The 57,470-nt window shown below is 46.1% G+C and carries 46 protein-coding genes and 1 tRNA gene; 18 read left to right on the top strand and 29 right to left on the bottom strand.

Annotated features, from left to right (window positions below; all coding sequences use genetic code 11):
• The 8 genes from K5Q92_RS14255 to K5Q92_RS14220 form a co-directional block, all read right to left on the bottom strand.
• Positions 1–932, bottom strand: a 932-nt coding sequence (locus K5Q92_RS14255; protein WP_220769660.1) for a hypothetical protein, incomplete at its 3' end; no start/stop codon positions are given.
• Positions 933–944: 12 nt separating this feature from the next.
• Positions 945–2,270 carry an HlyD family type I secretion periplasmic adaptor subunit gene (locus tag K5Q92_RS14250; RefSeq protein ID WP_220769659.1) on the bottom strand — a complete coding sequence of 442 codons (1,326 nt, stop codon included), beginning with the start codon at positions 2,268–2,270 and terminating at the stop codon, positions 945–947.
• Entirely contained in the window at positions 2,263–4,398 is a 2,136-nt protein-coding gene (locus tag K5Q92_RS14245; RefSeq protein WP_220769658.1) for a peptidase domain-containing ABC transporter, read from the bottom strand. The genes K5Q92_RS14250 and K5Q92_RS14245 overlap by 8 nt, the downstream gene beginning before the upstream one ends.
• A gap of 5 nt (positions 4,399–4,403) precedes the next feature.
• A complete protein-coding gene (locus tag K5Q92_RS14240) occupies positions 4,404–6,062 on the bottom strand; it encodes an ABC transporter transmembrane domain-containing protein (protein ID WP_259649582.1) in 1,659 nt (552 codons plus the stop codon).
• A gap of 289 nt (positions 6,063–6,351) precedes the next feature.
• Positions 6,352–7,749 carry a tetrathionate reductase family octaheme c-type cytochrome gene (locus K5Q92_RS14235; RefSeq protein ID WP_220769657.1) on the bottom strand — a complete coding sequence of 466 codons (1,398 nt, stop codon included), beginning with the start codon at positions 7,747–7,749 and terminating at the stop codon, positions 6,352–6,354.
• 48 nt (positions 7,750–7,797) lie between these two features.
• Positions 7,798–9,510 (bottom strand): DUF3373 domain-containing protein, encoded by a 1,713-nt coding sequence (locus K5Q92_RS14230; RefSeq protein WP_220769656.1) that lies wholly within the window; start codon positions 9,508–9,510, stop codon positions 7,798–7,800.
• A gap of 176 nt (positions 9,511–9,686) precedes the next feature.
• A complete protein-coding gene (locus tag K5Q92_RS14225; protein ID WP_220769655.1) occupies positions 9,687–10,016 on the bottom strand; it encodes a c-type cytochrome in 330 nt (109 codons plus the stop codon).
• Between the two features lie 404 nt (positions 10,017–10,420).
• Positions 10,421–11,140 (bottom strand): SDR family oxidoreductase, encoded by a 720-nt coding sequence (locus K5Q92_RS14220; protein WP_220769654.1) that lies wholly within the window; start codon positions 11,138–11,140, stop codon positions 10,421–10,423.
• Between the two features lie 142 nt (positions 11,141–11,282).
• Between K5Q92_RS14220 and K5Q92_RS14215 the strand changes: the two genes are divergently transcribed.
• Together K5Q92_RS14215 and traF are read left to right on the top strand one after the other, a co-directional pair.
• The gene (locus tag K5Q92_RS14215; RefSeq protein WP_220769653.1) at positions 11,283–12,197 is read left to right on the top strand and encodes a LysR family transcriptional regulator; all 915 of its coding nucleotides are present in this window, start codon (positions 11,283–11,285) and stop codon (positions 12,195–12,197) included.
• A 198-nt stretch (positions 12,198–12,395) separates the two neighbouring features.
• Positions 12,396–13,589 (top strand): conjugal transfer protein TraF, encoded by a 1,194-nt coding sequence (gene traF, locus K5Q92_RS14210; protein ID WP_220769652.1) that lies wholly within the window; start codon positions 12,396–12,398, stop codon positions 13,587–13,589.
• 9 nt (positions 13,590–13,598) lie between these two features.
• Here traF and K5Q92_RS14205 read toward each other — a convergent pair whose 3' ends face one another.
• Entirely contained in the window at positions 13,599–14,330 is a 732-nt protein-coding gene (locus K5Q92_RS14205; RefSeq protein WP_220769651.1) for a sulfite exporter TauE/SafE family protein, read from the bottom strand.
• Positions 14,331–14,485: 155 nt separating this feature from the next.
• Positions 14,486–14,800 carry a met regulon transcriptional regulator MetJ gene (gene metJ, locus K5Q92_RS14200; RefSeq protein ID WP_028765579.1) on the bottom strand — a complete coding sequence of 105 codons (315 nt, stop codon included), beginning with the start codon at positions 14,798–14,800 and terminating at the stop codon, positions 14,486–14,488.
• Positions 14,801–15,010: 210 nt separating this feature from the next.
• Here metJ and metB point away from each other — a divergent pair, with 210 nt between their 5' ends.
• The 6 genes from metB to K5Q92_RS14170 all read left to right on the top strand — a co-directional run bounded on the left by metB (position 15,011) and on the right by K5Q92_RS14170 (position 21,689).
• Entirely contained in the window at positions 15,011–16,171 is a 1,161-nt protein-coding gene (metB, locus tag K5Q92_RS14195; protein WP_220769650.1) for a cystathionine gamma-synthase, read from the top strand.
• 15 nt (positions 16,172–16,186) lie between these two features.
• Positions 16,187–18,580 (top strand): bifunctional aspartate kinase/homoserine dehydrogenase II, encoded by a 2,394-nt coding sequence (locus K5Q92_RS14190; protein WP_220769649.1) that lies wholly within the window; start codon positions 16,187–16,189, stop codon positions 18,578–18,580.
• A gap of 217 nt (positions 18,581–18,797) precedes the next feature.
• A complete protein-coding gene (gene metF / locus K5Q92_RS14185; protein WP_220769663.1) occupies positions 18,798–19,688 on the top strand; it encodes a methylenetetrahydrofolate reductase in 891 nt (296 codons plus the stop codon).
• 168 nt (positions 19,689–19,856) lie between these two features.
• The gene (locus tag K5Q92_RS14180; RefSeq protein ID WP_220769648.1) at positions 19,857–20,237 is read left to right on the top strand and encodes a hypothetical protein; all 381 of its coding nucleotides are present in this window, start codon (positions 19,857–19,859) and stop codon (positions 20,235–20,237) included.
• Between the two features lie 61 nt (positions 20,238–20,298).
• Positions 20,299–20,655, top strand: a complete 357-nt coding sequence (locus tag K5Q92_RS14175) for a cysteine-rich CWC family protein (protein WP_259649581.1) — start codon at positions 20,299–20,301, stop codon at positions 20,653–20,655.
• 56 nt (positions 20,656–20,711) lie between these two features.
• Positions 20,712–21,689, top strand: coding sequence for a DMT family transporter (locus K5Q92_RS14170; protein ID WP_220769647.1), 978 nt, complete (start codon positions 20,712–20,714; stop codon positions 21,687–21,689).
• Positions 21,690–21,954: 265 nt separating this feature from the next.
• On the opposite strand, the gene K5Q92_RS14165 is transcribed toward K5Q92_RS14170, so the two are convergent.
• From K5Q92_RS14165 to uvrA, 4 genes are all read right to left on the bottom strand, one after another.
• On the bottom strand, positions 21,955–23,784 hold the full coding sequence (locus K5Q92_RS14165) for a DEAD/DEAH box helicase (protein WP_220769646.1): 1,830 nt from the start codon (positions 23,782–23,784) through the stop codon (positions 21,955–21,957).
• A gap of 228 nt (positions 23,785–24,012) precedes the next feature.
• Positions 24,013–24,981, bottom strand: coding sequence for a M28 family peptidase (locus K5Q92_RS14160; RefSeq protein WP_220769645.1), 969 nt, complete (start codon positions 24,979–24,981; stop codon positions 24,013–24,015).
• Positions 24,982–25,037: 56 nt separating this feature from the next.
• Positions 25,038–25,370 (bottom strand): hypothetical protein, encoded by a 333-nt coding sequence (locus K5Q92_RS14155; RefSeq protein ID WP_220769644.1) that lies wholly within the window; start codon positions 25,368–25,370, stop codon positions 25,038–25,040.
• 17 nt (positions 25,371–25,387) lie between these two features.
• Positions 25,388–28,231 (bottom strand): excinuclease ABC subunit UvrA, encoded by a 2,844-nt coding sequence (gene uvrA / locus K5Q92_RS14150; RefSeq protein ID WP_220769643.1) that lies wholly within the window; start codon positions 28,229–28,231, stop codon positions 25,388–25,390.
• A 268-nt stretch (positions 28,232–28,499) separates the two neighbouring features.
• On the opposite strand from uvrA, the gene K5Q92_RS14145 reads away from it, so the two are divergent.
• Complete coding sequence (locus K5Q92_RS14145) at positions 28,500–29,867, top strand: MFS transporter (RefSeq protein ID WP_220769642.1); 1,368 nt, start codon at positions 28,500–28,502, stop codon at positions 29,865–29,867.
• Positions 29,868–29,899: 32 nt separating this feature from the next.
• Positions 29,900–30,565 carry a single-stranded DNA-binding protein gene (ssb, locus tag K5Q92_RS14140; protein WP_220769641.1) on the top strand — a complete coding sequence of 222 codons (666 nt, stop codon included), beginning with the start codon at positions 29,900–29,902 and terminating at the stop codon, positions 30,563–30,565.
• Between the two features lie 149 nt (positions 30,566–30,714).
• Here the strand turns inward: ssb and K5Q92_RS14135 are convergent, their stop codons facing one another.
• Complete coding sequence (locus K5Q92_RS14135) at positions 30,715–31,446, bottom strand: ABC transporter substrate-binding protein (protein WP_220769640.1); 732 nt, start codon at positions 31,444–31,446, stop codon at positions 30,715–30,717.
• 538 nt (positions 31,447–31,984) lie between these two features.
• On the opposite strand from K5Q92_RS14135, the gene K5Q92_RS14130 reads away from it, so the two are divergent.
• A complete protein-coding gene (locus tag K5Q92_RS14130) occupies positions 31,985–32,401 on the top strand; it encodes a hypothetical protein (protein WP_220769639.1) in 417 nt (138 codons plus the stop codon).
• 44 nt (positions 32,402–32,445) lie between these two features.
• On the opposite strand, the gene K5Q92_RS14125 is transcribed toward K5Q92_RS14130, so the two are convergent.
• From K5Q92_RS14125 to cutA, 8 genes are all read right to left on the bottom strand, one after another.
• Positions 32,446–33,477, bottom strand: a complete 1,032-nt coding sequence (locus K5Q92_RS14125) for an aldose epimerase family protein (protein WP_220769638.1) — start codon at positions 33,475–33,477, stop codon at positions 32,446–32,448.
• A 34-nt stretch (positions 33,478–33,511) separates the two neighbouring features.
• On the bottom strand, positions 33,512–34,666 hold the full coding sequence (gene galK, locus K5Q92_RS14120; RefSeq protein WP_220769637.1) for a galactokinase: 1,155 nt from the start codon (positions 34,664–34,666) through the stop codon (positions 33,512–33,514).
• A gap of 546 nt (positions 34,667–35,212) precedes the next feature.
• Positions 35,213–36,634, bottom strand: coding sequence for a solute:sodium symporter family transporter (locus tag K5Q92_RS14115; RefSeq protein ID WP_220769636.1), 1,422 nt, complete (start codon positions 36,632–36,634; stop codon positions 35,213–35,215).
• Between the two features lie 139 nt (positions 36,635–36,773).
• Complete coding sequence (locus K5Q92_RS14110; protein WP_220769635.1) at positions 36,774–39,992, bottom strand: glycoside hydrolase family 2 TIM barrel-domain containing protein; 3,219 nt, start codon at positions 39,990–39,992, stop codon at positions 36,774–36,776.
• 51 nt (positions 39,993–40,043) lie between these two features.
• Positions 40,044–40,970: a hypothetical protein gene (locus K5Q92_RS14105; RefSeq protein WP_220769634.1), complete on the bottom strand. Its 927-nt coding sequence runs from the start codon at positions 40,968–40,970 to the stop codon at positions 40,044–40,046.
• Positions 40,971–41,038: 68 nt separating this feature from the next.
• Positions 41,039–42,697 (bottom strand): cation:proton antiporter family protein, encoded by a 1,659-nt coding sequence (locus K5Q92_RS14100; RefSeq protein ID WP_220769633.1) that lies wholly within the window; start codon positions 42,695–42,697, stop codon positions 41,039–41,041.
• Positions 42,698–42,904: 207 nt separating this feature from the next.
• A complete protein-coding gene (locus tag K5Q92_RS14095; RefSeq protein ID WP_220769632.1) occupies positions 42,905–44,737 on the bottom strand; it encodes a protein-disulfide reductase DsbD in 1,833 nt (610 codons plus the stop codon).
• Positions 44,734–45,057, bottom strand: coding sequence for a divalent-cation tolerance protein CutA (gene cutA, locus K5Q92_RS14090; RefSeq protein WP_220769631.1), 324 nt, complete (start codon positions 45,055–45,057; stop codon positions 44,734–44,736). Before cutA ends, K5Q92_RS14095 begins: the two co-directional genes overlap by 4 nt.
• A 317-nt stretch (positions 45,058–45,374) precedes the next feature.
• On the opposite strand from cutA, the gene K5Q92_RS14085 reads away from it, so the two are divergent.
• Positions 45,375–45,962, top strand: a complete 588-nt coding sequence (locus K5Q92_RS14085; protein WP_220769630.1) for an FxsA family protein — start codon at positions 45,375–45,377, stop codon at positions 45,960–45,962.
• On the opposite strand, the gene K5Q92_RS14080 is transcribed toward K5Q92_RS14085, so the two are convergent.
• Positions 45,959–47,761, bottom strand: coding sequence for a protein kinase (locus K5Q92_RS14080; protein ID WP_220769629.1), 1,803 nt, complete (start codon positions 47,759–47,761; stop codon positions 45,959–45,961). The two genes, K5Q92_RS14085 and K5Q92_RS14080, sit on opposite strands and share 4 nt — an antisense overlap.
• A 242-nt stretch (positions 47,762–48,003) precedes the next feature.
• Between K5Q92_RS14080 and K5Q92_RS14075 the strand changes: the two genes are divergently transcribed.
• Both K5Q92_RS14075 and K5Q92_RS14070 read left to right on the top strand, forming a co-directional pair.
• On the top strand, positions 48,004–48,345 hold the full coding sequence (locus K5Q92_RS14075) for a hypothetical protein (protein ID WP_220769628.1): 342 nt from the start codon (positions 48,004–48,006) through the stop codon (positions 48,343–48,345).
• A 199-nt stretch (positions 48,346–48,544) separates the two neighbouring features.
• Positions 48,545–49,204, top strand: coding sequence for a thiopurine S-methyltransferase (locus K5Q92_RS14070; RefSeq protein ID WP_220769627.1), 660 nt, complete (start codon positions 48,545–48,547; stop codon positions 49,202–49,204).
• Between the two features lie 279 nt (positions 49,205–49,483).
• On the opposite strand, the gene K5Q92_RS14065 is transcribed toward K5Q92_RS14070, so the two are convergent.
• On the bottom strand, positions 49,484–50,506 hold the full coding sequence (locus tag K5Q92_RS14065; protein WP_220769626.1) for a porin: 1,023 nt from the start codon (positions 50,504–50,506) through the stop codon (positions 49,484–49,486).
• Positions 50,507–51,065: 559 nt separating this feature from the next.
• Positions 51,066–52,112, bottom strand: a complete 1,047-nt coding sequence (locus K5Q92_RS14060; RefSeq protein WP_220769625.1) for a porin — start codon at positions 52,110–52,112, stop codon at positions 51,066–51,068.
• A 384-nt stretch (positions 52,113–52,496) separates the two neighbouring features.
• Between K5Q92_RS14060 and tcdA the strand changes: the two genes are divergently transcribed.
• Together tcdA and K5Q92_RS14050 are read left to right on the top strand one after the other, a co-directional pair.
• Positions 52,497–53,318 carry a tRNA cyclic N6-threonylcarbamoyladenosine(37) synthase TcdA gene (gene tcdA / locus K5Q92_RS14055; RefSeq protein WP_259649580.1) on the top strand — a complete coding sequence of 274 codons (822 nt, stop codon included), beginning with the start codon at positions 52,497–52,499 and terminating at the stop codon, positions 53,316–53,318.
• 185 nt (positions 53,319–53,503) lie between these two features.
• Entirely contained in the window at positions 53,504–54,121 is a 618-nt protein-coding gene (locus tag K5Q92_RS14050; RefSeq protein ID WP_220769624.1) for a superinfection exclusion B family protein, read from the top strand.
• A gap of 87 nt (positions 54,122–54,208) precedes the next feature.
• On the opposite strand, the gene K5Q92_RS14045 is transcribed toward K5Q92_RS14050, so the two are convergent.
• On the bottom strand, positions 54,209–54,343 hold the full coding sequence (locus K5Q92_RS14045) for a DUF3149 domain-containing protein (RefSeq protein WP_012153859.1): 135 nt from the start codon (positions 54,341–54,343) through the stop codon (positions 54,209–54,211).
• A 329-nt stretch (positions 54,344–54,672) separates the two neighbouring features.
• On the opposite strand from K5Q92_RS14045, the gene K5Q92_RS14040 reads away from it, so the two are divergent.
• Positions 54,673–54,757 (top strand) — tRNA-Leu (locus tag K5Q92_RS14040).
• Positions 54,758–55,236: 479 nt separating this feature from the next.
• Here K5Q92_RS14040 and K5Q92_RS14035 read toward each other — a convergent pair.
• Both K5Q92_RS14035 and K5Q92_RS14030 read right to left on the bottom strand, forming a co-directional pair.
• Positions 55,237–55,680, bottom strand: a complete 444-nt coding sequence (locus tag K5Q92_RS14035; RefSeq protein ID WP_220769623.1) for a DUF417 family protein — start codon at positions 55,678–55,680, stop codon at positions 55,237–55,239.
• Positions 55,681–55,700: 20 nt separating this feature from the next.
• Positions 55,701–56,234: a carboxymuconolactone decarboxylase family protein gene (locus tag K5Q92_RS14030; RefSeq protein WP_220769622.1), complete on the bottom strand. Its 534-nt coding sequence runs from the start codon at positions 56,232–56,234 to the stop codon at positions 55,701–55,703.
• A gap of 101 nt (positions 56,235–56,335) precedes the next feature.
• Here K5Q92_RS14030 and K5Q92_RS14025 point away from each other — a divergent pair, with 101 nt between their 5' ends.
• Positions 56,336–57,148, top strand: a complete 813-nt coding sequence (locus tag K5Q92_RS14025; protein WP_220769621.1) for an AraC family transcriptional regulator — start codon at positions 56,336–56,338, stop codon at positions 57,146–57,148.
• The last annotated feature ends 322 nt before the right edge of the window (positions 57,149–57,470 follow it).

The raw sequence follows: 57,470 nt of genomic DNA, 5'->3' as shown, positions 1-57,470 counted from the left end.
CCAGTACCTGTTCCAGTACCTGTTCCAGTACCTGTTCCAGTACCTGTTCCAGTACCTGTTCCAGTACCTGTTCCAGTACCTGTTCCAGTACCTGTTCCAGTACCTGTTCCAGTACCTGTTCCAGTACCTGTTCCAGTACCTGTTCCAGTACCTGTTCCAGTACCTGTTCCAGTACCTGTTCCAGTACCTGTTCCAGTACCTGTTCCAGTACCTGTTCCAGTACCTGTTCCAGTACTTGTTCCAGTACTTGTTCCAGTTCCTGCCGTTAAGAGCACGGTTGTCTCCGTGGTGCCCGGCAAAATATCGGGAGTGTGCGGTGGTGTGGTGGGTGCAAGTTGAGAATGATGTAGCTGTAAAGCTACAGTAAAATGCGGCTGCTGATGTTCATTGGCACTAAAGGTCAGAGCTTGGTCTAAGTTAGTTAGCCCCGGCGCTTGTGCGTTTTCATTACGGAAATTAGTCCCTGAAGCTAAGCCTGTTGTTTCGGTCGAGCCCGTTGGTCTAGCTGCTTTATTGTCTGTTGTTTGTTCAGTTTGCGAGATTTGATTTTCTGAACCACTTTCGGGGTCAGTAACATTGTTTGTTTTGGTTGTAGTGCTATTGCTGTTGAGGTTAGCTAACGTCTGATTATCTTGTTCAAGGTTGGTTGCAGTATCTATGTTATCAGCAGTATCTGTACTAGAACGATCAAGCGTATCTGTTGAGGCGTTGGCTTGAGTTGACCATGATTTATCGGCAACCAGATCTTTATTGCCTATTTGAGCAGTTTTATCACTGTCTCTAAACTCTTTTGCTTTTAGACGCTTGGCATCTTTATCCAGTTGCTTTGCTTTTTGAGCTGATTGTTGCAGCCGTTTTTTCTGTTCAATCTTGTCATTATTTTTATGGTTCGATGGAGAGGATGAATTGTGTTTGTTATCGTCATGACTCATGATTGCCTCTCTTTATCGTTCGCCAAATGCTTCGGTTACGTTGGTGAATACCGGTTTCCAAAGGTATTGAAAGACGGTCTTATCGCCAGTGACAATATCGGCCTCGCCAGTCATGCCGGGGATCAAGTCAAATTGCCCCGGTTTATCTGAAAAGTAAGGCTTATCGATAGAAATTTGCACCTTATAAAACACACCACCTTTTTCATCTGCATCGGTACTTGGGGAGATACGCTTGACGACACCATCTAAAGCCCCATAACGACTGTAGTCGAAGGCATCGATCTTAATTCGAACTGGCTGACCAACACGGACAAAACCAATATCTTTTGGTGAGAGTTTGGCTTCCATTAGTCCCGTTTTGGTCATGGGCACAATCACAGCAACTGTACCGCCGGGCTGGATAACGCTGCCTGACGATGTTGAGGGTATTGATTGGATAATGCCGTCAACGGGGGCTGTGATGGTGTTTTCTGACACCAATGAACCGGAAGACTTAAGTCTAGCGATAATCCCTAATAGCTCAGCTTGGGCTTCGGTACGTTTTTCTCCCACTTCTTTAAGCAAGGTGGCTTGCTTTTGTTTGAGTTGTTGCTCAAGGTTGACGACATTCTTAGCCAATACCTGCTGCTTACTTTCCATGCTTTTTAGTTCCCTCATATAGGCATCGAGCTTTTGCTGTGACTCAAGAATTCTTAACTTAGAAACGGCCTGTTCTTCGATGACTGATGTCATCATTTTTAGGGTTTGTTCAGCAGTTTTTATCTGGTCACTTAATGGCGGGATCTCAGCTTTTAAACCATCGAGTTCTGCTTGAGATTTAGCAATATCGGATTCAGATAGCTGCGCCATAGCTATACGCTCTTCGTTCATCCGCGTTAAAGAGGCAGTATGCAATTTGACTAACTGCGGATATTCAGAGGAAAACTCATTAAAGTCGGGGGCCCGCTCATTAATAAATGCATCATAGCGTTCGATTCTTAACAGCAGATTTGCTCGCTTGCTGGCGAGCTCCTCTTCTGCTGATTGGCTGTCGATAGCAACAAAACTTGCGAGGACATCGCCTGCTTTAACTACGTCTCCCTCTTCTACCTCTACTGAGGCTATGGTGCCTCCAGTACGGCTTTGAATAATTTGTCTATGTCCGAGAGGAACGATTTGGCCCTTAGATTTTGAGACCTCTTCCACCTGAGTAAAGATGGACCAAAGCAGCATGATGAGCACTGAGCCAGTGATCAAGTATATGATACGCTTAATCAACTTGCGTTCGGTTGGTGCCTCAATTGCATCGGTAAACTCATGTTCTGGGTAGACTCTATTTGCCAATTGACGATTATCCATTTTGGGTATTCTCCTCAGAGTCTGTGGTGGCCTTATTTTGTGATTGCTCAGGAATAGGACCTGCGTAAACTACTGCACCTTTATCAAGAATAATGACCTTATCAGCTTGCTGAATAAGCTCTTGATCATGGCTGGTAAATAGCACTGTTGCTTTGCCTTTTAATGCGCTAAACGTGTTGAGTAGTGCAGCTTTAGCCGCAGGATTTCGATTGGCGATGGGCTCATCTAGAATCACTAAGGTTGACTGCTTAAGTAGAGCGCGAGCTAAGCTGATATAACTGCCCTCAACGGCAGATAGAAGCGTATGTCCACGATTAAATAGGTTTATGTTTAAGTCATTATTGAGGGCATTAAAGAGTGAGTGTCCTCCTGCAGCGTGCAGGGCCTGAATGAGTTCATCATCGCTGGCATCGGGCTTTGCTATCCTTAAGTTTTCAGCCAAGCTGCCGGGGAAGAGATCCGGCTCTGCAGGGCAAAATGCAGCCCACTGTCGAAACACTTCTGGATCGTATTGTTTTAGGTTTTTATTGTTAACTGTGACATAGCCTGCCTGCGCTTCTACTACCCCCATTGCCGCTAATAGCAGGGAGGTTTTACCGCAGGCGTTAGGACCAATAATAGCGACATTCTCACCTGGCTCGATTTCTGCTGAGACGCCTGACAAGGCAGGCTCAGTATCGGCACTATATCTTAAGGTCACATGTTGAAAACTTATTGCGGGTGGGCACTCAGTTATGGGGGTATCGAGCCTAAGCTCACTGTTTTCAGTTCCTGCCTGCATAAAGCGGTCAAACTGTTTAATGGCCGAGTCCATCATGGTTAACTTTTGACTGGATGAAAACGCAAGCTGGGCAGGCCCAGTAATACGCCAAATCAACATGACACAGGCTATGAGCGCGCCTGGGCTAATACTCTGATTTAAGACTAGGAATATGCCGCTAAATACAGTGACAAGCGCCGTTAATAAGCCCATGGCATGGGCGATGGCGGCGTTGAGGCCATTGCGTTTGGCATATAAAAAGTTCTGACGACAGTTTTCTTTACACTGGCGAGCAAACTTGCTGTACCAGCCATCGGTTTCACCGCTGCTTTTCAGCTGTAGCAGATTCTTAGCCAGTTCATTAATGGAATTTTGATAATCACTGCTGATAGTGGGAGAGGCGGATTGCGCATATTTATTAACAGCTTTCATGACCAAATAAAACAGTAATAGCATCACAATCGGCACGATAACTAACCAGCCACTTAATAGAGCAATGGTGGCAAACGCAATAAGGGTGAAGGGGAGATCAACTAGTCCTGCTCCCCCTGGGCCAGAAAGCAAAGTACGGACTTTTTCTGCGTTACGCATTCTGGCCATATGGTTAGAGATCCCAACCCGTGATAACACCATTAAAGGCATGCTGAGTAGACGGCGGAAAGTTAAGTTAGACAAGTCGCGGGCGAAACGATTACTGGTGCTCGCTAGAACATTAGCACGGGTTAATCGGCTCGCGATTAAAACAGCTAATGCTAATGCTGCACCAAGTGCGATATTGGGTAGTACATTAGGCGCTTGCCCACCAATGACTTTGTCATACACCGCCATGGTAAATAAAGGCACGGCAAGTCCAGTGATGCTCGACAGTAAACTGAGCCAAAATACCGGACGATACCATTTAGTGCGTTTAGCTAAGTGTGAGCTAAATGCGCGAATATTTTGTTTACTACTAGGCAAGCTTTCAATGACAAACAGATGGCTAGATGCCGGGATATCTTCAAACTTAATCGCTCGCCATTGACCACAGGCTCTATCGAATGACTCGAGTGCTTCGTTACGCCGTTGAACAATAAATGCTTCAGCCTTTTTAGGTACAACGATAAATGGGTGTATTGATTGCATTATCGCCTGTTTATGGTGCTTAACAACCGAAAACCCTATGTGGTGCTTTGTTAATAAATTCGCTAATTGAGCGGTATCAATGTCGCTATCATTGGCATCATTTTGTAAGTTGGTGGCTTGGGCAAATAACCCCAATTGCTGAAGGAGTGCAATTAGCAATGGCTTTAATTCTGCGCCCCCAGTAGCCTGATTGTGTGGATGAGTTTCTGAGTCAGATAGAGAATGAATATTGGCTGTATTTGTCATGGTACTCATCCTTGCTCTGATTGATTAACTAGTACTTCTGCTTCGCCATTAGCTGTGATATTGACCTGTAAGTCGCTGATTTGCGCTAGCGCACTAAAATGTGATGCACAAAGTATGGTGCTGCGCCCTCGATATTGTTTAATGAGGCTGATAACTCGGGCTTGAGAGTCAGCGTCTAGGGATATCATGGGTTCATCAAGGAGTAATATTGACGGCGACTGCACCAGTGCACGCACAATAGCGATGAGTTTTATTGCGCCCTTGTTGAGCATTTGACTGTCACTCACTCCCACTTCCGTTTGGTAGCCTGAGGGCAGTTTAGCGATACTCATTGTTAGACCGATACGCTCGGCTATCTCCATTGCCAGCGCCTCTTTTTCGGGCCTGAACATGGTCATGTTCTCTAATAAGCTTCCTGCAAACAGTGTTGGCCAAGGTGGAACATAAGTGACTGACTGGCGATATTCATTGGCGTTGTGTTCGAGTTGGGCTATGCCATCGATATAAATGGTTCCCTGTTCTAAATGATGAAATGCACCAACGACACTCAATAGTAGGCTAGCGTGTGTTAGTGGATCAGAGGTCACTGTCACTAAACTGCCAGCAGGGATTTCAAGATTAAAGTGATTAATTCTTGCTCCTACCTGCTGACTGGCGGCTGCCTCAAACTTAATTGGGCCAAGGGGCAGTTTTTGCTGGTATTGCTTACTGCCTTTAAATGATTCTCGAGGAAGTTGAGCTAGGGTTTCAACGTGAGACATGGCCGTTTTTGCCTGAGCAAGGCGGGACCGTAGGCTGATAATGGCGCTTAGCGGTGCAATAGCACGGCCTGCTAAAATGGAGCAGGCAGCCAACCCACCCGTTGTTAACGTACCGTTTAGCACTTCTAGGCAGCCAATTAGCACAATCAGTAATGTTGTTCCTTGGGAGGCACCTTGGATTAACTCTTGTAATTTTGACGACAGCCAGTCGACTTGTTGTTGCTGAGCGAGACGGCGGTAATTGATTTCGCTGTAGCTCGATGCCAAACGGCTTTCCATGGCTAATGCTTTTGCTGTGGTGAGTCCAGATAAGACTAAAATCAGCATTCGCGAACGTTCGCTATCCGTGATTGCGAGATCTTGAGTGGCTTGGGTTAATTTTTTACCGATAAAATAAACCAGCCCGCCGATTAACCCCCAAACCGCAATCGGTATAAAGACCAGTGGGCCACCGATGTAGGCAACTAAGCTTAGGAATATCAATACAAAAGGGAAGTCCATGAGTGCGACTAAGGCTTGACCCGAATATATCTCGCGCATTGCGGCAATGCTGGCTAAACCACTAGAAACTTTACCTGTGCCAAGTGCTTCTACATGATGGTAGTCCGATTGCATCAGCGCACTGACTACCCGAGTGGTCGTTTTTAGTTCGAAGTTGGCGGCCGATGATGCTAAGACCCAGCTGCGGGCGAAACGTAATAGCAGTTCTAATAAAATGGCTACTGCTACGGCGGAGGCGAGCACGCTTGCGGTGCCATATCCTTGGTTAGGTAGTATTCGATCGTATATCTGCAGTAGAGTAAAGGGGAGGGCAAGGGAGAGTAGGTTGATAAATGTTGAGGAAAGAAACAATTCAGCCCAAGCGCGATTGTTATTTATTAAACTGAAGTTATCTCTCATCATTTGTATCATCCTTAAATACTTTTGAAAGCATGTCTAAAGAATAGAGTATGTACAAAAAATGGCCATGTAAAAACAGCGTGTTAACTTATTTGTTGAATTAGGCGGGGAATTTGCTCTTGAGACAAGCAAAGCGTGTGGTGCCATGCTCGTAAGGGAACATAAAAAGCGTCAGCCTGCTATGAGCATGGCTGACGAATTGCCTTGCTAAGGAGAGGTAGCAAGGCTAGTTGGTGGGATGACTGTTTCTAATCTTTATTTGAATTTTTATTTCAGTGATATTTAAATTATGTCACTTTGTGTGTCTTTGTCCCCCTTTAACCTTCATGGGATCGCCCTCATAACCAAGGGCTTGCCAGTCGAGTCGGCCTTGTTGGCTGTGACAATCTTTACACTTTAGGGCGTCCTCTTTCGGGGAAACCATATGGTTGATTGGCCACCACATCTCGGTTGCGGCAAAACCATATTCACCACTGTATTTGATCCCTTTATCGACCATATTTTGATTTTGTTCCATACCGAGTCGAGCGGCTTTATCCCAGTCAAAGGTCTTCCAATAGCCACCTTTACCAAACACTTTTGGGGTGATGAAGATATTTAACTTCTTGTCATAAATTTGTTTGCCCGTATGTACCTTGAAAGGAGTGATTTTGGCATGGGGATCATTAATATCACCTAAGGGGTGGGTTAGCTTAGTGACTGAATTTGCCTGCATCTTATCGCCAGCCATATAGGCATCGGCTTTGCCGTTATACCAAGCGTATTGAGGTTTTACATTCTTAGCCCAGACGAAGTCGCCCTTCTTCTTCATGTAGCTGTGCTTGCCATACTCATCGGTAGTCTGTTCGCGGTTTGAACCTGCTGTAGACCAGTCCCAGCTCATCTTGGTTGGCTCATTTTTCGCAAACTCTGGAATATGACAGGTTTGGCAAGCTACCGCTTGACCATGGTCATTGAGTTTCTGCTTCTTATGGGGCGCACTATCATGACAGTTGATGCAGCCAATAGGGTTGTCACCGCCAGGAGAGACGCCCATGGCATTCCCCGTGATCTGATGATCTTTAGTGGTGTGGCATTCCTGACACTGGAAGTCATTACCGTCGACATCCATATGTACATCGGTGCGTTTGTCGGGGTAGGACATCGAAGAATCGAGATCGCCATGTTTGACGCCATCACCGCCGCCACCGTAGAAGTGACAGGTACCGCAGTTGTCTCGCACCGGGGTGCCGACATTTTTGGCGACCCGTTCAAGGTTTACTTTCGCTAAGACTTCGCCAGCGCCAGCGGGATCTTTGACATAAGTGCCTGTGGTATCGTGACAGATGAGGCAGTCCACCTTGGTCATGTCGCTAAAGTCGAAGTTATTATCTTTCCAGCCATAGCCTGCATGACAACTTGTGCAGCGAGGCTCATTGCTAGAGATAGCGACACAGAAGTTATTGATGGTGTTCTTCTTGCCACGTTTAACTGTGCGCCCTGGAAGAGTTTGTTCCAGCTCCCAAGTCCAGTGTGACGATTTCATAAAGTCAGCGGCATGATCTTCATGGCACTCGATACATTGAGTGGTAACTTGTGACCCTGTTGTGAAAGGCCCCTCGATAAACTCACTGTGATCTTGCGCCGCTAAACTGCTATTGCAATACAGCAGCATAGCAACAAGGCTGAGTGTGATTGTTAAGGTTTTCATGGTTAATCCCTCCCTCCTCGGCACCCACCGAGGAGGCTGTTAATTGCGTTAGAAGTTGACGGTGAGAGAGGCGTTGATGTCGAAGGCGGTATCGACCACAGGAAGCATCGAATACGCTGTACCCGCGATGACCTCATCGATATCCTGCGGAGCACCAACGGGAGTACCACTACCGGTATATTCATAGTCGTAGTAAAGGCCCGCTAGCTTGATGAACATACGTGGATTGATATCAAACATGTAATAGGCTTCGCCAACATGACCACGGGTGGCAAGCTTGCTGCCGATAGGGTCATCTTGGGCTTGAGTGAATGGCGTCCAATATTCAGAACCATAGTTATATTCGAAACCAACCTTGCCGTAAGGTGCAGGGATCTGAATACCGACATAGACACCGTAGCCATCTTTAGCATCGCTATCTTCGGCATTAGCGGCCATCATAATAATCTCACTGCCATCGGCATTGAGCTGCGCCTCAAATACTGCATCGCTGAGCATGCCGCCGAACATACCAGCATTGCCGTTGCCTTCGGCGCGAGTCCAGCCGCCGGAAATAAACCATTTCACATCGTTATCTTCCTCACGGGCGAAACCAATACCGCCGAGGAACATGTCGCCGATAACGCCACTGGGTTGTACTCGGGTCTCGAAGTTAAAGTTGCTGAACTTCTGCATATCTTGATACATGGTCGGGGCAAAAATTCCGGCTAGTTGAGTAGGAAAAGCCATTGTTCCCTTAAAGCCATCGTTGACATCTTTGGCTCCAAACAGGGTGAATTGGAGGAAATTTTTACCGTCATTTATCGCATCGATATTGAAGCCACCAAGGTGGGTATCTTTAGTTACTATGTCGCCAAACATCTCGCCGTTGCCCCACTGAGATTCGAAGCCTTGGCCGTAGCAGATGCGAACCACTTGGCCATCGACACCCGTTAGCTCACCGAGTTTGTAGCCTAAGGTTGCACCATCGAAGTTAAAGTTAACTAGGTGACCCGATGGGGTGCCGCCGCGCTTCTCGTTCTCACGGTACTGAGTCGGCGGGCCGTAGGTTGAAGGGCGCCGTCCAATAGAGAGATAGAGCGGTGAACCATTAATGTTCTTCCAGTCGAAATAGGCGCGTTCGACTCTTAGCCAGTCACCAGAGGTGTTACCGCTGTTGGTGCCGTCCATTGTAAATGAGCGCCAAGAGTCGAACACCTGAACGCCTGTTGAGTCGCCCCAGTTTTTATACATAGAGAGTCGGCCTGCAAAGCTGACGTTATCCCACACCTTGGCTTTTAGGTTGAGGCGTAATCTTGTGGTGTAAAAAATATCATTATCAATGTCTTGAACCGTTTTAGGTGCAAGGACATAGGGCATGATCCCTTGCAGTTGTCCGTTTTGAAATGCGGCAGCGAGGTTAGGATCGGCGGCCATCATTTTACCCAGTGGGGAGCTGGGATCATTTGGCATGCCAAAATCCCCCGCCATCGCCTTGGCACCGAAATCATTGAAATTAACCTTAATAGCAGGGTTCCAAGTGACATTTCGATAATGTAGTGAGTGGGCCTTGGTACGAAAATCACCAGTTAGCTCGATCCGATCGAGCGCGGTATGGCGTTCGTTTTGATCGACGCGATCATTGAGATCGTCGAGTTCGTTGGTGATATCTTCGAGCTGTTGTTTGAGATCGGCAATTTTTTGAACATCATTTTCGTTTGCATAGATGCTGCCAGAGAAAGCGATAGCATTGGCAACAAGCAATGATATAAGGGTACGCATAATATCTCTCCATTTTGAGTTTTTTGGCTTATTTTCATGCGTTTAAACTCGATGTCATCGTCAGGGGACTAGGTTGGGCGGCTGTTTTTAGGCAGCATGAAGCCCTGAGGTAACTCCCCATTTTTATTTATTTGTTGGTTAAAATATTTTTAAGCAGTAGTGCCGCTTAACCGGTGTTAGCCACAAGTTTGAGGCTGATCAGAGTCTGCGGCATGGTCATAGAGAAACTGCTGAATATCTTTTAGATCTTTTTCAGATAAAGCATTAAAGGCTTCTTGATCGCCTTTATGCTTCATACGCTTAAAAAAGCGATCCCATTGGCTCATGGTTTTGCTCATTGGGGTGATCTCGCCTCCTACCGCGTCTTGACTATGGCAAGCCTTACACTCTTTTTTATAAAGATGTTTGCCTTTCTTGGGGTTACCGCCATCGGCGGCTTGAGCTTGTAGCCCTACAGACAATGCTAGCGTCAGGCCAATACCGATTTTTGTGATAGTTTTCATCATCAATTCCTTACTCTTTTTGTATAGTATTACGCCGTCCTTTGCGGGTTAGCAGAGTGTTCCAAAAATGCTTCTGCCTTGTTATTAAAGTTAGCAAGGTGGACTGGTTTAATTGTTGAGCTTGATCATATTCATGATAAAAATCTAATTGATATAAATATCATTGAATAAAATCTAATTGAGTACTTTTCGATGATTTATTCTGTTGATTAAATTGGATTTTATTTGTTGCTGGTGGTTTTTTAATTGCAAAGTGGGCTATTTTTGTTGCAGATCTAGATCACACTTCTGATTTTTAACTATTACTAAAGTGATATGAGAGGGTTGATTTTTGGTAAACAAAAAGCCCTGTCAGCATAGCTGAAAGGGCCTTGATGAACAGGTGAAGCTGTGGCAATTAACTGAGCTTATGGCTCTTGACGCGTTGCCGCTAATACGATTTCACGTACACATACACTTTGTGGTTGCTCAAAGGCAAACAGTGCTGCTTCGGCAATGGTTTCTGGTGCAATGACACCGCCCATATGCTGTTTCCAATCTTCATAACCCGCCTTGATATCATCGTTAGTGGTGTGGCTCAGTAGTTCAGTTTCTACGGCACCTGGCGCGATTGTGATCATGCGTACATCATCCATCGCCACCTCTTCACGAATGTTCTCGGTCAATGCATGTACTGCAAACTTGGTTGCGCAGTACGCAGAGTGGTTCGGGAAAGTCTTGCGGCCTGCGATTGAGCTGACGTTGATGATTGTACCCGTCTTGCGCGCTTTCATATCGGCAAGTACAGCGTGAATACCGTTTAGTACGCCCATCACATTGATGTTTAGCATACGGCTCCACTCTGCAGGATCTTGAACATCTGCGGCGCCGAGTAACATTACACCAGCGTTATTGATTAAGCAGCCAACTGGACCAAACTGTGCTTCAGCGGTAGCAATAGCCGCTTTCATGGCGTCTGCATCGGTCACATCTACACTAACGGCTAGGCAGTTATCTAAGCCTAGTGCTTGCATAGGCTCAATGCGACGTGCCAATAGCAGTAGTGGGTGGCCTTTTGCGCTGAAAGCTTTCGCCATCGCCGCGCCAATACCAGAAGATGCACCTGTAATAACGATTAGTTGTTTCATATCAGCCTCAAATAAGGGGGTCTTTGTTGGTAAGTATTCTAACCAAGCTAATATTGTTGATATATAATCTACAGAGAATATGATTGTTTACATATAACTCCTAATCTACCTCTGTTTATTAAGCCAAAACGAGTTTCTATTTATGTACCAAGACCTAAATTTAGCAGATGTACGGGCTTTTACCGTGATTGCGGAAAAGGGCAGTTTTACCCTTGCTGCCGAAAAGCTCGGTTGTTCTCGCTCGCACCTTTCTAAACAGTTGACTCAGTTAGAACGCTACTTAGGGGTCACCCTGATCACTCGCACGACTAGGGCGCAACGGTTAACTGAGCAAGGCATGTTTTTTTATGAACGCTGTCGACACGCATTAGATATCATGGAGCAAGCAGTCGCAAAAACCGTTGATGATGCCCATAACCTGCAGGGGAAGATTAATATCAACTGTGTTGGGGGCTATATCGGTGAGGAGATCGTTAATCAACTGGTTAACGACTTTATGACTCTGCACCCTAATATTCAAATTCATCTCGACTTTAGCAGTCAGCGAGTTGATTTGGTGCTCGATGAGTTTGATCTCGTCTTTAGGATGGGTGAGCTTGAGGACTCAGGTTTAGTGGCCAGAAAGCTGATGGATATTGCCAATTGTACCTTGGCATCGCCAGGTTATATCACCAGGCATGGAAGACCGGAGCATCCAAAAGATCTTAAGCATCACGCCTGTGTTACGGGGTCAGTTTACCACTGGAACTATCATCGTCGTTCCGATAAAACCCAGAAGACCGAGGTTACCATCACGGGGGCCTTGCTATGTAAGAATGGCAGAGTGATGAAAAGTAGTGCCTTGGCGGGAAATGGTATTGTACGTCTGCCGGAGATCTACTGCAGTGCAGAGCTTAACGCTGGTACCTTGGTGCACCTGTTTGATGATTGGACTATCTCCGATACACCACTCTATCTGCTCTATAACAGAGATCAATATCAGCCAGCTAGGCTGAAGCAGTTTATTGATTTTGCCACGCAAAACTTTATGAAATATGTTGAATTGCCAGATGCTTAAATAGCGGTTCGCTTCAGGCTGCATCGGTTTTTGTTATCAATCTTTTGAACTAATTGCTATGAAAGTGTGTGTTTAGTGTTAAGTTTGCCTCCGTTTTATTCGATTTTGTCTTAGAATACTTTAAGAACAAAATAACCTTTTTTCGATTTGAGCCGTATTGCCGCTTAGAACGTTAAGGACATAAAAAGGGTGGAATGGATGAAATTACAGAAAATTGCACTGGCTTGCGCTTTATTTCCCTGCTTTTTGGCTAATGCTGGGCAGGAATATTATGAGGCGCGTAGCGATGCGATGGGCGGTGCAGGCGTGGCGGCTTCAAACAAAGAAGGTGCGGCCTTCGTTAACCCTGCTCTGCTTGCGATTAATGCTCATAAAGACAACTCTACAGTATTGCTACTTCCTGTATTGGGCGTTGATGCGGCCGACAGTGACGATATGATAGATAAGTTCGACTCTTTGATTGATTCTTACGATGCCCTAGAAGCGGCAATTGATGCTGAGAACAGTGACGATATTGCCGAGTTTCGTGACGATCTGGTCGGCGACATCGAGTCTCTTAAAGGCAGTTCAGCTTACGCAAGTGCTGGACTTGGTTTCAGCATTGCCATTCCCTACCAGAGAATGCCGATGGCAATTTTCTATAAGAGCTACGTTAACGCTGTTGGCGTGGCCGACATTGCTCAGTCGGATATCGATACCCTCAATAATCTCGATCCTAACAATCCTCCCGAGGTCAGCGATCTGGACTCTCAGGGGCAAGTAGTTGGCGGGGCAGTATCGGATCTTGGTGTTGCCTTAAGTTTCCCACTATCTATTGTAAATATGCCTATCTCAGTTGGAATATCACCTAAGTTACAGCGAATAGACACTTATAACTATATCGCCAACGCGAATAACTTCGATGCTAGCGATTTTGATGATGCAAAGTATCGCAATGATGAGACTAATTTTAATTTAGATATCGGTGTCGCCATGCAGCCATTCGATGGCTTAACTCTTGGTCTATCAGGGCGAAACCTGATCAGCCAAGAGGTGGATACCATTGAAGTTGAGGGGCAGAAGTTTACTTATAGCGTAGAGCCTCTAGTGACCGCTGGCGTAGCCTATGATTGGAATCGAGTATCGGTAACGACAGATGTAGATCTAATTGAAAACAAAAGGTTTAAAGAGCTAGACGGTACTCAATACTGGCGTCTAGGTGGCGAAGTAAGAGCCTTTGACTGGATGGCATTACGACTCGGTTATCGTCATGATATGAAAGACTCTACCGCTAACCTCTACTCTTTGGGGACTGGCTTTGCGTTTGGTGAATCATTTTTCTTAGATTTTACCGGTATGTTCGGTGATGACAATGCTGTAGGAGGCGTACTGCAAACCTCCTACCATTTCTAGTCGTTACCGTTAGCCGATTAACTCGATAGTCGATTTGATCGTAAGGATTAGCGCACTGACCCCACATAAAGCCAGAGTTAACGCTCTGGTTTTTTGTTTGTCTACTCGGCCAACCAAGCGTCCTGCCACAAGATAGCCCAAGATGACTGACGGCAGTAACATCAAAGAGATATAAAAATGCTCTAGGGTTAGCAGGCCTGCAAGTGCCAAAATGATCAAAGCGATCATCGAACTAAAGATGAAAAAGGCGGAGAGGGCGGCGCGAAATTGCCCTGCATCTTTACCCGATAACAAGATGGCTAGAGGCGGGCCACCAATCGCGGCGATATTGCCGAAGATGCCAGACAATACACCTGCGATAAACAGGCTGAATCGGTTTACTGGAATACTCAGCTTCATTAGGCTCAGGCCAACGGCTAAAGCCACAATTGCGGCAATCGCAAGACCCAAGATCGGCTGTGGCGCAACTAAAATCAGGGTTGCACCTAATATTCCCCCTGGAATGCGGCCCAATAACGCATATTGTAGGCCATTGAACTCGAGCTGGCCTCGTTCCCTAAATAAAGTCAGTAGTGCTATTGAAAAGCCCATCATGATGACGGGGGCCGGAACCAAGCTAGGATCGACGATATAGAGTAGAGGGCTGGCAACAACGGCTAGACCAAACCCAATCAGGCTTTGGGTCAGTGCGCCACAAAAGATAATGAGTGAAGCGAGTAGTAGTGTAACGGGATCTATCATTAGGTATCCAGCCATCTGGGCTAAAGTAGAGCTCAGAGAGTACTCCGTGCTCGGTTTGAACATTGGTGTTTTGTTAGTTTCATTCGGCCAAAAACAGATAAGGACTGCTTAGCAGTCCTTATCTGGAGATCTTGTTTACTGATAATCGATGAAGATTATTCAAGTTCTTCCCACTCAATACCCATCTCATCCATCAAACGCTTAACCTCAGCAGGCATGCTGTCGGGTTTATCTTTGGTAAGATCTTCGTCGTTTGGTAGTGGTTGGCCTGTGTACGCATGTAAGAAGGCTTCACATAGCAGCTCACTATTAGTGGCGTGACGCAAGTTATTTACTTGGCGGCGTGTACGCTCATCGGTAAGCACTTTAAGTACTTTCAAAGGAATGGAGACAGTAATTTTTTTCACTTGCTCATTCTTTTTGCCGTGTTCAGCATAGGGGCTGATATAATCGCCATTCCACTCAGTCATTGACTCACCTGTTATTTCAAAATTCGGGGCAGATTTTAACCCTTTAAATTGTGCAGTCAAATTATTGCCTCTTATTTATGACAATTGCAAATAGATTTCCATATGCATGGACGTCTAAACGTCTAAAATGGTTGACGGCGGGGGAGTGCTTAGGTACATTTAGACGTCCAGACATCTCTTGGCCAAAAAATAATAGCAAAGGAGTAGTACATGACTGAGCGTAAACTCGCCACTGCGGCGGTACGTCAAGGAATTGAGTCCGACAGCCAGCACGGCGCAGTTGTACCACCAATTTATCTTTCTACTAACTACTCTTTTGACGGCCATAAGAATCCAAGAGACTTTGACTATAGTCGCTCAGGTAATCCAACACGTTCCATATTAGGTGATGCAATTGCCGAGTTGGAAAAAGGCGCTACAGGTATCGTCACCTGTACAGGGATGGCGGCAATCACCTTAGCGACGAGCTTGTTAGGACCTGATGATCTGCTTGTCGTGCCCCATGACTGTTATGGAGGCAGCTACCGTCTATTTACCAATTTGGCTAAGAAAGGCCAGTTTAAGTTATTGGTGGTCGATCAAACCGACTCGCAGGCGTTGAATCAAGCGATAGCCCAGAAACCTAAGATGGTTTGGCTGGAGACGCCATCGAACCCGCTGCTGCGTGTGGTTGATATTGAAGCTATCAGCACTGCCAGTCATGAAGTCGGCGCATTGGTGGTTGTCGACAACACTTTCCTCTCGCCAGTACTGCAGCAACCGCTACTATTGGGTGCCGATATAGTGATCCATTCCACTACCAAATATATTAATGGTCACAGTGATGTGGTGGGGGGAGCGGTTGTGGCGAAAGACCCTGAGCTGGGTGAACTGCTGCATTGGTGGTCAAATACGCTAGGACTAACGGGCTCAGCATTTGACAGTTATCTCACTTTGCGCGGAATTCGTACACTTGCAGTACGAATTCGCGAACATCAGGCGAATGCACAGCGAATTCTTGATACCCTTATTAACCATCAGGCTGTGTCCAAGATATACTACCCGGGACTTAAAGAGCATCCGGGTCATGAAATTGCGGCTAAACAGCAAAAGGGCTTTGGTGCCATGTTGAGCTTTGAGCTTAAGGGTGGCGAAGCGCAGTTGGTCGGATTCTTAAAAAATCTTAACTATTTTTCGGTAGCAGAAAGCCTTGGTGGTGTTGAGAGTCTAGTGGCTGTGCCAGCAACTATGACACACAGAGCGATGGAGCCAGAGGCTCGGGCTGAGGCGGGCGTTAATGATACGCTTATCCGACTTTCTGTAGGTATCGAAGATGCCGATGATCTTGTTGCCGATATTGAAGCTGCGCTTAATGCTGCAGCCGCTTGTTAATTAAAGGGGTATACGATGGCACGCTGTCACTTACATAAATTTGGTGGCTCAAGTCTTGCGGATGCAGACTGTTACCGTCGCGTTGCTCATATTCTGCTGACTCACGGTCACAGCGATGATTTAGTTGTGGTCTCTGCGGCAGGTAAAAGCACCAACTTCTTGTATAAGTTACTCGAGTTGAGTACGACTAAACAGCTGTGGCAAGAAGAGCTACAAACACTGATCAGTTTTCAGCAAAATTTGATTGAGCAGTTGCTCTCAAATGAACAGGCTCGCTCCTTAAGAGAGCGCCTCTCTAACGATAAGGCGCAGCTGATCAGTCTGCTATCATTAGAGTCGATTAATGATTATCAGAGTAACCAAGTGGTAAGCTTTGGTGAGCGTTGGTCTGCACGCCTATTGGCGGCGCTACTGCGCGAGTCTGGTGTAGCTGCATCCGATGTCGATGCGCGTACGCTGTTGATCGCCGATGAGGCCGCCGTGCCGCAGATCCGCCTGCAGGAATCTCGCCAGCGCGTTCACACCATGACCGAAACACACCCCAATGAACGCCTCATCATAACGGGTTTTATCTGTGCCAATGAGCGTGGTGATACCTTACTACTTGGGCGTAACGGCTCCGACTTTAGCGCCACCTTGATCGCCAGCTTGGCAGATATCGAGCGTGTGACTATCTGGACCGATGTTGAGGGGGTGTTTAACGCCGATCCGAATAAGATCAATGATGCAAAGCTTCTCAGTAGTCTCTCGTTAGCCGAAGCTAACCGTTTGGCACACTTAGGTTCGCCGGTATTGCATAATCGAACCCTGCAACCCTTGTTTGATACTCAAGTGAGTCTTGCAGTTCGCTCAAGTTACGCCTCCCATACCGACTTTACCTTGATTGCGCCAAAGAGTTCATCCGCGAGTGCGCCGGTTGTCACCAATCTAAGTAGCGTTGCGCTGTTTAACTTTGAGCTTAAGACTGATTTTGGTCAACTTATTGAACTGCTTGAGGAAACTGGGCTAAATCCACTTGCTCACTGGGAGTTGGCTCAGGGCCGTGTTGAGTTAACGGTTACTCTAGAAAACCAGAAGCAGGTATTAGCATTGTTAGATGTTAATCGAGATGCATTAGGTGTGAGTAATATTAAGATCACCGAAGATCTTGGTTTAGTTGCGCTAGTGAGCGCCGATGCCAATTTGTATCGCCGTGGTTTTGCTAGGCTGCTTAGCCGTAACGCTAGACCTCTGTTTAACGATGGCATGAGCTTAGTGACCTTGGTGCCTCAAGGACAGGTGAACCTATTAACCCAGAAAGTGCATCGTCGCTGCGCAGGACCACGTAAACGTATCGGCGTCTTGTTATTGGGTGTCGGTAATATTGGCGAAGCCTGGGTTGAGTTGTTTAGCAACGCTAAGGCGGCTTTAAACAAAGAGCTTGAGGCTAGCGTCGAGTTAGTCGGTTTGGTGAGCTCGCGTAAAGCGCTGATTAGCGATGAAGGCATTGAGCTAGACTCTTGGAAGCAAGCCTTCGAACAGCACGCGACGCCTTGGCAGTACAGCCATTTATTTGAAGAGTTGCATGATTTAGAGTGTGATGAAGTGATTGCGCTGGATATCAGTGCCAGTGCCGATCTGACTCTGCAGTATCCAGAGTTTTTTGCTCGTGGTATTCACGTTGTTAGTGCAAACAAGTTAGCGGGTTCAGGGCCGTTAACTTTCTATCGCGAATTGAAGCAGCAGCTGGACAACCGTCGTCTGTTTTGGCGCTATAACGCCAGTTGTGGGGCTGGTTTACCAGTACAGCATGCGTTGAACGATCTGCATAATAGCGGCGACAGTATTGAGGCGGTTGGCGGGATTTTCTCCGGTACTCTGTGTTGGTTATTTGAAAACTTCGATGGGAAAAAGCCTTTCTCTGAGCTCGTTATCGAAGCCAGGGGCTTAGGGATCACCGAGCCGGATCCTAGAGACGATCTATCTGGTCGAGATATGCAGCGTAAGCTACTTATCCTCGCCCGTGAGATCGGCTTTGAGATTGAGCTTGAAGACATTGAGCTTAAATCTTTGGTTCCCGCTCACCTTGCAGAATTGTCACTAGAGCAGTTTTTAGCGCGTATTGGTGATCTCGATGCCGATATGCAACAGCAGTTTGTGGCTGCCGCCGAGCAGGATAAGGTGCTGAGGTATGTCGCCTCTTTAGATAAGGTCGATGGTAAGCTGAAGGCTGAGGTTGGGATCCAGTGGGTCGATATTTCTCACCCTTATGCGAATCTAACACCAGGGGATAACGTGTTTGTGATCCGCAGTGAGTTCTACCAGAACAACCCGTTGATCATCCGCGGACCTGGCGCGGGACGTTTAGTGACTGCAGCGGCCGTACAATCGGACTTAGCTCATATTTGTCGCGATCTACTACAAGAATAATCTTCATTTTTAAAAAAGGGCTCATTTGAGCCCTTTTTTATTTTCAATCCTAGGCCAGCTTTTCCTGAAGCTAGATCTTTTTACTGTCTCAAGAAAAAAATTCAATTGCCTGCTTTTTACTCTTGACTTCAATCTCAGTTTCTCTAGTATGTGGACATATAGACGTCCAAACGTCTATATGGGAATGCAAACTAAGGCTGAAGTTGAGGAAGTAGAAATGGGTTTTCATCACGCACAACATGCAACATCATTAAACCAGAGCCTGTCTGAGCTAAATGGCGACATTAACGTTTCTTTCGAATTTTTCCCGCCTTCAACTCCAGAGATGGAAAAGCTACTTTGGAACTCTATTCGTCGTTTAGAGCCATTAAACCCTAAGTTCGTCTCTGTAACTTACGGCGCTAACTCAGGCGTTCGAGATAGAACCCATGGTGTGATCGAGCGGATCCAGCAAGAGACCGATTTAGTGGCTGCGCCGCACCTGACCTTAGTGGACGCCAGTGATGAAGAGCTTAAAGAGCTGGCAAAGCATTACTGGAACAGCGGTATTCGCGATATCGTGGCCCTGCGTGGCGACTTGCCTGACGGCAGCCCTAAGCCGACTCGCTTTGCTAACGACCTTGTACGCCTACTGCGCTCGGTCGCTGACTTTGATATTTCAGTTGCCGCTTATCCTGAGGTGCATCCTGATGCGAGTAACGCGCAAGCCGACCTTATTCATCTAAAGAAGAAGATCGATGCTGGTGCCAACCGTGCAATTACACAATTCTTCTTCGATGTAGAGTCTTACTTACGTTTTCGTGATCGTTGCGCCGCAGCCGGCATCGACGCTGAGATCGTGCCAGGTATTCTCCCGGTGACCAACTTTAATCAGACTAAGCGGTTTGCCGCGATGACCAATGTGTCGATTCCTGGCTGGTTACACCGCCAGTTTGAGGGGTTAGAGGATGATGCAACCACACGCCAGATGGTGGGAGCGAACGTGGCCATCGATATGGTTAAAGTCTTGTCTCGTGAAGGAGTGAAAGATTTCCACTTTTATACTCTGAACCGCGCCGAGCTGACCTATGCAATTTGTCACACACTAGGCGTTAGGCCAGGTAAGTGACGAACCTTAACGTCTCAGATTGAGCCAATAGCCTTTTAGGTTGTTGGCTTTTTTGTTTTCGGGTGAGCTGACATAGCGCTGCTTATGTAGGTTTATGTGTGGCTTGAGTAACAATCCCTAAGTAGGTAGTCTAAGTGAGGTTGGAGATACTTTGTACAGGATTTGATTATGGACAATCAATTAAAGCTTATCTTTTTAATTGCCACTTTGATGGGGGTGACGGCCTGTCAGGGGGTGAAATTTAATACCAATTTAACGCCAGAAATGGTTGTTGATAAATATCAAACTGGTCAGGTAGTAGAGTACACAGCAGAAGAAGTGTATAACCACGACTCTCAGATGATTGGTGATGTGAGTGCAGCCTATTGCCAAAGGGTTAACACGCCGCCACCCATCTACTCTAGTATTATTGAGACGTTAAAGTATAAGGTGCATAAAATTGGCGGTAACGGCATTGTGGTGATGGAGTGCTTAAAGGATAATCCTTATGCGTCCTGTCTTGCCCACTTAGAGTGCAGGGCACTCGCTTATGAGGTTAATTTCTCTTAGTTACTCATTAGGTGGCGGTAATGAGCGTGGTGAGTGATAAGAGTCATAATTCGTTGATTTTATGAATGAGGTTGAGCCTATGGGTGAGCAGGACAAGTCCCTTTTACCTAGTAAGGACACTTTATTCGTTAAGGACACTTTATTCGTTAAGGACACTTTATTCGTTAAGGACTTTGCCGATGCTAACCATTGCCCTCTATGCAAAGGGCTTAATCGTTGTGCTGCAGAAACTGGGGCGAGCATTGAGCAGTGTTGGTGCAGTAAACAAGAGTTTCCAGATAAAGTGCTGTTAGCTAACGTTTTAGGGGAAGAAGAGCTTCAGAACCTGAGTGGAACTGCTTGTATTTGTGAGGTTTGTTTACAGCGGCTACAGCTGTTACAGGCTCAAGGTCGCACACTTTATAAGAGAATCGATTAGCCTACTAGACCTAGAGTTGGCAATAGGGCAATATCGCCGATCTTGTTATTTCTTCAATGGCCATATTCATGGATCCGCGCGCTCAATGTTCCGAGTTTAAACTTGGATTTATCTTTATTTCTGTTGCTGTTGTTTTTTGGGGGATATTGCCGATAGCACTCAAACTATCGGGGCAATTTATCGATGCTGTTACCTTAACCTGGTTCCGTTTCTTGGTCGCTCTGGTGGTAGGCTTTGCCATTCAGTATCTAAGTGGCAGTATCAAGCAGTTTAAAGGACTCGATAAAGTGTCTTGGCTAAAATTAGTTTTAGCTGGTGTGCTCTTGATTTTTAACTACGTTTCTTTTGTCTATTCGCTTAAGTATCTTGCGCCGGGCTCGGCTCAGCTCAACTTCCAAACCTCGCCTTTCTTCCTAGCTTTTGGTGGGATGTTGTTTTTTAAAGAGCGACTCAATGCGATACAACTCAGTTGTTTCGCGACACTGGGCTTAGGCATGTTGATGTTCTTCCACCCCTATTTAGACTTTAGCTCCGGGCCGTCAGACGTATGGAAGGGAGTAATGATCGTTCAGTTCTCGGTGCTGTCATGGGCAAGTTATGCATTAATTCAGAAGTCGATGATCAAGCGTCTATCACCCAATAACATTTTGTTGTTTATCTACTTATTTGGCATCTTTGCCATGGCGCCTTTTAGCGACTTTAGTCAGTTCGCTGTCATGGACTCAAACCAGTGGGCTATCGCGATTTTTTGTGCATTTAATACGGTTATAGCTTACGGTTGTTTTGGTCAGTCGATGAAGTATTGGCCTACTGGACAGGTAAGTGCCATGCTGGCTCTGACACCAGTAATCAGTTTTAGCCTTACAGCCATTGTGGTGGCCTTAGGTTGGTGGAGTGATATCATTAAAGGGGCGCTTATTGACCCGCTATCGTTTAGCGGGATAGTGTTAATTGTGGTATCAGTGATTGCTGTGCAGTTGTCTCCTATCTGGGAGAAACGCAGGGCGTTAAAGCAAGTTCAGGTCGTTGCCTAATCAGCAACAGATGAGTAAGCCACCCTCTAACGGTGGCTTTTTTTATGCTGTTTCTAGGCACCTTAAAAGAGGAGTGTTGCGACTACGAGCTTCAGCTGTTGTGTTTGATTGCATTGCGATCGTCAGGCTAGAGGAAGCCTGTGTGATGTCTTTTAGGGAGAAAGGTCTGCATCGAATAATGAGTCTATGCGGCTGAAAACAAAAAAGGAGCCATTAGCTCCTTTTTAGGTCTTGTAGCTGGAACATCAGTTCCAAGCGTTAAGTTTTATTCAGCGTCTCTTGGACCCTTGCGGTGTGGCTTTCTGTCACCAGAAGGACGACGGTCGCCAGCTGGTCTGCGAGGACGACGTGGTGGACGGCTATCGCCACCAGAAGTATTGGCAAATGTTTCACCCGCCGCTTCACGAATGTTTAATGGACGGCCACATACACGCACCTTCTTAAGGTGTTGTAGTACTTCTTTTGGCATACCGTCTGGCAAGTCAATTGCTGTCACTTGGTCGAATAGTTGGATCTGACCAATGTAACGGCTATCGATATTCGCTTCGTTAGCTACGGCACCAACGATGTTACCTACGCCAACGCCATTGTCACGACCTACATCAATGATATAGCGGCACATCTTAACGTCTGGGTTGTCCTTTAATGAATCCGCTGCACCTAGGTTAGCAGGTGTTGGGCGAGATTCACGACGTGGGCGGTCGCTACGATCACGTGGTCCACGGTCATTACGGTCACGAGAGTTACGCTCGTCACGGCTATCGCGTTGACGTTCGTTCATTGCTGGTAGCTGCAGTGGACGATCTTTCTGAACTTGTTGCAGTAATGCCGCAGCAAGTACGTCAGTGTCAACTTCTAGCTCTTGACAAAGTTTGGCAACAGCACCCTTCATGAAATCTAAATCTTGTGCGATTGTTTCAGAAATTTTCTCACCTAGACGAGATAGACGACGTTCTGTCACTGTCTCTGGGCTAGGGATGTCCATTGGAGAAATACGGCTCTTAGTTGCACGCTCGATAGTGCGTAGCATACGCATTTCACGGTGTGTAACGAAAAGGATCGCCATACCTGTACGACCTGCACGGCCTGTACGACCAATACGGTGAACATAAGCTTCAGTATCGTAAGGAATATCGAAGTTAACTACGTGTCCAATACGCTCAACGTCTAGACCACGAGCCGCAACGTCAGTCGCGATGATGATATCTAGCTTGCCGCGCTTCAATTGGTCAACTGCACGCTCACGCGCTTGTTGGTTCATGTCGCCGTGTAGTGGAGACGATGCATAGCCACGAGCTTCTAGCTTCTCGGCTAACTCAACACAGCTGTTACGTGTACGAACGAAGATAATAATACCTTCGGTCTTTTCAACTTCTAGAACACGTACAAGTGCTTCTAGCTTGTTGTGCTGTGATACTTGAACAAAACGCTGCTCAATAGTTTCAACAGTCGTGTGAGTCGCAGCGATGCTTACATGCTGAGGCTCATTTAGGTATTTGTTAGCAACACGCTTAATCTGCTCTGGCATAGTTGCAGAGAATAGCGCTAATTGGCGTGACTTAGGTGTGTGCTCAAGGATCCATTCGATATCATCGATGAAGCCCATTTTTAGCATCTCATCGGCTTCGTCAAGAACCATTGATTTCAAGGTTTCAAGCTTAAGTGTGCCACGACGCATATGGTCCATAACACGGCCTGGAGTACCGACGATGATCTGAGGACCACGACGCAAAGCGTTTAGCTGCTGATGCATGCTCTGTCCGCCGTAAATTGGCAGAACGTGTAGGCCCTTCATAAATTTAGCGTAGCTAGCAAACGCTTCAGCAACTTGAACTGCAAGTTCACGAGTCGGCGCTAGTACTAAAATTTGTGGAGCATTCGTATTTGGGTCGATGCTGTTTAGTAGAGGAAGTGCGAAAGCACCTGTTTTACCTGTACCGGTTTGCGCCTGACCTAAAATATCTTTACCAGCCATAAGAGGCTCGATACTTGCTGCCTGGATTGGAGTTGGTTTTTCATAACCTAACTCGTCAAGAGCACGCAACAAAGGCTCGGCAAGACCGAGTTCGCGGAAAGTTTTTTCACTGGATGACATGGGTTGTAGCCTTGTGGAATAGCAGAGCACAAAAAGTATGTGCTGATGTTTAATAGACAGAAAATCAACCCCGTGTCGACTTCCCGCACCGAAACATATCAGTAAGCCGACTAGTATAGCAGCTTACAATTGGTATTACCAATCAATCCTGAATTTTTATCAGATTTCAAAGCAAATAACAGGCCAGATAATGAGTTGGACTGTTTAAAAAGTGACTAATCAGTAAAATTATTGTGGTTTTTTGAGTATTAAGCTGTCTATTTTTAACAGTTGATAGGCTGATTCGCTGACGGCGGCGAGAAAGTTAACATCTATTTTATCCGCGGTGTCGGTGGGTTGGTGATAATCGCTATGGATTGGTACACCAAAATAGAGCCAAGGTATGCCAGCTTGATGAAAAGGGTAGTGATCGGAGGCGCGTAAAAAGTCGATAGCGATGACGGAGCCGTCGAAGGCTTTAGGCTGCTGAGTTCGAATGCAGATCTGGTTATCCTGCCTGATGGACTTTCGCATCTGTGAGAAGGAATCAAAACGTCTTGCTCCCTCAATGTAGATGGCGCCAGTTCGGTCGGGTCTGCCTATCATATCAAGGTTTATGGCCAGCTCTACCTGTTCGATATTGGGGGTTGTGCTGGCAAGCTTAAGTTGCTCAATCAGAGCATACCCACCATAAAGCCCTGGCTCCTCGGCATCGCTGGCAACGAATAACAGATTGAATTTGCTGCCTTGCTCTTTTGCAAATTGGGCCAGTTGCAGTAACCCGGCGATGCCAGAGGCATTATCATCGGCGCCGGGGTAATACCGCCTATCGCTGCCTCCAAGATGATCATAATGGGCAATGATGATGCGCCAACTTTGGGTTTCTTGTTTAGCTGGGAGCATACCGACCATATTGATCCCCACTCTATCAGTGAATGAGCGGTGGTAGCTAAAAGGGTGTTGGTATCGGCCTTGCCAAGGGTGGAGTCCTATTTGTTTGAAGCGTTGCAGCAGAAACTCTCGGGTTAAGGAGGCGCCCTCTGTGCCTGTTTTGCGTCCCTGTAAACGAGCCGAACTTAGGGTATGCAGATCGGCTGTAATGGTGCTGACATCGGCCCAATAGATTGCAGGCTCCTTATCACAGTAGGAGCGAGTGGCGCAGGAGGTCAATATCGTAGAGCCTAGTAAAGCTGTGGTGATTAAAAGTAAACGCAGCATACATTTTGCCCATGAGTGTCTTTCAGTATCACTGTTATGAGACTAGCGTTTAACACTCATGTTGGCGACTGTTTTTCACTCATGCTTGTTGGTGTTTGGGCTTTATTCTGTGGCAGAGACAGGATTTGCTTGAGCTTATAAACCGGAAGGCGCGAAAACAGTCTTTGTTTAGCAGTAACTTCTATCCTTGAGTCTTTTTTTAGATTACCTACAGCCACACGAGCGACACTGCCATCGGGCAGTGCTATGGTGGTTGATTCATCATCGCTGCTAATCACTCTGGCCTTGACTGACTTGCAGTTACCTATCAGGGGATCGAATACTGCGATAAGCAGCAGGCCTAGCATCATCACTAGGCTTGTGCTTAAGAAGAGGTTTTTAAAGTGCATCGATTTTCTAACTGGCTCTATGCTTTGCTTAAAAGTGGCTTTAAGAAACGTGCGGTATGAGATTCACTATGCTCTGCAACCTCTTCAGGTGTACCAGCAACTAAAATCGTACCACCACCAGAACCGCCTTCAGGACCGAGGTCCACAATCCAGTCTGCTGTTTTTATCACATCAAGGTTATGCTCAATGACTACGATAGTATTTCCGTGTGACTTGAGGCGATGCAATACATCCAGTAACAGTTGGATATCGGCAAAATGCAGACCCGTCGTTGGCTCATCGAGAATGTACAAGGTCTTGCCGGTATCACGTTTCGATAACTCTTTGGCAAGTTTCACACGCTGGGCTTCACCGCCAGACAGAGTAGTGGCACTCTGACCCAAGCGGATATAAGACAGACCCACATCCATTAAGGTTTGTAGTTTACGAGCGATGGCAGGAATGGCATCGAAGAAAGGTCTTGCTTCTTCAACTGTCATCTGCAGCACTTCGTGGATGTTTTTGCCTTTAAAGCGCACATCTAAGGTTTCGCGGTTATAGCGCTGACCCTTACAGCTGTCACAAGGCACATACACATCCGGTAGGAAGTGCATCTCCACCTTGATTAAACCATCGCCCTGACAAGCCTCGCAGCGGCCGCCTTTGACGTTAAAAGAGAAACGTCCAGGCTGATAACCGCGAGTGCGTGACTCTTGGGTGGCGGCGAACAGCTCACGAATGGGAGTGAAAATACCAGTATAAGTCGCAGGGTTAGAACGTGGCGTACGACCAATTGGGCTCTGATCGATGTCTACAACCTTGTCGCAATGATCCATGCCAATCACTTTCTTATAAGGTGCGGGCTCATCAACCGTTGCACCGTTAAGTTGCATATGAGCAATCTTGTAGAAAGTGTCGTTGATAAGCGTCGACTTACCTGAGCCTGATACCCCAGTAATGCAAGTGAACAAGCCTACTGGAATTTGCAGATCGACATCTTTAAGGTTGTTACCCGATGCGCCAAAAAGCTCGATTAATTTATCTGGATTGTACTGGCTGCGTTCGGTTTTGATGTGAATCTGTTTCTCACCAGATAGGTACTGACCTGTGATCGACTCTTTGCAGTCGAGTAGATCTTGCAAGGTGCCTTCACCGATAACTTGGCCACCGTGAACACCCGCGCCCGGACCGATATCGATAACGTGATCCGCCATGCGAATGGCGTCTTCATCGTGCTCGACAACGATAACCGTGTTACCTAAGTCACGCAGATGAATAAGGGTTTGTAGCAAGCGCTCGTTATCTCGCTGATGCAGACCGATAGAGGGTTCGTCGAGGACATACATCACCCCAACAAGCCCAGCGCCTATTTGGCTGGCGAGACGAATACGTTGAGCCTCACCGCCAGAGAGTGTATCGGCTGAGCGTGACAGGCTTAGGTAGTTCAAACCGACATTGACCAAGAAGCCTAGACGATCACGTACCTCTTTTAAGATCTTCTCGGCGATCTGCGCACGTTGGCCTGTTAGCTCAAGCTGCTCGAAGTATTCTGCTGCCTCGCCGATAGACCACTGGGTTAAGACTGGGAGGTTTAACTCTTTAATAAAGACGTTACGGGCTTCTTCACGTAGACGAGAGCCACCACAGCTTTGGCAAGGTTGGGTGTTGATAAACTTAGTCAACTCTTCACGTACCGCGTTGGACTCAGTCTCGCGATAGCGTCTGTCCATGTTATTTAAGATCCCTTCGAAGGGATGATTTCTTACGACCACGTCGCCGCGATCGTTGATGTACTTAAATGCGATATTCTGATTACCTGAACCATAGAGTACGATTTTGCGTACGTCATCACTTAACTGTTCGAAGGGTTTCTCGATATCAAACTTGTAGTGCTCGGCGAGCGAGGTCAGCATCTGGAAGTAATAGAAGTTACGTCTATCCCAGCCGCGAATAGCCCCGCCAGCTAATGACAACTCAGTATTGGTGATCACCCGTTCTGGATCGAAGAACTGCTGCACGCCTAAACCATCACAGGTTTGGCATGCACCGGCTGGATTATTAAATGAGAAGATCCTTGGCTCAAGCTCGGCCATGGAGTAGCCACATACTGGGCAAGCAAAGTTAGCTGAGAATACATGTTCCTCAGGCTTAGCTTTACCTTCTACAGGTTCCATACTGGTGACTTTGGCGATACCGCCCGATAGCTCAAGCGCCGTTTCGAATGACTCCGCGAGGCGCTGCTTCATGTCTTCACGCACTTTAAAACGGTCAACCACCACTTCGATGGTGTGCTTAACGTGAAGATCCAGTTCTGGTGGATCGGTTAAGTCACAGACCTCTCCGTCGATGCGGGCGCGTATATAACCTTGAGCGGATAAACTTTCTAATAGTTTAACGTGCTCACCTTTACGGTTGTTAATGACGGGAGCCAGTAGCATTTGACGGCTACCCTCAGGCAGTTCAAGCACCTTATCAACCATCTGACTAATGGTTTGCGCCGCGAGAGGCTTACCGTGAGTAGGACAGCGAGGCTCTCCGACACGGGCAAACAGCAGGCGTAAATAATCGTAGATTTCGGTAATGGTACCCACTGTGGAACGTGGATTATGAGATGTAGATTTCTGTTCGATAGAGATGGCAGGGCTTAGGCCCTCAATATGATCAACATCAGGCTTTTCCATTAAACTCAAGAATTGACGAGCATAGGCCGACAATGACTCGACATAACGTCGCTGTCCTTCAGCGTATAGGGTGTCAAATGCAAGAGAAGATTTGCCAGAACCAGACAGGCCTGTGATCACAATGAGTTTATCACGGGGAATAGTCAGGTTGATGTTTTTAAGATTGTGGGTACGAGCACCACGAACTTCAATATTTTCCATCTAGCGTTCAGATCTCTAAGCCGAAAAAAGTGGTTAAGTATCTCACAAATTTGCCCGTGGCAATAGACAGAACTTAGGATCAATTGTAGGGAAGGATTTGGTGTGTCTCTATAATTTTTAAGCATCTTATGCCCGAGTCCGTCACGTGAGTCGCTATTAAGTTAAAACATGACTTAGTCATGCATCTTTCACTTTTACTTTTGGGTTATTGAAAAACTTCATGATAAACTGCGCCACCTAATTTTAAGTTCATAGAGCAGGACGGGGAATGGCCAACAAGGGACTATCCAAGACTGAGAAGAAGGTCGCGTTTTCATTAGCCAGTGTATTCGGGCTACGTATGATGGGTTTGTTTATGATCATGCCTGTATTCGCGCTTTACGGACAGCACCTCGAAGGCTTTTCACCTTTATGGGTGGGTATTGCCATTGGTGCCTACGGTTTAACTCAGGCAGTTCTTCAAATTCCTATGGGGATCTTGTCTGACAAGTTCGGCCGTAAGCCCGTTATTCTCGCTGGACTGCTTATTTTCGCCCTAGGTAGCTTAGTTGCGGCCAATGCCGAGACGATTTACGGCGTGGTTGCTGGTCGCGCATTGCAGGGGATGGGGGCTATTGCCGCTGCCGTCTTAGCACTTGCTGCGGACTTAACTCGTGATGAACAGCGTACCAAGGTGATGGCGATTATTGGTATGTGTATCGGTTTCTCCTTTGCGCTGTCGCTATTGGTTGGTCCAATTGTGGCTCAGCACTTGGGCCTATCAGGTCTGTTTATGATGACGGCGGGGCTCGCCATTTTAGGCATGTTGATCGTACAGCTATTAGTGCCTACTCCTGTTGGTCAGGCTCCAAAGGGCGATACCGTTGCCGCGCCAGAAAAGCTCAAGCGCATGTTGTTCGATCCGCAGCTATTTAGACTCGATGCGGGTATTTTCATTTTGCACTTGGTGTTAACCGCTGTCTTTGTGGCTCTGCCGCTGGATTTAGTGGATGCTGGTCTCGCTAAAGAGAAGCATTGGATGCTTTACTTCCCAGCTTTTATGGGGGCATTCTTCCTGATGGTGCCGCTGATTATTATTGGGGTTAAACGCAATAATACCAAAGGCATGTTCCAAGTAGCTCTTATTATCATGATGGCAGCGCTTGGCTCTATGGCGATATTCGCCGATAATTTAGTGGTACTGAGCATCGCTGTGGTGTTGTTCTTTACCGGTTTTAATTATCTTGAAGCATCGCTTCCCAGCCTCATTGCTAAGTTTTGTCCGGTTGGCGATAAAGGCTCAGCTATGGGCGTTTATTCCACGAGCCAATTTTTAGGTGCGTTTTGTGGTGGTATATTAGGCGGTGGTGCCTATCAGTTGGTTGGGGCATCAGGAGTATTTGCTGTTGCATTAGGCTTAATGTGTCTCTGGTTCTTATTGACCTTCGGCATGAAAAATCCTGTGCTACTCAAGAGTTACACACTGGAAGCGAATGTCACTGACAAACAGAGCGCAGTGACCATGGCTACTGAGCTTTCGGCTTTAGCAGGGGTGTCTGAAGCCATCGTTGTACTCGAAGAGAAAGTAGCTTATTTAAAAGTAGATGACCATTTCGATTTGAGAGAAGCCAGAGCTGTGTTACGCTCTGTCGATTAGTAAAAATTTAATATACGTTCCAGGAGATTTCAATGGCTAGTCGTGGTGTCAATAAAGTAATTTTGGTCGGTAATTTAGGACAAGATCCTGAAGTACGTTATATGCCAAATGGCAATGCCGTAGCCAACATTACCGTGGCGACAAGTGAGTCTTGGAAAGACCAACAAGGTCAGCAGCAAGAGCGTACTGAATGGCACCGTGTTGTGATGTTCGGCAAACTAGCTGAAATCACTGGTGAGTATTTACGTAAAGGCTCTCAAGTTTACCTTGAAGGCAAGCTACAGACTCGTAAGTGGAAAGACCAAAGCGGTCAAGATCGTTACAGCACTGAAGTGGTTGTCGATCAAGGTGGTAGCATGCAGATGCTAGGTAGCCGTAACCAAAATGCTGGTGCTCCATCACAAGGTGGCAACCAGAACTATGGTGGTCAGCAGCAACAGCAAGGCGGTTACGGTTCACAACAGCAGCCTCAACAGCAAAACAGCTACCAGCCGAAGCCACAAGCTCCAGCTCAACAAGGTGGTTACCAACAGCAACCACAGCAACAGCAGCAAGCACCTCAACAAGGTGGTTACGCGCCTAAGCCGCAATCTGCACCTGCTCCGCAGCAAGCGCCGCAACAGCGCCCTGCTCCGCAGCCACAGCAGAACTTCACTCCAGATTTGGATGATGGCTGGGACGACGATATCCCGTTCTAATTTACAGTTATTACAGAAAGCCCAGCTATTTAGCTGGGCTTTTTTATGCTTGATAGCGCGAGAACTTGCCGAACTTTTGAAACATTACCTCACTGAAAAATATGATGATTTTGTTAATTCACACTAACTATTTACTTTAGGTGTTGGGGTTAAAACGCGACCTGATACTTATCTAGAATGGCCTGATATTGGCCGCTTTGCTTTAGGTTTTCTATGCCTTGAGCAAACTTAGTGGCGAAGCTGCGCCCCTTATCATTGTTGCTAAATCCAACATAAAGCGCAGTGCTTTTATCTTCGCTACCTGCGAAACGTATATCCTCACTATAGCCATATTGTTTAGCGGTGTAATCGATGACGTAACGGTTACCTATTAATAGGTCAATTCGCTCTTTGGTCGCTAAATAGAGGTTGGTCTTGAGCGGTGTTTCGCCGGAGGTGCGAATGTGGCTTTGGCTATTTTCTAAGTAACGGTTCAATGACTCGCCATAATCATAACCTAAAATGGTAGCGATCAGCTTGTTATCTAGGCTTTCTAGATCAGAGTACTGCCAATGAGAGCTTGCTGGTGTGTAAAAATCATTGGTGTATTGCCCAATCGCCACATGATTATTACTGAGGGAGAAGGTTGCAATGTGTTTGGCTGTTACCGCCAATACGGCATCGAGCTTGTGCTGACTTGTGAGTGTTAGTGCCCTTTGAAAAGGGATTGATTCGAACTTCACTCCTATATCAACCGAGGCGAAAGCTTGCTGCGTGAGCTCGACTACATAGCCTGAATTGTCGGTGCAGATATAGGGGCACCATATATCGGAAGCCACCACAATTTGCTCTGCGCTTGTCGAAAAGCTCATGGCACAGAGTATGAGTAATCTACACTTCAAAACAATCCTTTACTGCTCATGATATTAAGGCTGGTCTTAGTCTAACAAAACCCTACTAAGAAAGGAGGGGGGATGGACAGGTTTAATCACTCATCCTTCCACTTGATTGAGTGCGAATTGAAAATCGATATTTAGGGATAGTTTGTTGTAGTCCTTTCGATACAATCTAGCTCTAACCCTATAGTAATAGGGCTTGATGTTTGACTAAGGCTTGTTGTTTTTTTTCGGTGCTTGTTATTTAAATTGTTGATGTTGTGAGGGTTGTCACTCTGCTTGGTGATTTTTTGTATTTATTGATAGCGAAAAACTTGAATAACGACTGCTTTGAACTAAATTCGATAAGAGCTGAATAATTTATGTGATTTATTTCGTCTTTGAGAGAGATATTTTGTATTTTCTACTCTTGATATTCGGCAAAAATCTGTAAAAATACCGCTTCTGTCCCTGATGGCAAAATACAGGGAAAACGGAAGTAAATGTTAGCGCAATTTACTTCTTACTTTATTTTGTATGTGTTGATTTAAGGGCATTAACATATATGTACAAGACGACAAAAAAACCAGTTTGGTACGGTGAGCTAAGAACTGCTCGCGGCAATACCATTCTTATTCATGATAAACAGTTTCCAGATGCTTCTGCAGGGCGTGTTTACTTCTATAACGCGACTCGTGAAGCAATCATCGAGTATGCAGAAGATATAGTTAAGCCTAACCTGCATGAACTTGATGACCAGGCGATAGCTGAAGTTGAAAAGACTTGTGGTGCTGCTTGGTTTGCTGCCAGAGAAGAGTTTATGGCTAAACATCAAGGCTGGGTTGAGGCGAATAATCCTAAGAGCGCAGCTGCGGCTCCTAAGAAGGCAAAAGCCGTTTCTGAAGACGATGAGCCAGAGTTAGAGTCAGCCGATGGCGATGATGATTATGATGATGATTGGTCAGATGATTACGACGATTAATCATTAAGAGTTAGATAACAGCGCCTAGGCGCTGTTATCTGCTTTTAAGCATCATTCGCAAACTGATAGCGACTGATATGATGGTAGATTTCACCTGGGTTAATTATTGCGTTCCCTGCAATGTTAGCTTGGTTAGGGGCATCGGGTACCTGTTGAGGCTCCAAGCAAATCCCCTGATATTGATTTAATCTATGTTGATTCTTGCCAACCACTCCCTCTAAACCATTCCCCCCATATACCTGTACACCAGGCTGATTCGTATATAAGGTCATGCTGCGGCCACTGAGCGGCGAACTTAAACGGCCAAATCGCTGTAACTTCGACTCAGTTGTAGGCATTAAGAAGCAGTGATCGATACCCGATGTCGTGGTTAACTCTTCACGACCAATGAGTGATTGCAACTCTGTAGGCATAGAAAGATCTAAGTCACTGTCTTGGGTTGCACAGATCGCCTTTGGGAGCCCGCTATCATTTAGACTCAGATACTGTTTGGCATCGATCTGTAATTGGTGATTCAGAGTTGTCTGGCTAGCATCGAGGTTAAAATAGCTGTGCTGCGTGAGGCTGATTGGGCAGGGTTTATCTGAGCTGGCTAAGATCTCTACATAGAGATTACTTCCAACGAGGCGATAGTCGAGCTGTACGTTACAGTTACCGGGGAAGCCCATATCAAGATCAGGGCTTCTTAGACTAAGGCGTACACCATCAGGGAGAGTGCCGAGCTGCCACTGCTTTTGATGAAAGCCCTCACTGCCTCCGTGCAAACAGTTATTGCCTTGGTTAATGTCGAGTTGATGCTGAGTGTTGCCAAGGCTAAATCGTCCATTGGCAATACGGTTTGCGTATCGTCCTGCAACGGCACCTAGATAAGCATCTTGGCTTAGATAATCTTCGACGCTATCGCATCCCAACACTAGATTGCCCCGCTCGTTATTGCGGTCTGGGGTCCATAAAGAGCGGATAATGCCGCCTAGGCTTAACACTTCAATAGCGATAGTGCCGTTATCAATAAGGACTCGTTCAATCTGTCCTCCGCGTGGATCGTTCCAAGGTTCGAGAGCGCGAAAGCGTACCATGTTGAGTCCTTATTCTAGGTTTTGTTAGAAATGATTAATTATCGATACGTTTGGCGCCATCGCTGGCAGAACACAGATAAATGTCGGCTTCTAGGCCTGTCTTCATTGCATATTTTTGCTCGATGGTTTCGACGACAGCATCAGTTAATTCATGATCGACCAGTGCCACAACACAACCACCAAAGCCGCCGCCAGTCATACGCACGCCGCCTCGCTCACCGATCACCTCGCTGACAATCTCAACCAGATAATCGATTTCGTCAGTGGTGATCTCAAAATCGTTACGCATAGAGAGGTGAGAGTCGGCCATTAGCTGGCTTAATTTAGCGATATCTCCCGCCTCCAATGCCCATGCGGCATTTTGAGTGCGTCTGTTTTCGGTGACAACATGCTTAGCGCGTCTATAGCTGGCATCGCTGAGCTCTGACTTGCCCGCTTCTAGTGTGGCGAGATCAAGATCGCGCAGCGACTCCAAACCAAAGTGAGTCGCCGCTAATTCGCATTGCTCGCGACGCAAGTTATATTCAGACTCGACTAAGCCACGTTGTACGTTTGAGTTGATGATAATCAGACTCAAGCTGTCGGGAATACTGATCGCTTCACTGTCTAAGTCGAGACAATCGATAAGCAGCGCATGGTCTTGTTCACCCAAGGCACTAATCATCTGATCCATGATGCCGCAGGCACAGCCGACAAACTGGTTTTCACCACGCTGAGCCAGTTGCGCGATGGCAAGTGGCGACAGTTTGATCTGGCTGCAATCGTTGACTGCAGTGCCAAAGGCTATCTCTAATGCGGCCGATGAGGACAGGCCAGCACCCATAGGGACATTACTGACAACTGCCACGTCTAGGCCTTTTGGCGCTAGACCTGAGCTAGCCATGGCGGCAGTGAAGCCCTTGAGGTAGTTTGACCAATGATTGGCAACGGGCAGACCCTCTTCGCCGAAAACCCACTCTTCGATTTCACCGGGAAAGGCATCGGATACGGCGCGAAAGCGCTGATCGTCACGGCGTTTTACAACAACCGCAGTATAGAAATTGATGGCGGCTGGAAGCACGAAGCCATCGTTATAGTCTGTATGCTCACCTATAAGGTTGACACGTCCAGGGGCACAATAAAGCTCATCGGCTTGGGTGCCAAAAGTTTGCACAAACAGCTTGTTTGCTCGTTGACTGGGGTTGGACATAATCTCAAATTTCCGAATGTTAATATTTGCGCTCAGTACAAAGACCTTGCTGTAAACTGAGTGGTTATACTAATCAGTATAAGAAGTTGTTTTACCCTGAGTATTTTGGGCAAACTTATTCAAGGCGAATGAATAACATAGTGCTTGCTCCCTGATGAGTTCATTCATGCAGGAACAATTAATGACCTTGCCTCAAAAGCACTAAACTTTCGCTGAGTGATCAAATCTTTAAACTGATTAGTATTCGCTGCACTTTGATTCTGGCGACCAATTTCTTAACAGCGGGTTACATTAAAATTTTTCTAAGATGTTGAACATCTTAATTGAGTGGCAGTTGTCTCCTAGTGAGAACTGCAGTGAAGAGTAATTTGTACACTCAATATCCATCTATTGTTTTATATCACGACTCTACAATTTGTGTAACTGAGTTTTTTTATTAGAGCTGTGGCTGAGACCCGAGTATGGTTTAGCCGAAAACAAATCAAACCCAACCGTCAAAAAGCAGGCTCGGCAGGGTAAGCCTACCGAGCCCGATGCTGTTACCGCTTAATCGCTCACTAGCTGAGCGCTCAGGCTCTGTGGGCCAAAAACATATTTGCTCAGTGCTAATGTCACTAAGATTGTCGCTGCGAGTGTGATTGCCATCATATGAATGAAGTGCAAAGGACTCCAGACGAAGGTAAATATCGCATACATCAACACGCCGAACACTAGGCCAAACTTAATCGCTTTTGCATTCACATCTTTAAAGGCGAGGGCACAGATAAAGGCTGCAAGAACAGGCATAGAGTAGAGACCGTTTAGCTGCTGCAACAAGGAGATGATGCTAGCCGACTGCGCAAACACGGGCACCAAGCACAACGAGAACAGGGTGAAGACTAGGGCAACGCGGGTACCAATTTTACGTATATCGGCATTAGGGTTGATATAGTTTTGGTGAATATCGCAGGTATAAAGCGCCGCAGCCGAGTTCAGACAGGAGTTGAATGAGCTTAATACTGCGCCGGCCATGACGGCGGCAAAGGCACCTGATAGCCAACTAGGTAGAATATCCCCAACCAGTTTACCGTAGGCGACATCCCCTACATCACCATAAAGCTTATAGGCGACAAGGCCGGGAAGTACCACGATAATTGGAATAATCAGTTTCATGACTACAGCGGCATAAAGGCCTTTCTGTGCTTCTTTGACCGATTTTGCCGCCAAGGCTCTTTGGGTGATCACCATGTTGGTGCCCCAGTAAAAGATCTGGATAAAGATCATTCCCGTTAATAGGGTGTGCCAAGGAATATCCGACTGGCTATCGCCGACAAGGGTCAAGCGTTCGAGTGGTACGCCAGACAGATCCCAGTTCACGGCATTGAGTGCAAGGTAGGAGACCACTACGCCCATAAGCAGCAGACCGATACCGTTGAGGCTATCGGATATAGCAATGGCCCTTAAGCCGCCAAAAATCGCATAGATAGCGCCCACAACCGCAAAGATAATAGCCAGAGCGGTTACTGAAATTGATAAGCCAAACATAGACTTCATAAACAGCGAGCCGGTATAAAGCACCACAGGTAATAGGATAAAGGCATAGCCGAGCATAAACAGCACCGATACCATGGCGCGGATCCCTTTATCCTGATACTTGCGCTCAAGTAGTTCCGTGGTGGTGGTGCAATTATATTTGTAATAGATAGGAATAAGCCATTTAGCCAATATGATTAATCCTACCGCCGCGGCGATCTCCCACCAGGCGACGAGCAAGGTCTGGGCACCGTTCATCCCCACGATTTGCTCGGCACTGATATTGGTCATCATTAATGAGCCTGCGACCACGATCCAGCTTAACCCCCCACCGGCAAGAAAGTAATCTTTGCTGTCGCTATTGTCGCGAGTCACCTTGCGGCACTTTAGGTAGGTGATTAAACCTACTAAGGCGGTTAAGCCAAAAAATATAACCAGTTGAATAGTCTGTTCCATGTTGATCCTTCACTGTTATTTTTAGTTTTATATCCTTGGTTTTGCTATATCTGCATTATGCCTAAAAGGCCGACAGATATTGTCTTGCCTAGGCAGCATTTAGTTGGCTATAACTGAATGCTGTTTAGCTTTTAGGGCTTTATCTATTGTCGCCTCTAGCCTGTAGTTTGATATCTGTGTCCGCTGAAATAGGCGCTAGGCTAAAGCTGAATTTCATCTGTTTAGGAGCGATACGATAGGGGGCATGCACTGGACGCCCCCATGAGGTATCGCCGCCGACCCCCATCTGCTTGTAATCGATGTTCCAAGTGACAAAGTCACGGATTGGGATCTCAGCACCATGGTTAGCCGTCACAGGCACTAAACCTGAGGCGGAGCCCTCGGCATCGCCGTCCCTAAAGTCGATATCGGCTTGAGCAAAAGGCCACAGGCTGGTCTGCAGCATCTCACCGTCCATTGTGGTTTGAGCAAGCAAGCCTGCGCCTTTGCTATCTGTCACGGCCACATAGCGTACATCGGTGCGTTGCCCTGTTTCCTGTGGTCTTGAGTAGCGGTGGAAGGTTTTCTCAATTGGCAGGGCATACCAAGCGACTGCATTACCGGTTTTTCTATCGGCATAGCTCTCCTCTGGGCCACGGCCAAAGTAGTGCATAAAGCGGTTTTTAAATGGCAATTTTGTGGTGAAACCAAATCGAGGCAGATCGGCAAGCTCAGCGCTACCTGGGGTGAAATCACTACTTACCAGTAATTTCCCTTGCTGGCTCAGCTGATAAGTCGTGGTGAGACTAAAGCCAAGCACTGGATGCTGCTGAACAACCTTGAGCGCAGCATGCTTACCCTTGGTGCGGCTGATGGATACGAGCTCAAGCTCGAGCGCGGCGTCTTGCCACATGCCAGCCCACTTAGGCATCTGGTTACCTAAGTCATTATCGGTCGGCGCGCGCCAGAAGTTCACCATCAAGGGCCCTTCTAGGCGTGAGACTCCCTTGACCTTAATATCGGTCAACCAGCCGCTAGTTTTGTTGATGAAATATTGGTTGTCCCTGTTAGCTAGAATCCAGCTTTCGCTATTTTGCTCGATGGCATCGATTACTTGGTGCGAGGTCGTTTTTGCCGATTGTAGCTGAAACTGCTCGAAGGCGATCAGGTGATCGCTTGGCAGCATAGGCTGTGGCGTATCGACCTTAACTTCAAGTAACAGCTGATATTCATATTGTGGGTTTTGCTGCATCGCCTCAAGCACTGAGCTAGGCAGCGTCAGCTGGACTGCCTTGCTAGCGCCAGCGTTTATTTGTGGCATAGCGAGCAAGCCCTCTGCAAATGAGCGGCCATCTTGCTGCACTGTCCACACTAGGTTTAGGCCCTGGGTGCCGATAAAGTCATGACGGTTGGATAGCGTAAACTCGACCTTATGCTGCACGGCTCTAAAGTCAGACAGCTTGAATGGCTGATAGACTTTCTTCACCTCAGACAGATGTGGGTGTGGATTTCTATCGGGGTCCACCAAGCCATTATTGAGAAAGTTGCCATCGGTGGGCATGTCGGGGTGATAGTCTTTGCCGTAGGCCCAATAACGTTGGCCATTTTCATTAGTAAACGCAAGAGATTGATCGACCCAGTCCCAGATAAAGCCGCCTTGCAGCTGTGGATACTGGTCGATGACATTCCAGTAGTCTTGCAGATTACCCACTGAGTTGCCCATGGCGTGGGCGTACTCAATCATGATCAGCGGTCTATCATTATGCTCTTTAGCGTACTTTTCGATTCGCTCAATGGATGGGTACATGGGCGCGACGATATCGGTATAGGCGTGTTGCCCTGCAGGTTCATATTGCACTGGGCGGCTCGGGTCACGCAGCTTAATCCAATCATAAAGGGCGGCAAAGAGTTTGCCTTCACCGGCTTCGTTGCCCAGAGACCAGATGATAATAGAGGGGTGGTTTTTATCGCGCTCAACCATGCGCTCGACTCGTGCCTGATGGGCGGGCAGCCAGCTCATCTCGTTACCTAGCTGGGTGTTCTTATCGATAGCTAGCGGGTGTGACTCGATATTGGCTTCATCAATAACGTACAGGCCATATTTGTCGGTGAGGCTTAACCAGTAGGGATCGTTTGGATAGTGGCTCGAGCGTACGGCATTGATATTATTTTGCTTCATCAGGCGAATATCGGTTTCCATGCTTGCTCGACTCACCACATGACCTGTATCTGGATCGGTTTCGTGCCTGTCGACACCGCGAATAGTGATCGCCTTGTTGTTCACTAATAGTTGACCCTCTTTTATTTCTACTCGGCGAAAGCCCAACTGCTGACTACTGGCTTGCAGCAATTTACCTTGGTTGTCGCTTAGGCTAACGATGAGTTGATAGAGGTTTGGAGTTTCTGCACTCCAAAGCTTAGGAGACGCGATGGAGAAGTCGAACTTGTGGCTCTGCAGTTTTTTAAGCTTAGCGATATCTTGTTCACCGCGGCTAACCTCAACACCTTGGGGCGAAAGCAGTCGATAGCTGAGGCTGACGTCTTTGGCTTTGGTGTGGTTCTCGAGTTTTAGCTTAAGTGCTACCTCGGCCTTGTCGAGGCTTGCCGACATTTGATATTGGGCGTCGATATCGCTGATACGCTGTTTTTCAGTAGCATAGAGGTAGACATCGCGCTCGATACCACTGACCCTGAGCATGTCTTGGCTCTCTAGATAGCTGGCATCGCTCCAGCGGATGATCTTTAAGGCCAGCAGGTTTTCCCCCTTGTTTAAGTAAGAGGTGATATCAAACTCTGCCGGAGTCTTCGCCCCTTGGCTGTAACCCACTTCGGTGCCATTGACGAAGGCGGTCAGCGCCGAACGAGCCGCGCCAATGTGTAGGAAAACCTGCTTATCTTGCCAAGCTTCTGGCAAGGTGATTAGACGGCGATAACTGCCGGTAGGGTTGTGATCCTCAGGAGCATCGGGCCAAGTCGTGGTAAACGGGTAACGCTCATCGAGGTAGATGGCGTGACCAAAACCTTGGGTTTCCCAGTTTCCCGGCACCTGAATACTCTGCCAACCTGTGAGATCGGCATTGGCTTGAGCAAAATCCTGAGGCACGCTTGATGGGTTATTCGCGTAATGAAATTGCCAGCGGCCGTTAAGATCGAAAAAGTTACTGCTGACTCGGTAGTCATCTTTGAGGGCTTTCTCTTGGCTCGAATAGCCAAAGAAGCTAGCGTGTGGTGGCTGCTTGTTCTGCTCGAAGATTTGGTGATTTTGCCATCTTTTCGGCGTATCAGCTGCATAGCTTAACGGGCTGATAAAAAGGGCGAGTAAGCCGGCGATAATACGGCGAGTGTAAATTGTTTTGCAGCTTGATTGTTGGCTATTCATCAGGGGGCGACTCTTCACTAATTATTATTTTTGATTGTGTTTTGTATCTGTTTACTTTCGCTGCCAAACGACGGCTAAGTGCTTATTATCTGGGCTGATGGCGATACGCGACGGGCTAAGGTGATCAGCACTGGGTGGCGATATTGAACTGACTAATTGCCATTCTGGTTGAGTCATTTGATCCGCTTTCCAGCCGACTAAATCCCCACCATCTATGTTGAATAACCAGTTATCTTGGCTCCATGTATAGTCTTCGTTGGCGCTAGGGGGCAGTGCAATTAATCGCTGGTGACTATTGTCTAGCGGCGAGTAACGCTTAATGATGCGGTCGCCATCTAGCTGCTTATGTAGATAGCTGAAGGCCTTATCGTTGGGAATGGCGTGAATACTGCGACCGACATTATCGACCACAAAGTGGCGCTCATCAGCGGTTTCACCCACAGGTTCAAAATAGAGGCTATAGGCGTACCTCGCCCAAATAAGCGTGCCTAAACGCTCATCACTGGCAAAATAACCTGCAGGAATGAGGCTGTTAATTGCTCGTTGGCGTGGAGTATTAGCACTTTGTTGCCAAACGCTTTGGTGAGGTACACCTTGCTCGACCACATATTTAATTTGTACGCCATTGCCGGCTGTCGCATAGGCCTGTGGTGAGTATTCACTCTGATCGGGCGTAAAGGTCAGCTGGCTGAGACTCGCGTTATCGAGTCGATATTGATAGATATCATTTTGTGAATCGACTCTGTCGGAGGTAAACAGTAGATTTTGGCCATCAGGGCTAAAACTGGGTTGATTGTCATAGCCATCACGCTCGGTAACGGCTTTAGCTTCGCCTAAGTGCCATTGCTGTTCAGCTTCGTTGTAATCGAGCGGATAGAGCCAGATATCGAATCCGGCAGCTTGAATGCTGCCGGAGATAAATAGGCCTGTTAGAAGTGCATAACCCGCCAGAGTAGAGTTTTTATAATTATGTGGCATTGTATGTTATCGGTCATTTTATACTCGTTGATAAATAACATACGCTATAATAGGGATAATGTATACAATTAGCCTTTTGTCTGATTCTCTAGGGCATCGACTTCATTTTTTCGATTGATTGCGTTGGGGTTATCTGGCGCGGCACCGCTTGGTGTTAGTAGCTCTTTGACCAAGTGCTCGACAAAACCCGCTCCAGCCGCTTCATAAAGGTTGTACACGCTATGTACTCCCGACTCGCTCAGCGATTGGGCATCTTCTTTATATTTGACGATAGCGCTCAGCTTGCCTTGATAATCTAAAAGCTGTAACTGCTCGACGGCAAACTGATTACCCACGTGGTGGGGCATGGTTAACAGCACAAGCTCAAGGTGCGGTGCTCTGTCTAGTTTTTCCCAGAAATCAGTATCGGATGCATCGCCTTGTACGACATTTCGACCTTCAGAGATATGAAAGTCCACCAGTTCTTGTTTATGCTCTACCCCTAAGATCTCGCCATCATAACGAGATCTGAGTTCATCATAAGCACCAGAGCCGATACGGCCCATACCTAAGATCAGAAAGCGCGGATTGCCGACCGGGATAGGTCTATCTTCCGGATGCAAAGGATGCTTTTCTAAACGCTTGAGTCGGCCTTGGTATTTTTGATAAATACGGCTAGAGGCGGTGTTAAGCGGCGCTGCAAATAGAAAGCTAAAGCTTAGCGCTACCGCGAGGATCACCATCCACTGTGGCGGTAGCCAGCCTTTTGAGGTCGCCACTGCCGCAACAATCAAGCCGAACTCGCTGTAGTTGCCAAGACTAAATGAACTCATCAAGGCGGTACGGGAGCGAAGCTTAAAGTATGTGAGTAAGTACATAAACAGAATGACTTTAATTGGAACTATAAGCACCAAAATAGCCGCTAAACCGATATCGGAGAAAGTCGGTAAGCCGTTGAGGCCAACGGTTAAGAAGAAGGCAACAAGGAAAAGTTCTTTAAAATAAAATAGCGACTTTGCCAGCTCAGATGATTTGGGATGGCCCGCTAATAAGATACCGATAATAAGTGCACCGAGATCCGGTTTTAGGCCGACAAGCTCAAACAGTCCCGCGCCCATGACCAGTGCCATCACGAGACCGAATAGCACCAATAACTCACCGTGGCCGACTCTGTCGAACGCCTTGTAAATGAGTGGTTTTGCCAGTGGCAGTAGCAGTAGGGCTAAGGCCCAGTATGAGGGGATGTCACCTTTAGATATGGTGAGAAAGGCAACAGCAAAGATATCTTGCATAATCAAGATACCAATTGCTACTCGGCCATAAAGGGTTTGCATATCACCCTTATCTTCGAGCACCTTGACCGCAAAAATCGTACTGGAAAAACTAAGTGCAAAGGCGAGTAATGCCAGTTGATCGAGCTCAAGACCTGTGAGCTGCTCAAGGCCTAATAGTCCTAGCAGCTTTAATAGTGGGATAAAAAATAGCATTGAGCCAAGCAAGTGTAAGCTCGAACCCGCCCACACTTCAGCTTTAAACAGACTTCGCAGATCCAGCTTAAGGCCAATAGCAAATAGCAGCAGGGTAACCCCGAGGTTAGCCAATTGCTCTAGCATGGGCAGACTGGACTCTTCGATACCAAATAGAAACAGCACAAATCCCGCAACAAGATAGCCAATTAAAGGGGGAAGTCCCACACGGCTAACTAACATGCCGCAGGCTAAGGTGATAATGAGTATAGCGGGTTCCATGGTGCTCCTTTTTATAAAAATCTACACCCAAGCCTTTGGGTATAATGATGCACCATTGTATAAGAAATTTATGAAGTTGAGCTGAAAAATGTGAAGAAATTTGATGTTTGTGAAACCTGTTGTTAGCAGGTTTACGGTAGAGAAAAGCCCCAGTTTATTAAAACTGGGGCTTGACTATAAGCTTTTTAGACTTAATTAACGAATTCGTTATTTAACTAAGTGGTCTAGATGCTCGGCAAAGGCCTTTGGTCGCATAAAACCTGTGACACGTAGCTCGTCTCGGACGGCACCATTTTCATCAAACATCAGTAGCGTTGGCAGGCCGAGAATGTTGTAGTGTTCAAGCAGTTCGATATCAATCGCATCGTTCTTTGTCACATCGGCTTGAAGCAGTACCATCTTGTCCATGCGCTCTAGCACCTGTGCATCTTTAAAGGTGATAGCCTCGAATTCTTTACAGGCAACGCACCAGTCAGCATAGAAATCGACCATAACAGTTTTGCCTTCAGCGGTTGCTGCTGCAATCTCGGTATTTAGGTCTTCTAATGACTTGATGCGTTTGAAACCATGGCTTTGAGCCTCACTCGAAGCATTAACCACCGCATGGTTACTAAAGCCAAGCTTAGCCATTACCGCTTGCATGCCGTAGGAGAAGCTTCCTAGTAGCGCTAGCATCAGTAATACCGAGCGGGTGGTTTGCTTCCAGTTAAACTCAGTAAGCTTATTCTGGTGCATTAAGTACCCTACCAAAGCGATACCCCAGATTGACCAGAGTAAGTCTGAGATAAATCCTGGCCAGATACGGCCTAACATCACAATCGATACAGCGATGAGTAGGAAACCGAAGATAGTCTTGATGACATCCATCCAGCTACCAGCTCTTGGTAAGATCTTACCGCCAGAAGTTCCGATAATCAGTAGTGGTAGACCCATCCCCATGCTCAGAACGTAAAGTGCTAGGAAGCCCTGCAATAGGTCGCCAGTTTGTGCTACATAGATCAGTGCGCCAGATAGCGGAGCCGTGGTACAAGGCGAGGCGACAAGGCCAGAGATAATCCCCATCACAAACACGCCAATAACATTGCCGCCTTTCTGGTTGTTCGACAGTGAGTTCATCTTCTCCTGCCACTTTGAAGGCAGTTTAAGATCGTACAAGCCAAACATCGACAAGCTCAACACGAAGAAGAGTATCGCTAGTACAATAAGAACAGCTGGGTGTTGCAAAGCTGCTTGATACTTCATGCCTGCCGAGGCAACGATAAGACCCACGAGTGAGTAGGTGATCGCCATACCTTGAACATAGACCATAGATAGGCTGAAGGCTTTTGCGGTAGAGAGTTTCTTGCCTTGACCGACGATGATCCCAGATAGAATTGGGTACATAGGGAACACGCAAGGGGTTAGCGCAAGGCCAACACCTAAACCAAAGAAGATGACTAAGGTCCAGATTAGGCTGTCACCCGAGAGCATCGCGCTTAGCGTATCTTGTTGAGTAATAGGCGCGCTAGCGGTTTCGGCAGGTTTTGCGACCTCGTTGGTCGTTCCTAATGCTTTATCTGCATCGGCTAACAGGCCATCGTTGGCGGCGACTTCAGTCAGTTCTGCGGTTTTCTTAGTTGGTGGGAAGCAAAGTTTACCCTCGGCACAGCCCATAAAGGTGACATTAAGTTTACTGCCCGTAGCAGCTTCTTTAATTGCTACAGGCATTTCGACGTAAGAGTAGTAAACCTCTTGCTCACCGAAGTACTCATCGGTATGAGGCTTGCCTTGTGGTAGGGCGATTTCACCAAGCACGGCACCGTCGGCAGCTTCAAACTTTAGTTTGTCGCGGTACATATAGTAACCGTCGGCGATGACCCAGCTAATTTTGACCTTGTCGCCTTGTTGTTTAAAGTCGAACACAAACGCCTGATCGACAGGCATCAGTTCGGGTTCTCCCTTCAAAAAGTCAAACTTATTACTACTGAAAATGCCCTCTGCATGTGCCAGCGGCGTCAGCAGCAGTAGTGAGGCTAAAAACAGATTTATGATTCTTTTCATGGCTGTGTGGTTTCTTTTATCCAATCAAAATAGGCCGGCAATCCTTGGGTCACAGGGAGTGCGATTAGCTCGGGTACATCATAGGGGTGTAGTTTAGAAAGCAGCTGTTCGACGGCATCGTAATGCAGTGCTAGACACTTTATGTGTAGAGTAAACTCTTGCTCTTCACACACTTGCCCCTGCCACTCATACACAGAGGTTACGGCCTGCGAGATCTGTACACAGGCCGCAAGCTTGGCTTTAACCAGTTCATGGGCAAGAGTTTTTGCCTGCTCTTGGCTCGGGCTGGTGGTGATCACTAACAAAAATTCGTTTTGCATTACGCTACTATATTATCCAACAGATTAAAATTGTATTAAGCCAACGATTGTATTATGCCGTTCAAGGTACAATGGTAATCAGTAAAGCGAACGGCTTTCAAAAAGCTAATCGATACTTTACGTCTTTTAACTTAGGCTTGCATTAAGGCATGGCTAAAATAGTGATGCCAGTAGTTTTTGCTTACAATTACTCACCTAATTGCTGCACTTACTAGGATTTATACTGTTAAATAGCAGTCTCAAACTGGCAACGACTTGAAAGTAGACCGGGCCGCCCCAATTTAGTTTTCATCACCAGCAAAAAATGTGAGGTCAGTGTGTTTTTTATTTTGTTAATAATATTTGTGTTAGTTCCAGTCATGGAGCTATCCGTACTGATCCGTGTTGGTGAGGTGTTAGGCAGTTGGACGACCGTTGCGTTAGTGATTTTTACCGCTGTAGTCGGCGTATCTTTGGTACGCAGCCAAGGGATTAGCACCTTGATGCAGGTGCAGCAGAAGCTGGCTCGTGGTGAGGCGCCTGGGCAAGAGATAGTCGAAGGCATGATGTTAGCGGTTGCAGGGCTATTACTGTTAATACCTGGCTTTGTCACCGACTTTATCGGCCTAGTGTTACTTACTCCATTTACTCGCACTCCGGTGGCGAAGTTCTTCTATAAGCGCATGCAGCTTAAAGTGCAGGCTGGTGGCGGTTTTCAATCTGGCTTCGGTCCGGGATTTGGCCCTGGAATGGGCCCTCATGGACGCAATCCATTCGAGCAAAATGGTAGCTCTCCTTTCGATCAAGGTAACACCTTTGATGGTGATTTTGAGCGCAAGCCTGATCCGAGCGATAAACGACCCGAGAGCCATCAGGTGAATGACGCCTCTAAGCCTGTTCATGATGATAAAGAGCCAAAAGCCTAAGTCTTTTTAGGGTTTCTGGGGTAGAAGTAGTCTGCCTTGCGCTCGATATGATTAAATTTGCGGGTGTTCTTATAGGGCAGTTTCATAAATCCTGACACACCCTTTCCTTGGATCTTATCCACATGGGCTAAGATCCTATCTAGACTTGCCCTGAATGCGGCCTGTTTTCTTGGGTTGAGTAGACGCAAATAGCTGTGGATCTTCATATGGTTTGGCAGCACCTCAAAGATAATACAGCCGGTGTGGTGGATCTGGTTTATCCATCCTAACTCGGTCATGATCTCTTTAGGCAGTTCTAGGTTCTCTTCTGGGTCGCGGCCATCTTCAAAATAGGAGTGCAGTCGAGACTTATCTTCCAGAGACGGCACATTCCCCACTTCAAACGGCAGCTGTTGATCTTGAGCCGTGACAAAAGGCTTTGAGCTGTCTTCACGTTCAATATGCAGGGTGTCGCGAGCGTTGAAGAAACAGGCTTTGAATACGCCGATACGGCGGATCCCTCGCGCAAGCGTCACCATGTTATTCACCGCTATGGTGATAGCTTGTTTCTGCTCTGGCTTATAGATGGCAAGATTTGAATCGATAAACACACCGGTTTCACGCCAGTGAATAGCCAGTCCACCAACGATGGCATATTGACTGAGGCGGCCCACAGCGGCGATAAAGCCTTTCTCGGTATCTCCCATGCCAGCCATAAAGTTGCGGTAATACTTTTCTAGCTGCAGGTCGTCCATTTTGGCTATGGGATCGTCACCATTGTGCTCTTTTAAGAATGCCTTACGCGAGCTGTAACTGACGGTTTCGACCTCTTTATCTCTCGGTAAGATCCATACAGGGATCTCGGCGGTCAGTGCTGAGGAATTAATCTCAGGCAGATGCATGCGGTGGCTGTGGGCCATGCTTTTTAAAAAGTAGTCGCCAGCGTGTTTACGTCGTACGGGGTCGCCGCTGAGCATGCCATCTAAGGTTCTGGCCAGTTCGATAGGTAGACCTATGCTGGTCGGGGGGATCACCTTACTACCAAAGCGACTCGCCTGACCCGAGGCGAGTGCGTAAAGCGTAGCCGCAACGCCTTGCTCATCAAACCTCGGGCTAGATAGTGCGCCATTGAGCTGCTCTTCACCGATGAAATATACATCGCCCATACGGGCATTGGTCTGTTGTTGATCGCTAGACATAAGGTCCATCACATTGCCATTGACCGGATTGCCTTCGGTGTCTCGCTGGGCGAAAACAGCCGAGCCCCAGTCGATAAGGGAAAGGTGTTGGGTCTTGATGTCGTAAACTAGGTTAGAGGGTTTGATATCACCATGAATGAGCGGCCGACCATTGTGTAAATACTGCAAGATGGCGGCGAGCTGGCGAGCGATATTCATCACCATGGCGACAGGAAGCGCACCGACCCTAAGGCAAAGCTGCTCGAGATCTTCTCCCGGAGCCCTCGCCATCACTAAGATCCCCTGCTTACCCACATGCTCAAACTTAATCACCGGCGGCACATTGGGGTGGACGACCTGTGATAGCATAAAGGCTTCTTCCTCAAGCCTGTCTTGAATATGTTGCGGCAAGGTGAGGCGGGAGAACTTAAACACGTGAGCTTGGCCAAGCTCGTTGATGCCCGCAAACACAAATCCATAGGCACCTTTACCCACTAGCTCTAACTCTTGATATCCGAGCTTACCGAGTTGCTGTTTACACAGTCGGATCCAGGCTCTATGTTTACGGGCATCTTGAGCGCCCAGTAGATAGATAGACTGCTCTTCTGAGATATAAAAATGCTGAAGTTCAGGTGTGTGCAATTGAGATCCCTCTTTGGTTACCCCATTAAATCAACAAGCTGAATTAAAGTCCAAGCCGATTCAATTTAAAGCAGGAGTACAGCGTGTAAAAAGCCACTCTAGGTCACACCTAACCAATATTTTCGGATTAGATATTGATACATATCAAACCTAACAGAATAAGAGAAAGGTAATCTTTAGTTAGTGCGACTATAAATGATATAAGCCAGATAAAACGCTTTGATATCAACACCGAGGTAGCTATGTCAGAATTGGACAAATCACAATTAATTGAACTGCTTGAGTACCCTAGGCGTCGAATTCTGCAATCGATGGAGCTGAATTACTGCCCCCACGCCGGTTTTTTCAACCATACCGACATGGAATGCATTAATTGTCATCAGGGTATGGAATGTACTTGGATGAACCATAACGATGAAACGATTGCTGTTGAGCGAAAGTCAGCCGAAGAGTTGAAACAACAACTTCTTGTTGCAGTTGATTTTATCGATTCGAGTTTAACGCCACATCATCTATCACGTCGTCAATGTGAATGCGAAAACTGTGTATGGTTAAAGCGAGTGCAGCAAGTGCTTAAGGCGTAAAATCCTAGGTTTTGACTTGGTATTGTTTGCTAGATAGCGCGTATTCTTTTTGCTTCCGTTTCACTCTGTCTATAGAGTAATAGCTATAGCGGTATACCAAGTCTTGAATCATCACGACTCTAGTCAGATCTAGTTAGTTCCTACTCAGATATTCGAGTGCTCGGTCATACCTTAGTTTTCTTTGATATGGATCTTGAATATGCAGCCAAGTTTTTGGCATGAAAAATGGGATGCCCAGCAGATTGGCTTTCATTTGAGTGCAGTTAACCCCCTCCTTGTTAAGTACTGGCCACAACTTGAACTCGATGCTAACGCTCAGGTTTTTGTTCCTCTTTGCGGTAAATCGTTAGACATGTGCTTTTTGGCTGAGCTAGGCCACGACGTATTAGGTTGTGAGCTGAATGAGTTAGCAGTGCAGCAGTTTTATCAAGAGAACTCACTGAAGGTCGCTGTCAGTACTATCGCTCAGCACCAGCGCTTCCATACCGAACAGGTGACCATCTATCAGGGCGACATCTTTAGTCTTGATGCAGCAGAGATGACGGCGACAATGGCTTTTTACGATCGCGCAGCGCTCATCGCTTGGCCTGAGGAGATGCGTTTAGCCTATGCCAATCAGTTAGCTAACTTGATCCCTGCAAACAGTGTTGGCTTATTGATCACCCTTGATTATCCTCAGGCTGAACTTAATGGTCCGCCTTTTGCTGTATCCGACGACTGGGTGCAGGCCAACCTAGCTGATGACTTTGAAATAGAACGTTTAGCCTGTGAAGATGTGCTAAGTGAAAATCCTAGATTCGTAAAAAAGCAGGTGTCTTGGTTAACCGAGTCGGTTTATAAGTTGACGCGAAAAAGCTGAAAAGAAGGTTCTAGGAGAAGCAGGTCCTAGGTGCTAGGAAAGGCAAAGACGGTTAAAGCTAAGACGATATAAAGCAGAACGGCCTGCGGCCTAGCGAACGCTTCGCTTACGGAAAAGCGACAATCAGGACAAAGTCCGCTCTAGCAGTGAGCCTGCGAACGTCCTAGTAGCCCGAAGGGCGTCCTCGAATCTTCTCTCATCATTTAGTTAGATCAAAAAAGCGACCCTAGGGTCGCTTTTTTATGGCTTTAAATCGTTAGAGTCTAAAGACTCAGTCGATTAGAAGTTGTAACGTACACCAACAGTGAATACGTTGTCGTCTTCTAGGTCAACTTTAGCAGTACCCACTTTGTGGTCGCCTTCGTACATAGCGTAGTGGCCATATACCATAGTTGATTTAGAGATCTTGTAGTCAGCACCAACGGTGATAACTTGAACGTTTACGTCAGAACCGTCTACGTCAGTGATGTTTGAGTAGTACTTACCGAAACCAGCTTCGTCTTTACCGTACTCAGCCTTTAGGTTAACGCCGTTTAGGTTGTAAGCAACGTTTACGAAGTAAGAGTTACCTTCTTGATCTGTTGTTTGGCTTTCAGTGTTCTGGAATAGACCACCGATTTTGAAGTCACCCAATTTAACTTGAGCAACACCACGGTATGCATCGATGCCACCGATAGTGTTGTAAGCCGCAGCTACGTAGTAGTTTTGCGCCTTAAGCTTCTTGTCACCGATAGTCGCGCTTAGTGCATACTGATCTTCGTAAGAAGTTTCGTTAGCATCGTTAGTGTAGTTGTCTTCCATTAGGTAAGTAGCGTTTAGCGTTACTAGACCTGCGATCTTTGGAGAGTAGTACCAGATACCATCGCCTTTACGCGCTTGACCACCAACTAGACGGTCGATATCGGCGTTAGTGTTACCGAATAAATCTACGCCACCTTCAGATTGCTTGAATACAGTGTCATTACGACCAACAAGTACAGTACCTGCTTGAGACTTAAGACCTAGGTAAGTGTTACGTGCTTTAAAAGTATCACCAGAGTTAGTCGTGTTTTCTACTTGGAATTCCATCTGGTAAACAACGTCGATGTTGTTAGTTAGGCTTTCGCTGCCTTTAACACCTACGTGAGAGAAATTGTTCTCGAAAACGGTACCTTCTTTGCTGTTTTGAGTGGTTGCACCCGTGTCAGAGTTTGTAACAGCAAGATCTAAACGGCCGTAAAAGCTAGGACCATCGGCTAGCGCGCCGAAAGAAGCTAGGGTTAAAACTGATGCCACTGATGCCGAGATTAGCGTCTTTTTCATTTCATTTGCTCCCAGAACCTAAGTTCCTATTCGTTTCTTATGGTTTATTGCATAAACTTTTGTTTTTGCTACGCGCGTCCTAGCCCATAACAATTGTGGGGCTAAATATTACAGTTTTATGGATTTGAAATTGTGGAGTAGATCAAGTTTTCAAGGGTCAAGCACGTAATTGCTACTTTTTTGTGACGTTTGAGGAGGTTTGGTTGTTTATTTGGTAACTTCTATGGAAATAAATACTTAAATGTATCCCTAAAGGAGTATCCATCAAGGCTGGCTTTAAATTATTTGTAGCTTTTTTAGTGTAAATTGAAGTCAGAAAGCAGTTGTTTTACCGTCTTATTATGTGCTGAAAAATTAACCTGTGGTGGGGTTGGAGTGAAAAAGCACTAGAAATGCCCAAATGTTATATTTTTGTTGTGAAAACTGTTGTGGTTAAAGCTATTAACCTCCCATTGAATTAAAAAGTCCTATAAATAGAAAAGGCAGCTTACGCTGCCTTTTTACGTTTAAGAGCTTCTCTTATTTGCCTAAGCTAACTAAGTCAGCCAAGCCGTTTTAATTAGAAGTCGAAACGCATACCAAGAGTGAAGATGTCATCACCTAAATCTTGTGTCGCACCAGCTAGTTTGATGTCGCCATCGTACTTAGTGTAGTGACCGTATACTAAGGTGTTCTTGCTTAGACGGTAGTCAGCACCAAAGCTGAACTGCTGTAGATCCACATCGCTAACAGTTTCTAGAGCTGCACCGTCTACGCTGCCTACATAGCGGCTAACATACTTGCCAAGACCTGAGTCATCGCTACCGTACATAGCTTTAAGCTTTAGGTTACCCATAACGTATGCAGCGTTTACGAAGTAAGTGTCACCTTCAAGGTTGGCGTACTTGCTGTCAACGTGCTCACTGTTTTGGTAGAAACCACCTAGGATAACTTGACCAAGTTTAACTTGAGCCACGCCGCGGTAAGCTTTTACATTTTCGATGCCATCGTTATATGCAGCAGAAACATAGTAGTTCTGTGATTTTAAGCCCTTGTCACCAAGAGTTGCGCTTAGTGCGTACATGTTGTCTGCTGCGGTATCTTGATCGTAGTTGTCATCCATTAAATAGGTAGCATTTAATGTCACTAGATCGGCAATCTTTGGCGAGTAGTAAGTGAAACCATCGGCGCTACGAGCTTGGCCAGCAGCTAATAGATCGATATCTGAGTTAGTGTTACCGAAAAGGTCGAAACCACCTTCAGACGCTTTAAATACAGTGTCGTTACGACCGACTAGGATAGTACCTGCAGTAGCAGACTTTAGGCCTAGGAAGGTGTTACGTGCTGCGAAAGTGTTGCCAGAGTTATCGAAGTTGCTAACACCAAACTCCATCTGGTAAACCACTTCAAGATCGCTGTTGATCGCTTCAGTACCTTTTACACCCAACCATGAGAAGTTGTTCTCAATGATTGTACCTGACTTTTGGTTTTGAGTAGCAATCCCCATGTCAGAGTTGGTAACAGCTAGATCAGCACGACCATAGAAACTTGGGCCATCAGCAAGTGCTGTAAAAGAGGTGGCGGCTAGTGCTGAAATAATCGTGGCGGACAGAACAGTTTTTTTCATTTTCATCTTCCTGTAGCGAATTGCTATTTTAGTTTGCAGGCTATCAATATTCGTTAGCCCTATTCGCGGGCCAACAAGAGTGAAGCTGTATTTGTCGGGCGAGATTCTGGCACGGAATAGGATTTTTTGTTTGTGATCTAAATCAAATTCAATGTATTTTTTGTGATAGCTATCATATAGCTTTACCCTTTTTAAACAATGGTTTAAGTTGTTATTAACAGTGGATACATGTCAGGTGTCTATTTGCTTTATTTTTGCTTAAGTTGATAACAGGTGTATCTTTGGGTGTCGTTATTTTTTTAGAGTTTTTCCTGTATTTAAGATAAAATTAGCAAGCTATTTGTGTTTTCTATTTTCTAGACTTTTTCTACATTGAGTATCATTTTGAATAATCACACCTTGTCAGACGCTTACTTGAATCGCTTTGCCGGTATCGGTCGTTTATATGGTCAACAGGCTTTAAGCTTTTTTGCACAGGCCCATGTCGTCGTCGTGGGGATCGGTGGCGTCGGCACTTGGGTTGCTGAGTCTTTGGCAAGAAGTGGTATCGGACAGATCACCCTTATCGATCTGGACGATATTTGTGTGACCAATACCAACAGGCAGGCTCATGCGTTAAAAGACACTATTGGTGAGTCTAAGGTCGAGGTGATGGCGCAACGCCTTAAGCAGATCAATCCTGAATGTATCGTGAATGAGGTAGAAGACTTCATCACCCCAGAAAACTTATCTGAGTATTTTCAGGGTAAAAAGCAGGGCGGTAGCATAGATTACGTTGTGGACTGTATCGATGCCGTTAAGGCTAAGACAGCCTTAATTGCCTGGTGTAAGCGTCAAAAGTTACCCATTATTACCGTGGGTGGTGCCGGCGGCCAGATGGATCCGACTCAAGTGCAGGTTACTGACTTAGCTAAGACATACCAAGATCCATTGTTAGCTAAAGTGCGTAATCAGCTAAGACGCGAATATAACTTTTCTAAGAATGTAGCCCGCCGTTTTTCGATCGAGGCGGTGTTCTCTACTGAGCAACTGGTTTACCCCCAAGCCGATGGTACGGTATGCAGCACTAAGGCGACGGCCGAAGGCAGTATGAGAATGGATTGTGCCTCAGGTTTTGGAGCCGTCACAGTGGTGACTGGCACCTTCGGTTTTGTGGCGACGAGTAGGGTGTTGACTAAGCTTGCGGCTAAGGCAAACGCTAAATAAAGGCCTTAATTTAAGTTGACATAATAACAGCTCGGTAGAGTAGAGGCGTCCATAGGGCGCCTTTTTGTTATTTGTTGATTTTCTATTGCCTTAGACTTGCAAAATTAACCTATATCACTTTAAAAGCTGGCACTATTATTGCTTTTGAATATACCAGAAACAGAATTCTGACACTGGATATGATTATGCAAAAAGTGGGTTTTAACACGGCTTCCTTTAAAATGATTTCTCCTAAAAAGGTGGTTTTTACCACCATGCTATGGCTGACGCTTGCATCGGCGGCACTACTCTTCGTTCCACAACCACTGCTAGCCTCGTTAAGTCTGGCCGAGTTGTCACAAAATCATGCTCACTTTATCGGTTTAGGCTTGATCATTGGCTCCGCTTATTTATTGACGCTGTTGCTAAACTATTTTCTTGATGAGGCGATCAGTTACTTCAGTGATAAGCGTTCTGTCGAGGTGATCGAGGAGAAGGTTAAGTTACTCGATCCTATGGAGCGAGCCTTGCTAAGAGAGTTCTTTCTGCAGGGACAAACTATTTTGACACTACCTGAGCAAGAGACGGCAGTGAAGAGCCTACTGCAAGCTGGGATTTTGGAGCACCTAGGTAATCAGAAGCATTATGCGATTCAAGGTTCTACGGCAGATTTTAAGATCTCAATGCGTGCTCGGGTTCACTTAAATCGTCAGGTATTACGTTTCCCTGTTGGCGAGCCTAGCCCTGAAGATATGAAGAACTTGATTAAGGCGCGTCCGCACTTCGTCAATAACCTTGTTGCGCCGAGGAAACATGCAGCCTAATTTGGCCATGGATATAAAATTTAGATATAAAATTTAGATAAAAAAAGGGGGGCGAATAGCCCCCTGCATTAGAAAGATTGACGAAAACTAATTTTCGGGATCCGCAGACTTGGTATAGAACATCCACATCAGATAAGAGATGATGCCTATTGTACTAAAGATAACGATCATCGAAAGCAATCCTATTGGGTTGCCAAACATCAAATCTAACCAGAATGCCATTTGCGAAATCCTCTTTCTTTTTCTTAGTTCCCGTTAACGATACGCCGACGTGTAATTACACTTTTTGATCTCAGTCAAAAATAGCGCCTGTTATTAAAAAAATGGGTCTACATTGTTAATAAATATGCTGTAGATCATGTTTTGCTAATTTTGTGTGGTGTTCGATATACGGCTTTTGCGCGGATAGTAAACGGATAAGCCTACTTGAGCATGAAAAATGGTCACTTGATAAAAACCTTGGCTCAAAGTACTTGCCATTCATCTGCTGGTAGGTATAATTCCGTTCACTTACTGAGGTCGAGCAGATTTTAGTGAGAAATATTGATAATGCCTGAGTGGTGGAATTGGTAGACACGTCGGATTCAAAATCCGATTTCGAAAGAAGTGACGGTTCAAGTCCGTCCTCAGGTACCATTATCAACAAAGCAACCTGCCATCGAGCAGGTTTTTTTATGCCTGAAATTTGGCAATGCTAGGCTTGACGCCACTTCCAGCAATCTTGCATTACCTCTTATCTACAATTTTATCTGCGTATTTCTACCCCATAACCACCAAGCCATCAGCTACAAAAATCAGTTTATGGTCTATATATGGTGCATCACAGGTTAAATCTGTGCACAACGCAATCCCACTAAATTCAACAATCTAAGGTTCTCGCTAAATAACAAGCCAACATACCCAAGGGCTTCAGGCTAGCAGTTTCATGGTCTTACCATGGTGACTTTACGGTGCTATGAGCTCTTCAGTGGGGAAGTTTTCCGTTTATTAAAGTTGTTAGAAAGCCAATTATATAGTCACTAGAGCCAGTTCTCGGCAGCACAATCTATTCTCACGGTCTAGATAAAATTGCACAGAGAGAACGCTCACATTTGTGAGCGTTTTTTATTCTGAGTCTATTTAGAAACTTTATCAGTTTTAATCAGGTTTTTACTTTTCTCAATACTTAACCAGCTAATTCCTAGAAAGACGATGTCTTTTAATATGAAGAATTCGGTTACTGGTACACCATCAACAAGCTTCCAAACTCCGGGTAAAGTGAAAAGAAAGCTCAATGTAGTAATGAAGATAGCCATAGCAGCTAGACCACTCCAGTAGCCCACTTTAGGCTTCCAAATACCAACGACCATGCCAATAGCGACAATGATTTCCGTAATGCCGATAAGATTCGACACACCTTGTACACTAAGAATACTGAACAACCAATTCATTAAAGGATGGCTTTCAATTAATGGTCTAATTGCCTCTGCCTCTGTTGGAGTAAATTTGAATATTCCAATCCATAACAAAGTTAGTACGACACCGACTAGACCAACTAAATAACCTCTTTCCTGTTGCATAAATTACTCCTTTTTTTATATCAAAGCGTAAGACTTACTTTCGGGAAATCAATGTCTGTTTGTGCTAAATGGTTTGCATAATTGGTGAATAAATTGGCCGTTACTTGAGCGAGTACTTCAAAGACTAACTCTTCATCAACTCCATTTTTAGCCGCTATATCTAATTGGTCTGTAGATAGTTTTCCACGTAGCTCTACTAGCTCTACGGCTAATGTTATTAAGGCTTGATCCAGTGCGCTATCCGCATGACCTTCTCTAGCTTCTTTGATATTTGTCTTTGCTAACCCGATGCTTCCAGCTATAAGGGTGTGAGCAGATAAGCAATATTGACACTGATTTTTCTGAGCGATAGCTAAAGCTATTAACTCTCGTTGCTTCGCGCTTAAACGTCCTTTGGATAAAGCATCGCTAAAAACAAGATAAGCGTTGAGCACTGTTGATGAATGGCCAACAGTTGCATAGAGGTTAGGCACCATTCCTAGCTTGCTTTTAATTTCTGAAAACGTTGTAGCAACATCGCCTTGAGGATTTGGAACTGGAAGAATGCGGCTCATGCTGAGCTCCTTTGATTAAGTGAATTTACGGTATAGATATTGACATCATAAATAATACGATTTATCACTATTAATCTAAATTTACATACCCTAAGTCTCAAATGGATACCTTATCGACATTAATATCTCATGCGGAGCCCAAAGCGAACTTATTCTTTTCAGGTAATTTATGTGGAAGTTCTTCAAGTACAGATCATCCATCTGGTGGTATATTGCATTTGGTTAGAACGGGTGAAATGCTTTTATTTGAAGATACTGGCTTAACTTATAAAATCAACGAGCCGACACTCATTATTTACCCCAAAGGGAAGGGGCATCGTCTTCAACCTAAGACTCTTGAAGGCTGTGATGTTGTATGTGCTAACTTAAGCTTTAAAGATTCACCATTATACCGAGCTCTACCCGAGTCTATAGTTCTTCCTCTTAGGGTATTAGATAGTCTACCGAATACAATTAGCATGCTATTTGTTGAAGCCTTTACATCACGTTTTGCCCAAGCCGCTATTATCTCAACGCTGCTAGACCTACTATTGCTGCTGGTTATTCGGTATTTGGTTGAAAATAAAATATGCCAAGAAGGGATGTTATCAGCTTTATCTGATCTCAAACTTGCCAAAGCTATTGAAATAATCCACAAGCAAATAGATTATCCATGGACTGTTGAAGAGCTAGCTGCCCGAGTCGGGATGTCACGAGCAAGATTTGCTGCATTATTTACTAGTATCATAGGGCAACCACCGCTCAGTTATGTGACAGAGTCGCGCTTACTATTAGCTAAGAAGTTATTATTACAAGGACAGCCTATAAAGTCGGTTAGTTTAGAAGTGGGTTATAGTGGAAGTGCTGCTTTTTCTCGAGCATTTCAACGTCAATTTGATGTAACTCCACGGGCGTGGCATCTGAAACAAATCTAATAGTTAATTTAGGGGCGCTTCTAGAGAGTTAGGGGAAGCATGTTTTTTCTAGAGACGGTAGACGTGTGCTGGATTGTAAATATTTCATCTATTTGAAGTGACAAAAAGTCTATCTGCAATGCCTGTAGTTTTATAATTACGTTCAATGGCCTATTAGACAGATCTATTTTTAATTCGACAGGAAGTCGTTTTCTGCGGATGAGACACTTTATTTCCTTTGTTTATTATACTTCTATTAAGTACCTACTGTTATATGAACTTACCGACTTATAAGAATCTGTTGGGTTGGGGGAATTTGAACTATATTTAGTTTTTTACTTAT

The organism is Shewanella sp. MBTL60-007 (assembly GCF_019654915.1).
In the GTDB taxonomy this organism is placed as follows: Bacteria; Pseudomonadota; Gammaproteobacteria; order Enterobacterales; family Shewanellaceae; genus Shewanella.
Note: the sequence above shows the minus strand (reverse complement) of the source record. Positions and strands in the feature narration are given on the sequence as shown.

Excerpts from the sequence above, each read along its gene's own strand:
- K5Q92_RS14250 (WP_220769659.1), bottom strand. The coding sequence starts at position 2,270 with ATGGATAATCGTCAATTGGCAAATAGAGTCTACCCAGAACATGAGTTT.
- K5Q92_RS14245 (WP_220769658.1), bottom strand. The coding sequence starts at position 4,398 with ATGACAAATACAGCCAATATTCATTCTCTATCTGACTCAGAAACTCAT.
- K5Q92_RS14240 (WP_259649582.1), bottom strand. The coding sequence starts at position 6,062 with ATGATGAGAGATAACTTCAGTTTAATAAATAACAATCGCGCTTGGGCT.
- K5Q92_RS14235 (WP_220769657.1), bottom strand. The coding sequence starts at position 7,749 with ATGAAAACCTTAACAATCACACTCAGCCTTGTTGCTATGCTGCTGTAT.
- K5Q92_RS14230 (WP_220769656.1), bottom strand. The coding sequence starts at position 9,510 with ATGCGTACCCTTATATCATTGCTTGTTGCCAATGCTATCGCTTTCTCT.
- K5Q92_RS14225 (WP_220769655.1), bottom strand. The coding sequence starts at position 10,016 with ATGATGAAAACTATCACAAAAATCGGTATTGGCCTGACGCTAGCATTG.
- K5Q92_RS14220 (WP_220769654.1), bottom strand. The coding sequence starts at position 11,140 with ATGAAACAACTAATCGTTATTACAGGTGCATCTTCTGGTATTGGCGCG.
- K5Q92_RS14215 (WP_220769653.1), top strand. The coding sequence starts at position 11,283 with ATGTACCAAGACCTAAATTTAGCAGATGTACGGGCTTTTACCGTGATT.
- traF (WP_220769652.1), top strand. The coding sequence starts at position 12,396 with ATGAAATTACAGAAAATTGCACTGGCTTGCGCTTTATTTCCCTGCTTT.
- K5Q92_RS14205 (WP_220769651.1), bottom strand. The coding sequence starts at position 14,330 with ATGATAGATCCCGTTACACTACTACTCGCTTCACTCATTATCTTTTGT.
- metJ (WP_028765579.1), bottom strand. The coding sequence starts at position 14,800 with ATGACTGAGTGGAATGGCGATTATATCAGCCCCTATGCTGAACACGGC.
- metB (WP_220769650.1), top strand. The coding sequence starts at position 15,011 with ATGACTGAGCGTAAACTCGCCACTGCGGCGGTACGTCAAGGAATTGAG.
- K5Q92_RS14190 (WP_220769649.1), top strand. The coding sequence starts at position 16,187 with ATGGCACGCTGTCACTTACATAAATTTGGTGGCTCAAGTCTTGCGGAT.
- metF (WP_220769663.1), top strand. The coding sequence starts at position 18,798 with ATGGGTTTTCATCACGCACAACATGCAACATCATTAAACCAGAGCCTG.
- K5Q92_RS14180 (WP_220769648.1), top strand. The coding sequence starts at position 19,857 with ATGGACAATCAATTAAAGCTTATCTTTTTAATTGCCACTTTGATGGGG.
- K5Q92_RS14175 (WP_259649581.1), top strand. The coding sequence starts at position 20,299 with ATGAATGAGGTTGAGCCTATGGGTGAGCAGGACAAGTCCCTTTTACCT.
- K5Q92_RS14170 (WP_220769647.1), top strand. The coding sequence starts at position 20,712 with ATGGCCATATTCATGGATCCGCGCGCTCAATGTTCCGAGTTTAAACTT.
- K5Q92_RS14165 (WP_220769646.1), bottom strand. The coding sequence starts at position 23,784 with ATGTCATCCAGTGAAAAAACTTTCCGCGAACTCGGTCTTGCCGAGCCT.
- K5Q92_RS14160 (WP_220769645.1), bottom strand. The coding sequence starts at position 24,981 with ATGCTGCGTTTACTTTTAATCACCACAGCTTTACTAGGCTCTACGATA.
- K5Q92_RS14155 (WP_220769644.1), bottom strand. The coding sequence starts at position 25,370 with ATGCACTTTAAAAACCTCTTCTTAAGCACAAGCCTAGTGATGATGCTA.
- uvrA (WP_220769643.1), bottom strand. The coding sequence starts at position 28,231 with ATGGAAAATATTGAAGTTCGTGGTGCTCGTACCCACAATCTTAAAAAC.
- K5Q92_RS14145 (WP_220769642.1), top strand. The coding sequence starts at position 28,500 with ATGGCCAACAAGGGACTATCCAAGACTGAGAAGAAGGTCGCGTTTTCA.
- ssb (WP_220769641.1), top strand. The coding sequence starts at position 29,900 with ATGGCTAGTCGTGGTGTCAATAAAGTAATTTTGGTCGGTAATTTAGGA.
- K5Q92_RS14130 (WP_220769639.1), top strand. The coding sequence starts at position 31,985 with ATGTACAAGACGACAAAAAAACCAGTTTGGTACGGTGAGCTAAGAACT.
- K5Q92_RS14125 (WP_220769638.1), bottom strand. The coding sequence starts at position 33,477 with ATGGTACGCTTTCGCGCTCTCGAACCTTGGAACGATCCACGCGGAGGA.
- galK (WP_220769637.1), bottom strand. The coding sequence starts at position 34,666 with ATGTCCAACCCCAGTCAACGAGCAAACAAGCTGTTTGTGCAAACTTTT.
- K5Q92_RS14115 (WP_220769636.1), bottom strand. The coding sequence starts at position 36,634 with ATGGAACAGACTATTCAACTGGTTATATTTTTTGGCTTAACCGCCTTA.
- K5Q92_RS14110 (WP_220769635.1), bottom strand. The coding sequence starts at position 39,992 with ATGAATAGCCAACAATCAAGCTGCAAAACAATTTACACTCGCCGTATT.
- K5Q92_RS14105 (WP_220769634.1), bottom strand. The coding sequence starts at position 40,970 with ATGCCACATAATTATAAAAACTCTACTCTGGCGGGTTATGCACTTCTA.
- K5Q92_RS14100 (WP_220769633.1), bottom strand. The coding sequence starts at position 42,697 with ATGGAACCCGCTATACTCATTATCACCTTAGCCTGCGGCATGTTAGTT.
- K5Q92_RS14095 (WP_220769632.1), bottom strand. The coding sequence starts at position 44,737 with ATGAAAAGAATCATAAATCTGTTTTTAGCCTCACTACTGCTGCTGACG.
- cutA (WP_220769631.1), bottom strand. The coding sequence starts at position 45,057 with ATGCAAAACGAATTTTTGTTAGTGATCACCACCAGCCCGAGCCAAGAG.
- K5Q92_RS14075 (WP_220769628.1), top strand. The coding sequence starts at position 48,004 with ATGTCAGAATTGGACAAATCACAATTAATTGAACTGCTTGAGTACCCT.
- K5Q92_RS14070 (WP_220769627.1), top strand. The coding sequence starts at position 48,545 with ATGCAGCCAAGTTTTTGGCATGAAAAATGGGATGCCCAGCAGATTGGC.
- K5Q92_RS14065 (WP_220769626.1), bottom strand. The coding sequence starts at position 50,506 with ATGAAAAAGACGCTAATCTCGGCATCAGTGGCATCAGTTTTAACCCTA.
- K5Q92_RS14060 (WP_220769625.1), bottom strand. The coding sequence starts at position 52,112 with ATGAAAAAAACTGTTCTGTCCGCCACGATTATTTCAGCACTAGCCGCC.
- K5Q92_RS14050 (WP_220769624.1), top strand. The coding sequence starts at position 53,504 with ATGCAAAAAGTGGGTTTTAACACGGCTTCCTTTAAAATGATTTCTCCT.
- K5Q92_RS14045 (WP_012153859.1), bottom strand. The coding sequence starts at position 54,343 with ATGGCATTCTGGTTAGATTTGATGTTTGGCAACCCAATAGGATTGCTT.
- K5Q92_RS14035 (WP_220769623.1), bottom strand. The coding sequence starts at position 55,680 with ATGCAACAGGAAAGAGGTTATTTAGTTGGTCTAGTCGGTGTCGTACTA.
- K5Q92_RS14030 (WP_220769622.1), bottom strand. The coding sequence starts at position 56,234 with ATGAGCCGCATTCTTCCAGTTCCAAATCCTCAAGGCGATGTTGCTACA.
- K5Q92_RS14025 (WP_220769621.1), top strand. The coding sequence starts at position 56,336 with ATGGATACCTTATCGACATTAATATCTCATGCGGAGCCCAAAGCGAAC.